Origin of the sequence: Pseudoalteromonas sp. Isolate6 (assembly GCF_022398435.1) — a bacterium.
GTDB classification, from domain to species: Bacteria; Pseudomonadota; Gammaproteobacteria; order Enterobacterales; family Alteromonadaceae; genus Pseudoalteromonas; species Pseudoalteromonas galatheae.
Map to the genome: position 1 here is coordinate 1 of NZ_JAKEVK010000021.1, position 43,591 is coordinate 43,591.

The window sequence follows — 43,591 nt, forward strand, 5'->3', positions numbered from 1 at the left end:
AATTCTTTCATTAAAAAAATCTATCTAGACGTCTAAATGGCTGCTATATTAATAAAGAGATACAGAAATGCTTTTGTGGAATGAGGATTATGGCTTTAACGCTTCAAGAGAAAATCATTGACCCTAACCAAGGGGTATATTTAATTGGTACCACACCACCTAAGATTGGCACCGACCCAGAGCAGCTAAAGTCAATTGCCGCTAAGCTTTTGGGCCGTTTACATGAGATTGAATACGACGGCGTGATCATCTATGACATTCAAGATGAAAGCAGCCGTACTCAAGTACCACGTCCGTTTCCTTTTAAGCACACCGTTGATCCGTGTGAATATAGCCAGTTGATCCGCGAATTATCACACCTTGATGTAATTACGTATAAAAGTGTGGCGCAGCGCGACAGTGAAACTTTTAGTAATTGGTTAAGCAGCACCAAACAGCAATATGGGTTAAACAATCTAGTATTAGTGGGCAGTCCGTCTTCACAAGGCGATATTAAGTTACCGCTTTCTGAAGCCTATGATGTATTGAAGCATCACCAAGATGACTTTTTCTTGGGTGGTGTAACCATCGCAGAACGTCACGCCAGTAAGCGCAATGAACACGAAAGATTAATTGATAAAACAGAGCAAGGCTGCCAATTCTTTGTATCACAAGCGGTGTATGACGCTCAGGCAACCATAGATCTAATCACAAGTTATGCTCGCACCTGTAAACAGCAAGGGCAAACACCAAAACGCATTATTCTTACCTTCACTCCTTGTGGTGGAGAAAAGACCTTGCAGTTTATGGAGTGGCTGGGGATCTCAGTACCTGAAGCAACCAAATGGCGCATGTTAGATGCAGACAATACACTAAGTGAGTCAATTCGTATTTGTAGAGAGAATCTAGATCAAATCTTAAAAAGCTGCTCACATCTAGATATTTCGCTGGGCTTAAATATTGAGAGCTTAACAAACCGCAAAGAAGAAATTGACGCGTCGATAAACCTTTATAGGCTATTAAAGGCGACCATGGAACTATGCCTTGCGGAAAAGCAAATTGCTTAATGCAGTCTAAGCCAGCTTCATCAAGCTGGCTTTTCTGTTAACCTTGCTGGATTATTCAAAGCCCAGATTAACTTAGGCTCAAGAAAGCGATTAGCCCTACCCCAAGTAACAAGCGGTAAATGACAAATGGCATCATGCCCATGCGCTCTATGATTTTCAGGAAAAAGAAGATGCAGGCATAAGCTGAGATAAACGACAGTGCCGCACCACTTAATAGCGCACTCCAATCAACCACTTCATCGCCGGTAGCAAGCTCTAAACTGTAATACAGTCCCATCATAGAAATGACCGGAATAGACATTAAAAACGAAAAGCGCGCCGCACTTTTCTTATCAAGCCCGAGTAATAAACCTGCGGTGATGGTAATACCTGAACGCGATGTGCCGGGAATAACAGCGGTAATTTGCGCAAGTCCCAATATCAGCGCGCTTTTCCAGTTTAAGGCAAATTCGTCTTTGATTTGTTTCGCTTTCACGTCGGCATACCAAAGCAGTAAACCAAATACTATCGTCGATGTTGCAATCACCCAAGCACTACGTAAATAAACTTCTACGATATCCTTAAGTAGTGGGGCTAAGACCACGAATGGAATGGTGGCAACCACAATACACCAAGTCAGCCGGCTTTCTTTCGAATGCGTACCTGAGAATGATTTGAACCATCCTGCCAGTAGGCTGACAATGTCTTGTCGAAAATAAATAACAACAGCCAACAAAGTCCCAACATGAACAGCAACATCAAAGGCAAGACCCTGATCTTGCCAACCTAGTACCTGAGAAGGTAGCAGTAAGTGGGCAGAACTCGAAATAGGTAAAAATTCAGTGAGACCTTGAATAATTGCAAGGACGACAATCTCAATAAAGCTCATTGCTTGGGAAACTCCACTTTCCATAATTTTTGAGTTGGGTTGTGATACTCCTGCCATAACTGAGCAATGGTTTTACCCTCAACAGGATGGATAAAATCAGGAGCTAGTTCAGCTAATGGCTGAAGCACGAAGGCATTTTTGGTTATTTCATCCCGAGGCAACTGAGCGGGTGATGAACAAATAAGGTGGTCATAAAAGAGAATATCGAGATCTAATGTGCGTGGACTAAACTTCTTTTCACTACAGCGACGACCATGATCGTATTCTATCGACTTGAGCAGTTTATACACTTCATCTAAAGACAGCGGTGTTTGTGCCGCAAAGACCGAGTTATAGAAGTTATTTCCTGCAAACCCGACGGCTTCACTCTCAAAAACACTTGAATGTTGAAAGTCGGGAAAGTGTTCTATCAATACGCTCAAGCCACTCAGCAAGTTTTTTTCTTTTTCTATATTTGAGCCGAGGCTGATAAAAATTTGTGCCATGATAATTCTACTTCTTACGCACAATTTCTACACCAACCGTTTGTGCTTGTGGCACGGCAGCAGGTTTACTCACTTTTATAAGCACTTGTTGTACATTAAATTCATTTAGGATCATTGCTGCAAGTTGTTCAACTAAGGTTTCTAATAGCTCAACTGGTTTTGCTTGGGTATGCGCAATAATACGCTCACTCACTTTGGCATAATCAACCGCCAAATTAATATCGTCATGGCGAGCGGCAGCGCTAATATCGGTCAACATCTCAACATCAAAGTAAAGGCTTTGTTTACTTTCTTTTTCAAAGTCGTACACTCCTATTATGGCTTCGACGTGTAGCTGTGAGATATAGACTTTATCCATGTAAACTCCAAACATGTTTATCGCTGTAATTCACCCGCATTTTCTAATCGCAATTCGCGATCTGTGCAGGACTTAAGACCGCCGATCATAGCCCAAAACAACGCAATAAAAAATAAGGAAGACAGTGTTAATCAGTTTAATGTGCGTATGTGCTTATTTATTGGGATCGATTTCCTCAGCGATTCTGGTGTGTCGGTTATTCAACCTACCAGATCCACGCTTTAATGGTTCTAATAATCCGGGCGCAACCAATGTATTAAGGTTGGGAGGAAAGATCCCAGCTGCGCTGGTGCTCGTCTTCGATATTCTAAAGGGAACCATCCCAGTGTGGGGAGCTTACTTTCTGAAAATAGAACCTGTATGGCTAGGTGCAATAGCCGTAAGCGCATGCCTTGGTCACATTTATCCTATTTTCTTCCACTTTAACGGTGGTAAAGCAGTAGCAACAGCATTTGGTGCGCTATTACCCATCGGCTTGTCATTGGGTGGATTATTGATTAGTACGTGGCTCGTGGTGCTAGCGCTAACACGCTATTCTTCACTCGCAGCGATTGTCGCAGTCGCAGCTGCTCCACTCTACACGTGGTGGATAAAACCGCTTTATACGGTGCCGGTAAGCTTTTTAACTGTGGTGATTATTATTCGTCATAGGGCAAATATTAAAAGGCTCTTAAGTGGTAAAGAGCCCAAGGTAGGGAAAAAGTCTAAAGACTAGGGTCTAGACTTTTTCTAGACTATCCAGCGGCCAACGCGGTTTAGTCTTCATATCAAGTGGCGCATGCTGACCTGCTTTTAGGCGCTGCATACCTGCATAAGCTATCATCGCCCCATTGTCTGTACAAAATTCAGTGCGCGGGTAATAAACTCGCCCTTTCATACCAAGCATCATGCGCTCAAGCTTTTGCCTAAGTTCTGTATTGGCGCTGACGCCACCTGCAATCACTAGGCTTTTAATGCCTGTTTCTTTCAGTGCCCGCTTGCATTTAATCGCTAGCGTTTCGACGACCGCGGTTTGAAAGGCATGGGCGATATCTGCTTTCGTTTGCTCGTCATCGCCTTCATTACGAATCGTGTTTGCCGCTGCGGTTTTTAATCCACTGAAACTAAAATCCAGACCTGGTCTGTCTGTCATCGGTTTTGGAAAAGTAAATCGCCCCGCTTGGCCCTGTGTCGCCATTTTCGCAAGCATTGGGCCACCAGGATAATCAAGACCGAGTAGCTTGGCAGTTTTATCAAATGCTTCACCAGCGGCATCATCCACTGACTCACCAAGTACCTCATACTCACCGATACCTGAGACTTTGACCATCATGGTATGGCCACCAGAGACTAGCAGCGCAACGAATGGGAACTCTGGTTTATCGTCTTCAAGCATTGGGGCAAGCAAATGGCCTTCCATATGATGTACGGCAACGGCTGGGATCCCCCAACCAAACGCTAACGAGCGACCAATTGAGGTGCCAACCAACAAAGCACCGACCAAGCCCGGCCCTGCGGTATAAGCAATGCCGTCAAGGTCTTCAGGACCACAACCCGCTTGCGCGAAAGCAGCTTCAATAAGGGGAATTGTTTTGCGTACATGATCACGAGAAGCAAGCTCAGGCACTACCCCACCATAATCGGCGTGTACTTTTACCTGAGAATATAATTGATGTGCCAACAGACCTTGCTCATCATCATAAATAGCAATACCCGTCTCATCACATGAGGATTCTATACCCAAAATACGCAAGTTACTTTCTCCAAACTCTTTACTGCAGCCGCTGATTATACGAAATCAACTACTCAAGTTCCAAACCAATATTTGTTTGGCCGTCAGCTAGTGCCAAGGCCTTTAACGACTTCACCGATTCGCTGCTAATACGACCCATATTTTCCACATGCTCGATAAGCTCAGCGAGGATTTCAATTTCATACTGCATCTGTGGGTGCTCACGCACTAACTCATTCGTTGGAGATATATCTTCCGCCATCAACATAAACTCGATGTATTTAGCTACCGTTGCCTGAGAAATTTTGGCAACGCTTACAAACTCATGTTCATCTTTTGTCATCAGACCTTGCAACATGCCTAACAACGCTGTCGCTACGTCGATTGCGGGATAGGTACCAAACATATCAAACTCACTGAGCTCAGGTACATTTGGCTCTACCTTTTCAACCAGCTTTTCTAAGCTAATTTTGCTCTTTGGCAGTAATATTTTCTCCCAGATTAAATTCAACGCATTTCTGAGTACTTGCTCGTCGCCAAAACCTGTTGCCTCACTAAATAGCGAGTAATTTGGCAACATACGCTCAATAATGGCAGCACCTAGGACTGCCTTTTGAAGATAATTTAACTCTCTAATTCTTTGAAAGTTATTTGCTTTGCTCATGCTTATTTCCACATTGCCAGCAATATTCAAACGCTGGTCCATTTAATTCTGCACAGTGGTTACATAGCCAATCCGACAGTTCGGCAGCACTGCGATGACGTGATTTGTTATAGTTTACCAATATTTCCTGAGCCTCGGGTAATTTTATTGCATAAACAAAGAGCTTGATAGCAGCTTGCTCTGCTGGAATTTCACCAATTGCACCTGATAAATGCTCACCTTGTAAGCGAACCTGAATATTCGCTTGCTCTAGTTGCCCTTTGAGTAAATGCGCTTCAACAAAGCCACTGATAGCGCACAATTGCACCCAATGAAAAGACTGTTCACTCATTGCATTATCTTCACTATTGAATTCGCACTCAATGTGCTCATTTGTTTCTTGATAAAATCATTCATTGTCATCACACTTAAACATCAAGCTACTTCATTAAAATACAATTATGACTCTAACAACACCGGGCCTATTATTCCCAGCAATTTCTTTATTGCTACTCGCCTATACCAATCGTTTTTTGGTACTCGCACAATTGATCCGTGAATTAAACGCCCGAGAAGGCGACACCATAAGAACCTTGGTTAAAGCGCAAATCGAAAATTTAAGAAAACGAATTAGACTGATCAGACGAATGCAAGTATGGGGCGTAATCGCGTTTTTACTTTGCACATCTTCAATGTTTGCCTTATTTCTTGAAATATCCCTACTTGGCGTTACATTATTTGGTGCGAGCCTGTGTAGCTTGACCCTGTCATTGCTACTTTCTCTTTATGAAATCCACATTTCTTGCGATGCAATCGAACTAGAATTGCAAAATATCGAGAAAAAACCTCAACAAGATTAGCGGCCTTGTTACTGCCGACTATACTAACGTTGAGTCAGCATAAAAAAGAGGAGCGATCTGTGAGCGGATTTTTGTTCTCAGATGAAGTGCAAGAAAGCCCTACAAATAAAATGGCCGATACCTACTGGGATATTCTAGTTGTAGATGATGAAGAAGATATTCACCAAGTGACCAAATTGGTATTATCTGGCTTCAAATTTGAGAATAAGGCGCTGAGATTTCATCACGCCTACTCCGCACAGGAAGCAAAAGTCATCTTAGCTGCCGAGCAGAATATCTCTGTAGGTCTCATTGATGTCGTGATGGAAAGTAATCATGCAGGACTTGATTTGGTGCGATATATTCGCAATGAGTTAGCAAACTTTGATATTCGACTAGTCCTGCGCACAGGCCAGCCAGGTGAAGCCCCGGAAGAATCAGTCATTCGTGACTACGATATTAATGACTATAAAAACAAAACTGAGCTTACAGCCGTCAAACTCAAAACACTACTCTATTCCGCTTTACGCGCTCATCGGGATATTCAAACCATAGAAAAGCACAAAATGGGACTTGAACGCATTATTGATGCATCCTCTAATTTTTTGAAGTGTAGCAATATTCAGGATTTTGCATCAACTATATTATCCCATGTATCCGCTGTAATGGGATTATCTGACTCGGAAATATACTGTGCAGCAGCGGTAAATCACCAAGCCAACGAACCGACAAAGTTTAAACTACTTGCAGCCTCAGGAGCTGGCGTAGAGCCAAGTCACGTTACTTTGCCTGAAAACGTACAAAACCTGTTTATCGAAACACATAATAAAAAAGCATCGCTCAAAACCCGTAACGAATATATTGGTTACTTCCCGTCACGAGAAGGAAGTGAAACGATGCTTTATGTGAGTAAGGATAGCGATCTTCAGAGTATGGACTTTCAGCTACTTGAATTTTTTGCAAACAATATCGCACTAGCCTACGACAACTTAAAGTTGCGTGAAACCGTCAAAGACTCTCAAAAAGAGCTTTCTTACATTCTGGGAGAAGCCGTTGAAAAACGCTCAAAAGAAACGGGCTCCCATGTAAAACGAGTGGCACATTATAGTATGCTGCTGGCGCAGTTATATGGGCTTTCTAACTACCAAGCAGAGATCATTAAATTGGCCTCTCCACTTCATGATATTGGCAAAATCAGTATTCCAGATCAAATCCTAAATAAACCCGGAAAACTCACTGATGAAGAATGGATAATTATGCAGACCCATGCGCAGCAAGGGTTTGAAATCTTAAAAAATTCAACAAATGAAATTTTGCAATGTGGCGCATTAATCGCTCATCAACATCATGAAAAGTGGGATGGTTCAGGGTACCCTAACGGCTTAAAAGCAGAGCAAATAGACATTGTTGGTAGGATCACAGCACTGGCTGATGTCTTTGATGCACTAGGAAGCGAGCGCTGTTACAAGCCTGCTTGGCCACTGGATAAAGTGATTGAGTTGGTCAACAAAGAGAAAGGTAAACAATTTGAACCCAAATTAGTTGACCTTTTTCTAAAGAATCTGGAACAATTTATTGAGATACGTGACAGGTATCCTGACTAGCTTTGTAATCAGAATGTAAAAACTTCACTTTCTTTTTCCCACTTCGTGTATTATTATTGGGAAAAGACGTAATAAATGTGTTTTAGTTGAAATTAAAAGGAATTTCACATGAGATTTGAACAACTCGAGCAGTTCGTAGCATTAGGCAATCTTAGACATTTTAGACAAGCCGCAGAACAAACCCAGATCAGTACTTCAGCGCTTACTCGAAGCATCCAAACCCTTGAAGACGAAATTGGTTGTGAACTCGTTAAACGCTCTACGCGTTCAGTAAAACTCACTGAACAAGGTGAGCTTTTCTTAAAGTATTGCAAAACAACCTTATCTGAACTGGATTTAACCAAGAAAACCATCAAGCAAAGCTTATTTGGTCGTGATAATCAAAAGTTAATTATTGGTTACACGACTCAAGCTAGCAGCATCGTACCGGTTTCTTGCGGTCAATTTTTAGCTCAGTATCCGAATGTTAAGATTGAAATGCAGTTGCAAGATGAGTTGGAGCTTACTCGTAAGCTACAACTGGGTGAAATTGATATCAGCGTGTATCTGCAGAGCGCCAACAGCATAGTGAGTGATATTCACCTACCAGATCAATTAGTCTTGTTCGTTTCGAGAAACCACCCTCTCGCAAATCAAGATAGTATCCGAAAAGCTGAATTAACCCATTACCCAATGTATGGTTGTTTCTCACAGTCAAAACAAGTTCAAAATATGCTAAATGAAGCTGTTGATTCATTAAATAAATCAACAAACGTTAAGATTGGTAATATTGAGCAAGTAATTGATGGCTTGAAGAACAGCAATAGCTTTGCGATTGCGAGTATTGAACATTCAAAGACAATCGCACAAGACCCTAACCTAGTTTTCTTAAAAACCAATAAAGCATTGGACAGAGAGCAATTGATTGTACAAACCAACCACCAAATTGGTTCGAACGCACATATAAACCACTTGCTTGAGCTAATTGAAGATGCTGCATCTTCATCTAGCAAACAGACCGTAACTTATTAGTTGCTAAAAAAACGGGCAAATAATCTCAATTATTTGCCCGTTTTTTAATAACTTGCTTTAGAGCGGTAAAAACCCCAGAACAACGCCTGCAAAAATCACCAAGCCAACATAATTATTATTTAAAAAGGCCCAAAAACACCTGTCTCTATCTCTATTACGTATGGCATATTGTTGCCTAATAAGCAGTATAGAAGCGGCGAGTAAGGCGCCCCAAAAAGCGAGATTCAATTCAAACGTTACACCAACAGCCGCCATCATCGCGATAAATGTGATGTTGAGCAGCGCAATAATACAAAGATCCCATTTGCCGAATAAAATCGCTGTAGATTTCACCCCAATTTTCAAATCATCATCCCTATCCACCATGGCATACATAGTGTCATAAGCAACCGTCCAAATTAAATTAGCAAAAAACAGTACCCAAGCGAGCATAGGTACATTCTGATTTACTGCCATAAATGCCATGGGTATTGCCCAGCTAAAGGCAGCGCCAAGTACGATTTGCGGTAAATTTGTATAACGTTTCATGAAGGGATAGACAGAGGCCAATGCAAGTGCTCCAAACGATAATGCGATGGTCTGCCAGTTTAAAAAAAGCACCAGAATAAAAGCGATTGCAACCAAAATAGCAAATAAACCTAGCGCTTCTTTACTTGTCACAGCGCCCCTTGCAAGCGGCCTTGTCGCGGTCCGCCTCACCGCACCATCAACCTTACGATCAGCAAAATCATTAATAACACAGCCCGCACTACGCATTATAAATACACCCAACGCGAAGATAGCAATAAGCCAGATACTTGGAACACCTCCAGCTGCAAACCACAGTGACCAAAGCGTGGGCCATAATAGCAATAAAGTCCCGATTGGCTTATCTAATCGCATAAGTTGGCTGTAAGCCTGCCATTTCTGATTATTAATCATAAAAGCTTTCCGATATAAAGACTTCACAAACTAAAATTTTTGCTTTGCCATTTTTAAACCAGCTTCTTCTTGCAAATAAACTCTCAGGGATATTGCGAGTTGGTGTTATGAGCTCAATAAGCGCTGGATAGTCAGAAGTAGATAAGCGAAAGTATTCGAGTGCGCCGCGCTGCCAATTTAAATCAGTAAACAGTAATTCACCCAGCGGCGTTTCACCAATTGCATCCATACCAACAATACATGCTTCCTCATTAAGCCAACTTTGCCCAAATACAACCGCTTTACCGTTACAATTTAACGTAACCTCTCGACACCAAGCCTGTTCAGAAAGCTCTGTACGTAGCGCATCTGGGGCGCATCTGAACTCATTAGCAAGTACAGTCACAGAAAATCTTTCACAAGTTTCTTTTAGTCTTGCGGTCAGAGACTGGGTCTCTAATAAATAGGGAGAAAGTGCAGGCTCAATATCTACCAACTGCGTGTTCTTCAGCCATGAGCGCTCTAAAGGTAATAGCAAAGGCAACGTTCTATTTCCGTTTTAAAAATTCGCCGTCATCATAGCAGAGCCGAGGCTTTCTAAAAAGTTTATGTTTGTGCTGAAGCCAGCTGTAAAATCAACGCAATTATGTATAAACTAAGTAAAAAGTAATTTGCATTAGGATACCTGATAAAACATGAGACTGTTGGCTGTTGTACTCACTTTGTGCATTGCATTAACCGCGGCTTCCCCTGTAAAAGCGGATTCGACTATTGGGTATTTCGGGTTTGAGCCAGATATCATCACGAATTATATAGGCCAATCTAATAAAAAGCTTGGCTATGTCCGAGTCACTGTTGATCTAATGCTGAATGATGTCGCAAATATCGCTGTGGTTGAACACCATACACCTTTACTAAGAGATGCAATAGTACAGATCCTAAGTAAAGAAAACGAAGAAACCATTAAGTCATTAACTGGCCGAGAAGAAATCAGAAAGCGCTGTGCTGAAAAGCTAAAAACACTATTAAAAGAAGAGACTGGGCAGGAAATTGTTCGAGATGTGCTTTTTACGAAATATTTATATCACTAAGCGAGCCAACTCTTACAAGAACTCGGAAGCGCTTGCTCCCGAGTTCGAAGTAACTAGCTATTCTCTTTGAGTTGCCTGTTGATAGGCCAAAATACCGCAACCAACATACCTGATAGCAATCCAAACAAGTGCGCCCAGTTAGCCATATTGATGAAAAACATATCCGTAAACCCAAACAACATCCAAAGCAGCATAAAACCAATTACAGGCTTAGAAACCAAAGCAGCTCCGGCAGGGTTTCGATGACCAATTACCCAACAAAAACCCAGTAGTCCATAGACCACACCACTTAGTCCACCAAAATTAGCGTCAACGAATAGGAACTGCATAAAATTACTGGTTAAGCCCGTTACAAGGTAAATACAGACTAACGCCCAGAGCCCTAATTTTTCTGAGATTTGCGCCCCTAAATGAAGCCACCAGCTTAAATTAAAAATTAAATGTATGGCGCTAAAATGTATGAGTGTAGGCGCTATCCAAGTCCAAGGTTTATCTAGGGAAAAACGTAGCGCAGAAAAGATGCCATTAGCGTCGCCAAATAGCATGGCGACAAAAACAATAATACTGACACCAAAAACGCCCTGTAATAACCAGTTCAATCCCAAAAAGCGCTTTACTAAGTTTAAGTTTTGGCCTTGGTAGCTAAATAACCCTTGTGTACTTCCTGTTTGCCAAGAAGCCGCTTGGTATAATTCTGCGTCGGGTTGCTCCAAAAACGTTTGCCAAAGACGCATAGCAAGTGCTTCGTCACCGCGTTCTAGCCAAACTTCAACTTGTTGCCCATCGTGACTTTGCAAAACACAATAGATCCCTTGCGTCTTAAAATAATCGACCGCACCCTGTGCTAGTCGTGCATTGTGATAATGGGCTATTAACTTCACTTTTCAATCTCGTTAGGCAACTCACTTGCCCACTGCGTAAAACCACCATCCATGCTGTAAACATCTTCAAAGCCTTGCTCAACTAGGTAGTTCGCAGCGCCTTGTGAGGAAATACCATGATAACACACCACTACAATGGGCTGGTCAAATTCTTTCTCCTGCATAAAATGCGCAAGATTAGCATTAGATAAATGTTCAGCACCTGGAATATGCCCTTGTGCAAAAGTACTTTCATCACGGATGTCTGCTACCACTACATCATCATTGCCTAAAAGCGCTTGCGTATCTGCTACTGAAATATGTTTAAAAGACATGTGTTACCTATTTAATACTAAAACAAAAGACGGCTTAAGCCGTACCGACCTAGCCGCCTTTCTATTATAACTACTCATTCATGCACTAAGCAAAGTTGAGCATTAATCCCAATTCAGAATAACTTTACCTGATTGCCCTGAAATCATCGTATCAAAGCCAGTCTGGAAGTCATCAATATGGAACTGATGTGTAATGATTGGGTCAAGGTTTAAACCTGACTGGATCAAACTTGCCATTTTGTACCAAGTTTCAAACATTTCACGGCCGTAAATCCCCTTGATCACAAGACCCTTGAAGATCACTTGGTTCCAATCCACCGCCATGTCAGAAGGAGGAATACCCAGCATTGCAATCTTACCACCATGGTTCATGCTGTTTAACATGCCCTTAAATGCAGAAGGAACACCTGACATTTCAAGTCCAACATCGAACCCTTCTGTCATGCCAAGGTCTTTCATAACCGTTTCGAGGCTTTCGTTGGCAACATTTACTGCTCGCGTAGCACCCATTTTAGTGGCAAGTTCAAGTCGATATTCATTTACATCTGTGATCACCACATGACGCGCACCGACGTGTTTAGCCACTGCTGCAGCCATAATACCAATTGGGCCCGCACCGGTAATTAGTACGTCTTCACCAACTAAGTCAAATGACAATGCAGTGTGCACTGCATTACCGAATGGGTCGAAGATAGAAGCGAGTTCATCAGAAATGTTGTCGGGGATCTTAAACGCATTATAAGCAGGAATAACTAGGTATTCTGCAAATGAACCTTCGCGGTTAACGCCTACCCCAATGGTGTTACGACATAGGTGAACACGACCAGCACGACAATTACGACAGTGACCACATGTGATATGACCTTCACCAGATACTCGGTCACCAATGCTAAAACCACGTACCTCTTGGCCCATATCGACCACTTCACCTACGTATTCGTGCCCCACAACCATTGGAGTTGGGATTGTGTTTTGTGCCCACTCATCCCATTTGTAGATGTGTACGTCAGTACCACAAATTGCTGTTTTACGGATTTTGATCAATAGATCGTTGTGCCCTACCTCCGGTTTTGGCACATCCGCCATCCAAATTCCTTCTTCAGCTTTCAACTTGGATAATGCTTTCATAGTATTCGCTCGTTAGCTGCACCGGCTTAATGCCGGTGGCAAAATTAAATGACGCCTAGGTCTTTACCAATACGGGTAAAGGCTTCGATTGCTTTGTCTAGCTGCTCAGTCGTATGCGCAGCTGAAATTTGTGTTCTGATCCTAGCTTGGCCTTTTGGCACGACAGGATAAGAGAAACCGATCACATAGATCCCTTCAGCTAACAGTCTGTCAGCCATTTCTGAGGCCACTTTGGCATCGCCTAACATAACCGGAATAATCGCGTGATCTTTACCCGCACAAGTAAAGCCAACAGCTTCCATCTTAGTACGGAAGTAAGCTGCGTTATCCCATAGTTTAGCACGTAGGGCATCACCTTCTTTCATCATGTCTAGTACTTTGATTGAAGCTGTAACAATTGAAGGCGCTAGCGAGTTTGAGAATAAATAAGGACGTGAACGTTGACGTAACCACTCTACGATCTCTTTCTTACCAGAGGTATAACCGCCCGATGCACCGCCAAGTGCTTTACCAAGCGTTCCTGTAATAATATCCACTCGGTCTAATACACCACAGTATTCCGGTGTTCCGCGGCCATTTTCACCAACAAAGCCCACCGCGTGTGAATCATCAACCATCACTAATGCGTCATACTTGTCCGCTAAGTCACAAACCGCTTTTAAGTTACAAATAACGCCATCCATTGAGAATACGCCATCGGTCGCGATAAGCTTGGTTTTCACACCAGCTTCATCAGCAGCAATTAACTGCCGCTCGAGATCAGCCATATCGTTGTTAGCGTAGCGGAAACGCTTAGCTTTACATAAACGCACACCATCAATGATAGAAGCGTGATTTAATGAGTCCGAGATAATCGCATCTTCAGGGCCTAAGATAGTTTCGAATAAACCAGCATTGGCATCAAAGCATGAAGAGTAAAGGATAGTATCTTCTGTTTCTAGAAACTCACTGATCTTTGCTTCAAGCGTTTTGTGAATATCTTGCGTACCACAGATAAAACGCACCGATGCAACACCAAAACCATGATCATCAAGGCCACCTTGCGCCGCTTTAATTAGCTCTGGATGATTCGCCAAACCTAGATAGTTATTAGCACAGAAGTTAATTACACTTTCGCCAGTCGATACTGCAATTTCAGCTTGCTGCTGAGAAGTGATAATACGCTCTTTTTTATATAATCCTTCAGCTTTTACTTCTTCAATTTGTTGCTGAAGCTGGCTGTAGAAGGCCGATGCTCTCATCTGGGAGTCTCCATTTTTTGCACGGTGATAGTAAGCTACGCATCGCCATAGGCGGATGTCATTCTCACTATCAGAAGTTAACGCCTAAGCTTATTAGCTCAAGTTAATTGGAACGTACCAATTCAATCATACCTAGTACGTAAAAAGATATCTTTATTTTAAAAGGTTCACACAATAAATGCACGATTTGCGACAACTGGCAGCAAACTTTATTTTACTCAGACAAACATAGTGCGGCTGGTACCTCCGCCAACGAACCACATACTTTATCCGCGAGCTGTTGTTGCTCTTGACTAAAACTCTGCCCAGACTCAACTAAAATGGCTGTTTTTACGCCAGCAGCGCGGGCAGCCTTGATGTCTGAGACTTTATCACCAATCATAATACTTTGCTTGGGATCCAAGTCATGCTCGGCTATCGCTTGTTGCAGCATTCCGGGTTCTGGTTTACGACAGTCACACTCTACTTTATATCGGCCTTGTGCCTTTTCAGGGTGGTGAGGGCAAAAATAAACACCAGCGATGTCAACACCATGTGCCTTAAACTGCGCGCACATCCACTCGCTTAAGGCGTGAAATTGTGCTTCATCATAATAACCTCGACCAATGCCCGACTGATTCGTCACGATCACAATTTTATAACCGGCTTTGCTAAATGCTTGACAGGCACTAAATACCCCGTCAATAAACTCAAAATCCGCGATTTTATGAACATAGGCGTGATCTTTATTAACAACGCCATCTCTGTCTAAAAATACAGCCTTATGCATTTGTCACAATCCCCTGTTCTTCTATTACCCGCTCAAACATCGTAATTACAGCATCAACGGAAATTTGAGACATGAGTTCGCTACCTTTTACCCGTGTTCCCCAGGGTAATTGGTCTGCGGTTTTGCCCTTTTGCGCAATGAGGTTTTGATGATAAACCTCAACCACATAGTCTTGATACAGGTATGGCCCTGTGCGAGTTGGATTGGAGTGAGCATACAAACCAATCACCGGCGTTCCGACTGTCACTGCCATATGAGCAGGTCCGGTATCAGGTGCTAGCACCAATTCGGCTTGCTCCAACACACAAAGTAGGGTTTTCAAGTCAGTTTTTCCCACTAAGTTTAATAACTCAGCTTGGCTGTGTTGTTGAATTTCGGCTGCTAAATTTTGCTCAAGCTCCGTTGGACCACCCGTTATCACCACCTGAAACCCTAATGCAGCAGCATGATCTGCAACCCTAGCATACCGCTCAGGAAGCCAATTGCGCTCAGCTTTACTTGCCGCGGGGGATATTACAAACACCTTACCTTCAGGTAATAGCGATTTTGCCGCAGCTTGATGAGCTGCCGTCACTGGCATCTGCCATGTCGGCTCACCGCACTCAGCCCCAATTGCACGGGCAAAGTTTTGGAAACCTTCGAGCACATGTGGCGACTGTTGAGGTGCGATCCGCTTATTAATAAACAAGCTGTGTAACTCTTTTGAGCGCCCTTTATCAAAGCCTATTTTTTGCTTTGCAGGAATAACTCGTGCAACAAGATTGGCTCTTAACGCAACCTGCATATGTAGTAATACGTCAAACTTTTGCCCTTTGAACTTTGCCTTTAACGCCTTGAGCGCGGCTTTACCCTGTTTTTTGTCAAATACGACGAGCTCAACACCGGGTAAGTCAGCCAATAACATAGCTTCTACTTTTCCTATCACCCACGTAATTTTCGCTTGCGGATGTGCACGTTGGATCGCCTGTACAGCACTCACGGCATGGCACACGTCGCCAATCGCAGAAAGTCGCAAAATACAAATAGAGGTCAAGGATTTGCTCAAAACAATAGTTCTCATGGAAAGTAACAAGCGCTTGATCTTAAATTAATCAAACAAGTTTGCAAGTTTCACTGAGGGTGAAAAATCGTTAGAATGTCACAATTGACTCTTAAGAATCCTATATTGTGCAAATCACCAAACAGCCGCATAGCTATTTACTAACGCCTTCAGCCCTAGATTATGATATTTCAGAAGAAATGTTTAACCCTGAATATTGGCAGAAAAATAATGCGATTGTCGGCTCGAAAGAAGGCCGAGCAACGGCGTGGTTCGTACGGTTTAATCAAGGCATAGCGGTACTCAAACACTATTATCGCGGTGGCTTAATCGGCAAGCTGTTGAGTGATCAGTATATTTTCACCAAACTAGAAAATACTCGCGTATATCAAGAGTTTGCTTTGCTAGAGCAATTACAGCTAATGGGTTTACCAGTTCCAACACCACTTGGCGCAAGAATTTCGCTTCATTTTGGTATTTATCGTGCAGATATTTTGACCGAAGCGGTGCCTGAAGCCACCAGTGTTTGCGAAGTTTTGCAAGCAAGAGCGCTTAGTGCAAATGAACTGGAAAGTATCGGCCACACCATTGCTCAGTTTCATCGAGCCGGAGCCTATCATGATGATTTGAACATCAACAATATTTTGTTTGATGCCAACGGCAAAGTATTTCTAATTGATTTTGATAAGGGCAAAATCATGCAGCCAAACCCAAATTGGCAGCACGCAAACATGGAGCGTTTGCAACGTTCATTTAAAAAAGAGGCCGGCAAATGGCCGGCCTTTTATTTTGATGAAAATCAATGGCAAGTGTTAACAAAAGCCTACCACAGCGCACGTTAACTCTTTTGTAACTGTGCCTTTTTAATCACATTGGAAGTCGAGCAGCCATCCAAAAATGCTAACACCTCGACTTTTCCACCTTGATTAAGCACATGCTCTGCGCCAGCAATATCCTCCACTTTATAGTCACCACCTTTGACCAAAATGTCAGGGCTGACCATTTCTATCAACTTAGCTGGTGTGTCATTTTCTTCAACACTGCCAAACGGAATAACCCAATCCACAGAAGCGAGTGCAGATAACACCATGGCTCGCTCTTTCAATGGATTGATTGGGCGTTCAGGCCCTTTAAGACGCGAGATTGATTCATCATTATTTAACCCAATGACGAGTCTGTCACCCATCGCTTTAGCTTGCGCTAAATAACGCACATGGCCTGCATGGAGAATATCAAAGCAGCCGTTGGTAAACACAATGGTTTCGCCGTTTTGCTTGGCAAAAGTAATATGCTTAAGCACTTCTTCAAACGGTGTTTGGTAGTGCTCGCCCGTTTCTCTAAGATATTGACCCAGTTTGCGACTCAACTCTTCCGGTGACACCGTTGCAGCACCTAACTTACTCACGGCAATGCCTGCGGCAATATTTGCAACTTCCACCGCGTCTTTAGCTGACATTCCTGCGCCTAACATCGTCGTCAGCGTGGCGATCACGGTATCGCCAGCTCCCGTAACATCACTTACTTCCTGTACTTGAGCTGGGAAATCAAACTTTTCAGTATTGGTTATCAAAGACATGCCTTGCTCGGAGCGCGTCAGCAACATAGCGCCGATCCCCGATGTTTTCAGCAGTTCACGCGCACTAGAGGTGAGTGCCTCCTCGCTGCTTATATCTCCACCAGCAAGTTTAAATTCGTTTAAGTTAGGCGTGATAAAATCAGCACCTTGATAGAGGCTCAAGTCACTATTTTTAGGGTCAATAAGTACCGTTTTACCGGCACCTTTAGCCACCGCAATCATTTCTGAAATGGCGCACAAAGCGCCTTTGTTGTAGTCGCTAAACAACACAAAGTCATACTTATCAACTTCTTGTTTCAGACGCTCAAGCAGGAGTTGACTGTGAGATAACTGAAAGGGCTCTTCTAAATCGAGTCGGACTACTTGCTGATGACGGCTGATCACACGCATTTTTGCGATAGTCGGCAGCTCAACGACGTTAACTAGGCTAGATTCAATGTTTTCTTTGGTAAGGATAGCCTCAAGCGTTTTGCCATTATCATCTTCGCCGATAAGCCCAAGCAAACCCACTTTACCATCTAGGTGAGCGATGTTTTTGGCAACGTTCGCCGCACCACCAGCTTTGTCTTCCAATGCGCTGACTTTCACCACAGGCACTGGAGCCTCAGGAGAAATGCGCCCGGTATCTCCATGCCAATATCTATCCAACATCACATCGCCAACCACCAATACCTTGGCTTGATTTAGCTGTTGAAGCGCCGTTAACTTCATGCCTTTTGCTCCGCCGCAACCAGCATATCGACCGCTTCGCATAGCCAGTGACCAATAAACATATGCGCTTCTTGAATACGCGCTGTCTCGTCGTTTGCGATAATAATCGGTAATTTAGCAATATCCTTCACTTTGCCACCAGTTCTACCAGTCAGTGCCACGGTAAACGCGCCAATTTCATTTGCGGCTTGAAGTGCCAAATTGATATTAGGGCTCGTACCTGATGTGGTTAACCCAATCACCATATCTTCCGGTTTACAAAGTGCCTGAACCTGACGCTCAAATACGGAGTCAAAGTGATAGTCATTGCTGTGCGCAGTCAAAATTGAGGTGTCGGTAGTTAATGCAATCGAAGCCAAAGGACCGCGCTCTAATTTGTAACGCACCACAAATTCTGCAGCTAGGTGCTGCGCATCTGCCGCGCTGCCACCATTACCAAACCAAATGACCTTACCACCGGCTGCTAACGTGCTTTGGCATGCTTCAAGTAGCTCAACACATTCTTGGTGATAGTTTGCCATTGTTTCAAAAACATCAACATGGCGCTGTAAGCTTGCGAAGTAGCTTTGTGCTACTTGTTCATTCAATGACATATTTGTTCCTAAACTATTCTATGCTTGTCCCGCGTGATACTTACCAGTATACATGGACTGATAACCAAGTGTAATTCTCACCGAAGACATCTTTACCCAAGGTTAATTTCGTTTCGATTTGCTTGCTATAGGCTTCACCAATATGTGCCAGCTCAAACTCGTAGCCACGTTCGTACTCTGCGCCAAGCTCACCAAGTTCATTCAAATAATTACTTTCATTATCGATAACTGAAAGTTTAGCTCTCCATAATGAACGATAATCTGATTGGTAAGTACCTTCTAAAACGTGAATTTGCGTCGGTGCACCATCACCGAACTGGCGATGGTTTGCAGCAAAATGCCCAACGCCAAATCCGTCGATCGTATTGCCATAAGTATCGTAAATTTCGTTTACATACCATAAGCTTTCCATATCAGTAAACTCATAGCGTAATGAAGTCGTTGAAGTCATTTGAGGGAGAAAAACGCCAACATTGACAACCGTATTACCAAACAAATAGTTTTTATGGTTATTGCTATCCTCACCACCGTATTCTAAATACCATTGTGCTTGAGTGCCGTAATTTGTGGTAAAGCTGGTCGTGATAGTTGCCCATTGATCGCCCAGTTCATCATCTTGAGTGAGATCACCTATCTTATTATCGTTTCCAACAGGGTCAAAATATGCCTTAACAAAGTCCTTAAAATCTACTTTTCTAGGCCCGCCTCCGAATTGCATGACTCTGTTTAGACCGATTTTCCATCCAGCTAATGGCTCTATACTAAAGTGACTACCCGCTATTTTAGGTGTTCCATCGTGAAGCGTGCCTTGAAAACGAATCCCGTCATGGACTTTCTCAAGTTCAGAATAAAACAACTCAAAATCGAAGTTCCACCAATTTCGAATAGGCACAACTAAACCCAAAGAAGCTGATAATGAAGGTCTAGCGTTATTAGAATATACCTGAGCCGAATGCTTAAATGGTGAAAACCAATGTTCTTTATATCCTAAATTAAGCTGCAAATTACCGTAGGACATGCCATAAAAAGTATTGTATGGAACAAGTTTGTTTGCATCTACTCGATACTCAGCACCAATTTGTAGAATACTCGAGTCGCCTCCTCGCCAAACACCACCGAGCCCCAATTCAGCATACTCACCGCTGTAATTACCTCTGTCGTTGGCAATTTGTTTTTCCTCACCACTATCAACACGTAGTGTTATCGACCTTTGCGTCAACGCATCATCCTGCAAATAAGGTGCAATTCCCTGACTAATACTCTGTTGTAATGTGGCGTCAATATGCCTAAGCTTCATCAAATGCATCTTGATTTCACTGATACGGTAAGGCTTTGCCATAGGCGTACCAACGGTCAACGCAAACATTTTATCGATTTGATATTCCAACAGCGGATCTTGCCCAATGGGTAAATAGGCTGTTGGGCTCGCAAAAGCGAGATTCGAAGCTAATAAACTACAGCAAGCGAGTACTCGAGCTAAATTCATTTTGTTATTCCATTACTTTTAATGCGCTAAATACTACCAAACCAAAAGCCCATAGGCATCTGTTGAGCTGTGTAAAATTGTGTTGTTCATTCAATTTCGCCCAGGAACAAGGTAAAATACTGATTTTTGAGCTTAAGCGACTCCTATGGCGCGCCGACTATATTCCTTATTGTTGCTAGTATTAGCACCTATTTTATTGAGTTATCTGTATTTTATTAGAGGTAGGAAAAACCCTGACTATCGAGCTTATTTTACAGAGCGTTTAGGCTTTAACCTAAACAAGCTGCCGCCACATGCTGTTGTGATCCATTGCGCCTCCGTTGGTGAAGTGCTTGCAGCCACACCTCTCATAAAATCAGTACTTAAAGAACAAGCTGCAGCTCCAATCATTGTCACTTGTAACACCCCAACAGGTAGAGAAGAGATAACAAAAGCTTTTCACAGCAATATACAAGTACATGTCTGTTATTTACCTATAGATTTTGCTTTTGCGGTCAGAAAATTTTTCAATACCTTGAAGCCCAAACTCCTTATTGTGATGGAAACTGAGCTGTGGCCTAATCTTTTTCATTATGCCAAACAAAACCAATGTAAAACCTTGGTAGTCAATGCCAGACTCTCTGAAAAGTCATACCAAGGTTATAAAAAGCACGCTTGGTTAACGAAAGGCTTAATGCACAACATAGATCTGCTTGCAGCCCATAATGAAGAAGACGGCGAGCGTTTTATCAAGCTTGGGCTTGTTCAATCTAAACTTCACATTACCGGCTCAATCAAGTTTGATATTTCAGTCACTGAAGAAGAAACTGCAAAGGCAAAACAGTTTCAAGCAAATTACCCCGAGCGGTTAATTTGGCTTGCTGGATCTACGCACCCTAAGGAGCATGAACAAGTCATCGCTGCACATCAGCGAGTATTAAAGCAAGTAAGTAATGCGTTACTCATTATCGCGCCTCGTCATCCCGAGCAGTTTCAAGCAGTTGCTGACCACCTCAGTAAGCAAGAGATCGCTTTTACCAGAAAGAGCAGCGACAACATAAACACAGAAGCCTCGGTCTTGTTAGCGGATACTTTAGGGGAATTAAAGTGGCTATTTGGCAGTGCCGATATCGCCTATATTGGTGGTAGCTTGATTGCGCGCGGCGGTCATAACCCGCTAGAAGCGGCGGCTCACGGCGTACCTATTTTAACTGGCCCACATACCTATAATTTTGCGCATATATATCCTCAACTTATCGCGCAACAAGGTGCCATCGTAGTCGATGATGAGGACAAGCTTGCGGCTGAAATTATTACTCTATTTGAAGATAAATCGCTTCGAATGCAAATCGGTGCTAACGCTCAATCGGTACTAGTTGAAAATACCGGGGCTATTGCTAAAACCATGAAACTAATCAATAAGAGCTTGGAATAATTCATGAATACAGTCATCTCTACAATGCAAAACTGGGTTAGCCAAGTCATTGTGAAATACAACTTTTGCCCGTTTGCTCGACAGGAAGTCGAAAGTAACAGCATTCATTATTTCGTGTCTCAAGCGATAAGCCACGACGATGCCGTGATGGATATGTTAGAGCAGTGCTCAGGGTTAAACCATGAGCCAGAGCGAGAAACAACACTAATTATATTTGATAAAGGTTTTAGCAATTTTGACGACTTTTTGGATCTCGTCGGCCTAGCAAACGCTTTATTAGTCGCGCAAGGGTTTGAAGGCACTTATCAAATTGCTACTTTTCACCCAGATTATGTTTTCGCTGATAGCGATGAGCATGATGCGGCAAATTACACTAACCGAGCACCATATCCTACACTCCACTTGATCCGCGAAGAAAGCATGGCTCAAGCATTAGCTGAATATGACGACCCGGAGCAGATCCCGGAAAATAATATTCGTCTGGCAAGACGAAAAGGGGAAGCGTTTTGGCAGCATTTGCTTCAGCAATGCCACAAGCCTAAATAGTCAAAAGGCTGGTTTAGCCAGCCTTTTCTTGTAAGATTTTGGAAGTATTACTTTTTCACCCAGCTGCCATTTACTTGAATATAATGACCTGATTGCGTTTTGTTATACGCTTTTTTAGCCGCTAAAGCCTCTACTTGCTCAAGCGTGATCCCGTTCTTTTTCGCTAATTGCTGGTATTTCTGTTTGCGCTTTTCATTCACTTCATCAACTAGCTGCTGTACGCCTTGACCATTTTTTACTACACCAAGATAGCCTGATGTAGTCTCACCAACCAAACCCTGTGATTTAGCATCGTCAATAGAAATTGCGAATGCGGCGAAGCTCATACTGAGCCCAATTATTAGGGTAGAGATTGCTTTAAGCTTCATAAATCCTCCTTAGAATAGCTCACTGTCTTCGCTGAATAAGTTGTCGAGTTCTTTATCCACCTTCACGCGGATCTCGTGATCTACTTTTACATTTAAGTTGATCGTTATGGGCTCTTTGGTTTCCACTTGCACCTTATGAGTACAAGCACTCAACACCAATAAAGCTGATATCACTAGCATCCATTTCATTCACTAACGCTCCTCTTTATTTAACGCATTTTCCACTTCGCGCGTGATCTCGTCGCTCAAGCGTAGGGCTCGTAATAAGGTAAACACATTTTCTGAGTGTGTATAGTTAAAGTTTACTGGTTGTTGTTGGAGTTTGTTAATTCCTGTAATTTTAACATCTAAGTCCAACCAGCCGTCTTCACTTAAATTTACGCCACTACTCAATTGCTCAATGGTCAACTCGTCAAGTACACCAATCACCGTTTGTAAGCTAGGTTGCTGCTCTTTTAACGCATTAATTGATGCATTGTTTTCAACCTTTAACAGCCCTTCACCAACATTATGGATATGACCAGATTCAATACGTACCCCAGATGAAGACACTTGTACTGGTAACTTGCCTGAGATCAGCCCTCTCAGCTCAACGCCTGCATCATGCCCAGAGGCGGCAATAAGATCTAAACTCAGTTTATCTAGCGATACTCGAACGACCTGCGGCGTTGGGACCAAACTAACTTCATCAACCCCCACGTTACCGGCAAAAACTTGTGCGTTAATATCTTTTAGTTTAGCCACGCCTGCTTCGCTGAGCAGTTGGCCTGTTATTGCTTGAACGATAACACCAGCTCTCAACTCTTCAACGCTCAGTGTGGTTGGCTTGAGTTGAATATCTGCTGAACTTAATAGACCAAAGACATCAATCGTTGCATTTTGAATAAGCCGTTCATTAAATAACGCAGAGCCATTTTGAACGCTCCCGTCTAAGGTAAATATGCGCGTGGATAAATCCCCTTCGAGTATTGCATAGAAGTTACCATGGGTAACTTTTAAGTTCGGTAAAAGCGCGTCAATATATGGCTGAAGTTGAGTGAGCTGCTGCTTGGGCACGTGTAATTGTGCTGGATGTTTTAAGCTTGAATATTGATGCTCAAGCAACGCCTTGACACCATCAATATTAATCACATGTGACGCCATCAATCCACGGCTTTGCTGCCCTTTGCTATCAATGCTTACGTTTTTCAAACTGAAATCGGCTAAGTTAACTTCTGCTACCTTGGTATCGCCAGACAGGGTTGAAAAGATTTCTCCTGTCGCGACTGAGCCTTGCCAGTGGAGCGTCTGCGCTAACTCATTTAGTTTGTAATTCTGCTGTTGTATTTGTGTACTGGTTAAGGTGAGGTTGATATCAAAATCGTGTGTAGGCTCAAGCACAACTCGCCCGCTCAACGCACTCTGTTTTGCTGTCACATTCTCAACACTCAGGTTTTGCAGTGTTGAATCAAGCGTTATCGCAAAACTCATTCCTTCAGGTAAGACTCTGTGTAGTAAATGCCCACTTTTGAGTTTTGGCACATCTAGCTGCGCATGTAAGTCAAACGTCAAAGATGGATTATCAATCACCAAATCTGATGTCGATAACTGGGTTGAGAATATGCTCGGCTGAGCCTCAACTGTAATTAGCTCGGTTGGATCACCCAATATTTTGAAGCGGCTATTGAGCTCAAGGTTCTCAGCAATAACATCTTGCAGTGTAAGCTTTTGAAGGTCACTTGTGATTTCCCCGCTCATATCAACAAAATTTGGCCGCGCATTAAGCGCTCCCGCCAGTGTATGCGCGCCCCACTTTTCATCGGCAAATTCAAGGCGAATATCACCATTGACGAAAGGCTCAGTTAAGTCGACTGCCAACTCGTTAACTTCAAGCTGTAACGGTTTATCTTTACCTGTCACTTCAAGTAAATCTGTCGCGATTGAATCGGCAGAAATAGTAATTTCACTCGGTAAACGGAGCTGCCAAGTGGTCGGTAACAGTTTGTTATATTCAGAAGTAAGACAATTAAGCGTTGATTTCGCTGAAATCGGCTCGGCAAGTGCTATCTTCCCCTGCTGCGAGGCTAAATCATACCGCCCTGACACAGCGCCTATATACGCAGCACTACCTTTACACTCAACCCGTTCGAGCGCCACTAAAGTCTCAAGTTCTAGCTCTGCGTCCATAGCTAGACCATCGAATTCAAGTTTGCTAGTTCCTGAAAGGGCTTGGATCTGAGGAGGTAACAAAGCACTGAGGTACTTGCCACTTAGGTCAATATTTGCAGCAATACGCTCTGGCTGCAACGTAACTTCTGCAGCAATGTCACCTGAAACTACAAATTGATTCAGTTCGGACTCCGAAATCGACACAACTAATGGCTTTGGTAATGGCTCGCCAGAAATAGACAGCTCAGCAACATGCATTTTGGGTCTGGTGATGTCGAGTGGCAACGCAAGGCGCTGTGGTTTAGTTGCACCTGACTTTTTGGGCGGAAGAAGTTGCATGTCTGCTTTTTCAATATTGACTTGTTGCATGCTGAGTTGCGCGTCATAAAGCTGGGCATTAAACGCATCCGTCTGCACACATGCTTTTGTAATATGGATACGATTGAAGCTCGACAAACGCCAGTCAAGACAACTGATCTGAAGTTCATTAACTGGTATAAAATGTTTAATGGCCCAGAGCGACAAAGGGACTCTGGCAAAGTATACACCCACTAAAACACTGAGTATCAACACTAAGCTCCAAAGCCATTTTTTCATTCGTATCCCTAAAACATGATTGCTATTTCCCTTTCAGTGTACCCGATAGATAATTATCGAGCTATGAATAAAAAAGGCCACCGAAGTGACCTTTTTCAAATATATGTCGTGTTAGCCTACTAGCTTACGCGCATTGCGGAACATACGCATCCAAGGGCTATCTTCTTGCCACTCATCAGGGTGCCAAGAGTTTGCTACTGCTCTGAATACACGCTCAGGGTGCGGCATCATCACAGTTGCACGGCCGTCTGTTGACGTCATGCCCGTAATACCAGCAGGAGAGCCATTCGGGTTAGCTGGGTACTGAGTGGTTGGATCACCGTAGTTATCGACAAACTTCACAGCAACTGAACCTGAATTCAGTGCAGTTTGTACCGCTGCTTCACTTGCAAACTCAGCATGACCTTCACCATGTGATACCGCGATTGGCATACGAGAGCCAGCCATACCATCAAAGAAGATTGACGGGCTTTGCTGTACTTCAACTAAGCTGAAACGCGCTTCAAAACGCTCTGACTTGTTGGTGACAAAACGTGGCCAGTTTTCCGTGCCAGGGATCAGCTCTTTTAATGTAGAAAGCATCTGACAGCCATTACACACACCTAAGCTGAAAGTATCTTGGCGTTGGAAAAAGCCTTGGAATTGCTCGCGTGCTGAGTCATGGAATAGGATTGATTTAGCCCAGCCTTCACCAGCACCTAAAACGTCACCGTATGAGAAGCCACCACATGCCACTAGGCCTTTGAACTGCTCTAGTGTTAAGCGACCTTCAAGGATATCACTCATATGTACGTCAATTGCCGCAAAGCCAGCGCGGTTAAATGCTGCTGCCATTTCAATATGTGAGTTAACACCCTGCTCACGTAAGATAGCAACTTGCGGCTTCACCCCTTTTGCAATGTAAGGCGCTGCGATATCTTCGTTTAGATCAAAGCTTAGTTTAACGTTTAGGCCCGGATCTTTGTCATCGAATTTAGCGTCAAACTCTTGCTTCGCGCAATCTGGGTTATCACGTAGTGCTTGCATCTGGTAAGTGGTTTCTGCCCAGATAGTACGAAGCTCTGTGCGAGTATTTTCAAGTACTGCCTGACCGCCACGAGTAAAGATAACCTTGTCTTCACTGTTTAGCGTACCGATGCGATGTGCAATATCAGCAATACCGTGCTCAGCAAACACCGCTTCAACCGCAGCGATATCGTCATTGCGAACTTGCAATACTGCGCCAAGCTCTTCATTGAATAGCACTTCTAAGTCTGTACCTTGCAGCGCATCTAATTCAATGCTCACACCTGTGTGGCCTGCGAACGCCATTTCCGCAGCAGTGGTGAATAGACCACCGTCAGAGCGGTCGTGGTAAGCGATAAGCTTGCCAGACTCAACTAATGCTTGTACCGCATTGTAGAAGCCTTTTAACAGCTCAGGGCTGTCAACATCAGGTGTCTTGTCGCCAAGTTGCTTATACACTTGCGCTAAGCTTGACGCGCCAAGACGGTTTTGACCAGCACCTAAGTCAAGTAAGAATAGGCTGGTTTCACCCTTGTCTGTACGAAGCTCAGGCGTGACTGTTTTGCGAATATCTTCAACACGACCAAATGCAGTGATGATAAGTGATAATGGCGCAGTCACTGACTTTTCTTCGCCATTCTCATCCCACTGAGTCTTCATCGACATTGAGTCTTTACCAACTGGGATTGTAAGGCCTAATGCCGGACATAATTCTTCACCAACCGCTTTAACCGCTTCGTAAAGACCTGCATCTTCACCTGGGTGACCCGCAGCCGCCATCCAGTTTGCAGAAAGCTTAATGTTGTTGAGGCTACCGATATTAGCACCAGCGATATTAGTTAACGCTTCTGCTACTGCTAGACGAGCCGATGCTCCATAGTTAAGCAGTGCCGCTGGGGTACGCTCACCCATCGACATCGCTTCACCGTGGTAAGTATCGTAAGTTGCCGCCGTTACCGCACAGTTAGCGACTGGTACTTGCCAAGGGCCAACCATTTGGTCACGTGCGACCAAACCTGTTACGGTTCTGTCACCAATCGTGATAAGGAATGTTTTCTCAGCAATCGTTGGTAGGCGAAGTAAACGCTTAGCTGCATCTTCAAGCTCAATACCAGCAGTATCTAATGCTGTACCTACTACACGCTTTGACTCAACGTCACGATGCATTTTTGGTGGCTTGCCAAGTAATACGTCTAGTGGCAGGTCCACAGGATTATTATCAAAGTGGCTATCAGCGACTGTTAGGTGGCGCTCTTCTGTCGCTTCACCAATTACTGCATATTGTGCGCGCTCACGCTTACAAATTGCTTCAAAGCGAGCAAAGTCTTCAGCTGCAACTGCCAATACATAACGCTCTTGCGACTCGTTACACCAGATTTCGTGTGGTGCCATGCCTGGTTCATCGTTCGGGATGTTACGCAGCTGGAATTTACCACCACGGCCACCGTCGTCGACAAGCTCAGGAAATGCATTTGATAAACCACCCGCGCCCACATCGTGAATAAACGCAATTGGGTTATCATCACCAAGCTGCCAACATTTGTCGATCACTTCCTGACAACGACGTTCCATTTCAGGGTTTTCACGCTGAACAGAAGCAAAGTCTAAATCTTCGTTTGATTGGCCAGATGCCATTGATGAAGCAGCCCCACCGCCAAGCCCGATGTTCATTGCAGGACCACCAAGTGCGATTAGCTTAGCACCTACAGGGATTGAGCCTTTTTGCACGTGATCTTCACGGATGTTACCTAAACCACCAGCGATCATGATTGGCTTGTGGTAACCACGTACTTCAGCGCCATTATGGCTTTCTACTTTTTCTTCGTAAGTTCGGAAGTAACCCAATAGATTTGGACGACCAAATTCGTTGTTAAATGCAGCGCCACCAAGTGGGCCATCAAGCATGATGTCTAGTGCATTAACAATGCGCCCTGGTTTACCAAAGTTAGTTTCCCAAGGTTGCTCAAAACCAGGAATACGAAGGTTAGAAACCGTGAAGCCAACTAAACCCGCTTTTGGCTTAGAACCACGACCGGTTGCACCTTCATCGCGGATCTCACCACCTGAACCTGTTGATGCGCCAGAAAATGGGGCAATCGCCGTTGGGTGGTTGTGCGTTTCCACTTTCATAAGAATGTGGATATCTTCCTCGTGGTAAGCGTATTCGCCGTCAGTATTTGGGAAGAAACGACCCGCTTTAGAGCCGGTCATTACCGCGGCGTTATCTTTATACGCCGAAAGTACGTTGTCGCTATTGGTTTCGTAGGTGTTTTTAATCATTTTAAACAGCGACTTAGGCTGTTCTACACCATCGATAGTCCAATCAGCGTTGAAAATTTTGTGACGACAGTGTTCAGAGTTTGCTTGAGCGAACATGAACAATTCGATGTCATTAGGGTTACGGCCAAGCTTTTCAAAACTCTCTACTAAGTAGTCGATTTCGTCATCAGCAAGTGCAAAGCCCTGCTCAACGTTCGCAACCGCAAGTGCCTCACGGCCGCCGCCAAGAATATCCACTGAAGACATTGGACGAGGCGTTTCCGTGCGGAATAATTTAGCTGCATCATCAAGCTCTGCATGAACAGATTCGGTCATGCGGTCATGAAGTAACTGTGCAACTTCGTCGAACTGAGCTTGTGTTAGTTCACCCTCAACATAATAAGCAATACCACGCTCAACACGGTGTACTTGCGTAAGACCACAGTTGTTTGCAATATCTGTCGCTTTAGAAGCCCAAGGAGAGATAGTTCCGATCCTTGGTGTTACCAAGATCAGTTTGCCCTCTGGCGTGTGCTCCGTAATAGTTGGTCCATACTTTAACAGGCTGTTGAGCTTAGTTAACTCAGCCTCTGAAAGCTCAGCCGTTAGATCAGCAAAATGCATGAACTCGGCATAAACATTGGTAACTGGTAATTGAGCTGCAGCGCAGGTTTTAAGGATCTTTTGGACTTTGAAATCTGAAAGTGCAGGTGCACCACGTAGGATTAACATAGGTATTTTCATCCGGGGTTAAGGATTGAACGATATCTTTGGGCGCTCATTATAGTGGAAATAGCGCGCGGAATTAACACTAATTTGCCAAAACTAGAAAATATCATGCAAATCTATCATTACCTTAAGTTAATTCGGCTTTTGCAATTATGATTTTGCTGCGGTAAGTTGAGATTTCAAGCGCAAAAGAGAACCTAGGTCATGTTTAAATACGTCTTTATGTGCTTTGTTGCCATCTGTTTAGTTGGGTGCGACAAAGCCCCTCTTAATCAGTTGCAACATGTAAAACAAAATAAGGTATTACGTGTTGGCACGCTTGCGGGCCCGGGAAACTACTATCAAGGTACTACTGGAGAACAAGGGTTTGAATATGAACTGGCGAGTGAATTTGCCAATGAGCTTGGTGTTGAATTACACATCGTTCCTTACTTTAATCTAGATGAGTTATTTGCACGGCTAGATGCCGGAGACCTAGATATCGTTGCCTCCGCGGTGAGCTTTCACCCATCAAGAACAGCGAAATATCGTTTTGGCCCAACGTATAGAATGATCAGTCAAAAGCTCGTGTACAAACAAGGCAGAGAGTGGCCAAGAGACTTTGATGATATTAAAGCGCCAATTACAGTACTTGCACACAGCAATCATGTTATCGCGCTTGAAGAGGCTAAAACAAGCCATCCTCATTTGAGTTGGGAGGTTGTCTCAGATAAAGGTGAGGAAGAGCTGCTGCAGGCTATCATTGATGGAGAGATTGACTACACTATTACAGACTCACATTCACTGGCCCTATTTAGGCGCTACCACCCGACCGTCAGTATTGCGTTTTCAGTTACAAAAGATGAACATGTGGCGTGGATGATGCGTAACGAAAAAGACGATTCGTTATATGCATTGCTACCTGCATTTTTCGCTCGAGTACAACAAAACAACTTTCTGGCTACGCTTGAAGAGAAGTATTTTGGTCATATCGAAGAGTTTAATTATGTAAACACCTTAGCGTTTGTCGAAGCTGTACATAGCACCCTACCAACCTATCTCAAGTGGTTTAAAAGTTATTCGAAACAGCACAATATCGATTGGCGTCTACTTGCTGCGGTCAGCTATCAAGAATCGATGTGGGATCCCAGAGCTAAGTCTCCTACAGGGGTCCGCGGTATCATGATGTTAACGCAACCCACAGCTAAAAGAGTTGGCGTGACAAATCGTCTTAATGCCCAGCAAAATATTGAAGGTGGCGCCAAATATCTACGTATTTTATTTGACCGTATGCCTGAAGAAATACAGCAGCCCGATAGTACTTGGCTTGCCCTTGCTTCTTACAATGTGGGCTGGGGACATGTGCGAGATGCGCGTAGCATTACTGCAGATCAAGGAGGCGATCCGAATAACTGGGCAGACGTTAAAAAACGACTACCACTACTTACTAAAAAGCGCTACTATCGAAATACAAGATATGGATATGCTCGTGGTGATGTCGCGGTAACGTATGTAGATAATATCCGCCGCTATTATGATGCACTTGTGTGGTTGGAAGATAACGGTGCACTCCTACCTGACAGCAGTAAAGCCTCTTCGCAAACGACTCCTGTTGATAATCCAGACAAAGTCAGAGAAGTCGAAAAGCAACAGTAATTAATATTTACTAAGCTGGCTTGATAAATGCTTCAAAAGGTCATAAATCTGTCACAAGCATAGCGTATTTATACTAAATTAATATCTGGGGAGTTTCCCCAACTAATCTCTCACATTCGGAGGTTCTATGTTGAGAAGACGTCGGAATCATCAATTTAAACGTAACACTAAGTATACGTCGCCAAATCGTCGCCGTGTAATGATGAAAAATGCACATCGCAAAATGCTCCTGCGCCATCGTATTTTTGCGCTAATCCAAATGGAAGAGCAAAGGGATGCAAAAGCAGCCACAGCGGTAGTACAGCCCTAAGTACTACCGTTTTTCAATTTTTTTGCCGCTTTAATCTCTTGGCGTCTGCGCTTAAAAAATGCAGACAGCTTTTCGCCACATACTTCACTCAATACGCCCGATGTAACTTCTAATTGGTGGTTGAGCTTTTCATGCTGTAACAGGTTCATTATCGAACCAGCAGCGCCCGTTTTTGCGTCAGATGCCCCAAACACCACTCTGCTTAAGCGACTATGGACCAGTAAACCGGCACACATAGGACATGGCTCAAGCGTCACATATAAAGTGCAATCTATCAGCCGATAATTTTCAACGACTTTGCCAGCTTCTCGAATGGCAATCATTTCAGCGTGAGCCGAAGGATCATGACAGGTAATCGAACGGTTCCAACCCGCAGCTATCATTTCACCATCTTTCACTACAACAGCGCCGACAGGAATTTCGTTTTCGGCTTCAGCTTTGTCAGCAAAAGCTAACGCCACTTTCATCCAATATTGATCATCTTTTACTTCTGACATGGTAATTTTATTATCTTCCTCATCTAAAATGGAGTATATCACCTCCAGCAGAGCTCTGGTTAAGCTGCTATTCTTAAATAATCATAGTCACCAATACAGCTGCTTTTATAAGCAAACTCAGGATGTTACCAACATCTTTTTAATATTTTGCGGACATTATTGATAATTTTCGCAATTTTGCCGTGGCTCACAGGGTTGGATTTACGCTATAATTCGCCGCTTTTTTTATTTCGTAAGCTCAAAAACACACGGGTAGAATATGAAATTTCCGGGACGCCGTAGGCATAAACACTATTTTCCGGTGGAAGATAAAGATCCGCTTATTAACCAGTTACACGCTGATGATCGGCTAAAAAGGAGCTATATCTGTGGTATAGATCAAATCGTCGTTGATATCGAAGCGAAAGTGGATCAAGCTTTTCTTGATGAGTTCCACTTACAGCGTGGTATGTCACAAGTGATAGACAATGATGTCACCAACGCCCTTTATGATAGGCTAAAACGTGATGACATGATCGACTATGAATTTGCCGGCGGTACCATAGGTAACACCATGCACAACTATTCGGTGCTAGCAGATGATCGCTCAGTCCTACTTGGGGTGATGAGTGAAAACATAAAGATTGGCAGCTACGCCTATAAATTTTTATGTAACACCTCAAGCCGAGTGGATCTGGACTACTTGCAGCCAGTTGATGGTCCCATTGGTCGTTGCTTTACACTTATTGATGACAGTGGTGAGCGTACTTTTGCTATCAGCGCAGGGTTAATGAACCACCTACGTCCTGAGTCTATTTGCCAAACGCTTATCGAAGAGTCCTCGGCATTAGTGATCAGCGCTTACTTGATGCGTACGAGTGGCGACGAAACCATGACACAAGCGACGATGCAGGCGGTTGAGTATGCCAATAATGCTGGCGTACCCGTTGTATTAACACTTGGCACTAAGTTCTTAATTGAACAAGACCCAAAATGGTGGGCTGACTTCGTTGCTAAACATGTTGATATCCTTGCGATGAACGAAGAAGAAGGGGAGGCGATAACAGGCTTTAGCGATCCACTTCTCGCCGCGGATAAAGCATTGGACTGGGTTGATATGGTCATTTGTACTGCGGGCCCCAAGGGGCTATTTATGGCGGGTTATGTTGATGACTGCTGCAAGCGTGTGACTGAATACCCATTGCTGCCTGGTGCTATTCCTGAATTTAATCGCTACGAATTCTCACGCGCAATGAAAAAAGCCCAGTGTGAGAACCCTATCAGAGCATACAGCCATACCGCTCCTTATATGGGTGGACCAGACATCATCAAGAATACTAATGGTGCAGGTGACTGCGCTCTTGCCGCTGTTCTGCATGATATTTGTGCCAATGAATACCATAAGCTGAATGTACCAAACTCAGCAAAACATGAACAAAGTGCAATTACTTATTCATCGCTGGCACAGATAAGTAAATATGCAAACCGTGCAAGCTATGAGGTACTCGTTCAGCATTCACCAAGGCTATCTAGAGGCCTACCTGAGCGTGAAGACTCACTAGAGCAATCATACTGGGAACAATAACGCTCCTTAGACCGTTTAAGATTGGTAAAAATAGCGACTTCGGTCGCTATTTTTATGTTCTATAACTTGGCTGGTATAAATACCTTGGCTTTAAAAAATAGCAGTACCAAGTTCGTTGGATAGATACTCTAATGCTGCAATCCCAGCCAAAGAATTACCAACTTTATCAAGTCCAGGTGACCATACCGAAATTGTAAAACGGTTAGGTACGATAGCGATTATTGCCCCTCCGACACCCGACTTACCAGGCATCCCTACTCGATAACCAAAGTCACCTGCGGCATCGTAAAGACCACTTGTAAATAACAGCGAGTTCATTTGCTTGGTTTGTTTTTTGGTAAGTATCCGCTGTTTTGATAAGTTGCAATATCCCTGACTAGACAGATACGAAAATGACTTCGCCAACTCAGTGGTATTCATTTCAATTGCGCAAAAGTTGAAATATGACCACAACACGTCCTCAACTTCATTATTAAAATTACCAAATGACTTCATCAAATAAGCCATCGCCGCATTTCTATACCTGTGATCATACTCAGACTGCGCCACAACCTTATTAATACACAGCTTGTCGTTACCAGACATCGCTCTATAGCTTTCTAGCATGGTATGAATTGGAGCGGATAAACGAGAGTAAAGTGCATCACAAGTTACAATAGCACCTGCATTTATAAAGGGGTTTCTTGGGATACCATTTTCGAACTCAAGCTGAGTTAACGAGTTAAAAGCAGTACCCGAAGGCTCCTTCCCTACCCGACTCCAAAGCTCGTCGCCATAGCGCTGTAACGCCAACGTCAATGTCATTACTTTAGATACTGATTGAATCGTAAATTTGGCTTCAGTATCTCCGGCACTATAAGTTTCGCCATCTACCGTATGCAGTGAAACAGAAAATTGTTCTAATGGCTGCTCAGCTAAAGCGGGAATATAGTTAGCAACTTTGCCTTGGCGTAACAACGGTTGAACTCGCTGCGCAGCCTGTTCTAAAATTTCTTGGTAATTTGGCATATGCTCGTAATTAAGGCTAGCTAGGATGATTGAGGAAGTGTATCAAAAAAGGCCCCGTAGGGCCTGATGTTTATCTGAAACTAAGATTATTTCAGCTCCATTTCCTGAATAATCTCGTGCGCAATAGGTGGCGTTGTACTCACCGGCTTCTGATGTTTATTGGCTTTTAACTGGCCTTTTCGGTGCTTCAACGCTGCATCGAGCTTTTTAGACGCTTTAGCAATAGCAGGATACATCACTTCGTCTTCACCTTTTACCGATATTCGGCTACCTGCGTAGTTTGTACTTATCTCCGTGTAAAATTGTTTGTGTTCTTTACTGACGATGATGTCTAGGGATAACAACGACGGGAAATGGTTAGCGATCTTGGCAAACTTTTCATGAACGTGGTTTTTAACAGCATCGGTTACATCTACGTGATGGCCAGATAAATTAATCTTCATATGCAATCCTTCTTTTGCGTTTACCCTTAACAATAGTATTGGCACGATTGCTCGATTTCTCAAGAGCCCTAGCAGAAATTTATTACAAAAATTGGAAGGAAGCTGACTCTAATCAAAAAATAGAGAGGTAGAAAAATTACACGCTAATTAGGATTGTTAGAAAACTCAGGCATAAAAAAAGCCCTAATAAGGGCTCTTTCATATTGCATAAACTTTACAATTAAAGGCCTGCACGCTCTTTAATAACAGCAATCAATGCTGAACCACCGTGGTTTGATTCAGCCCATGCTAAATCTTTACCGTCTTCTAATGCGCTTTTTGGAATACTTTTAATAATGTATTCACCAGCATCACTTGCGTTGCTAGCAATAGCATGTCTTAGTAGGTTGTTACCGTTGCACTGGATTGCATCGTAAACATTACGCATTTTAAGGCGCGATGTTTTCAACACGTTACGAATGCGATTTTTATCGTCCGCAGCGATATATTCACATATAGAAAGCGCCAACTGATCGTTTGCACTTACTGGTTTGCTAAAAGAAAAAGCTGCAACAGCGATAGTAGCTGACAGTAGCACGGTAGTTAATTTCATTACACAGACCCTTTAATACTTTATTCGTAGCATATAACTGGCTATATTTTAGCAACCTAAACAATTGTTAGCAAGAAACTCATAGTTTTTTGTTCAGAGTTACGAATTTATAACTATGGTTATTTCTTTCATCAGGTTCGTTACACTCAGTTTCAAGCACTTCCCATTCGGCAACTTGCTCGTAATCAGGAAATTGAGTATCCCCGTCAACTTCTAAATCAATGAAGGTCAAATAGAGCCGCTGAGCATAAGGTAAGAATATGTCATAAATATGACCACCGCCAATTATCATAATTTCGTCACTATCTTCAACTGCACTCAGTGCGGCTTCAGGCGAAGTGACCACTTCTATACCCTCTTTAGTGTAGTCAAGGTTTCTGGATATCACTATGTTTCTGCGGCCCGGCAGCGGCCTACCAATAGACTCAAATGTTTTTCGGCCCATAATCACAGGCTTACCTAGCGTAACCTTTTTGAAATGTTGAAGATCTGCTGGCAAGTGCCACGGCATATCGTTATCTTTTCCGATAACACGGTTATTTGCCATCGCAGCTATCATTGAAATTACCACAACGCACCTTTATAGTATTTTAGTATTGGTTTTTCACACGCAATTAGCATGCAAGATGTTCGGTTAGTATATCATCTTCAACACAATTGCGGCGAGAATACTGAGTTGAAGTAATATACCGTTCAAATAGGCATAAAAAAGGCCCATATAATGGGCCTTTTAAAATAAACTCAATGCAGCTTAACGCTCGTAAATAACTTCAACATCGTAGTCGTCGTCATCCCAATCATCCCAGTCATCATCATCGCCCTTATCATTTTTAGTTGCATGTCTGTGGTATGTATCCCACTTAAATTCAACTTCTTCTTGCTGCTCTTCTTCGAATTTATCTTTTGGCATGCTTTCAAGAAGGTTCATGATATCAAAGCACAAAGGTTGCGTATTTAACTTGTTTGCAGCAGAGATCATATAAAAGTTTTCAGCGTCTAGCTCTTCAGCAATACGGGCACATACTTCTTCTCTTTCTTCTTCAAGCAACAAATCCACTTTATTTAGCACTAACCAACGAGGCTTTTCCGCTAATTTAGGGCTATATTGATGCAGCTCGTTAATAATAGCGAAGCCATTCTCAACAGGATCACTACCATCAACCGGCATCACATCAATAATGTGCAATAACACTCGACAGCGCTCTAAGTGCTTTAAGAAACGAATGCCAAGGCCTGCACCGTCCGCAGCACCTTCAATTAGGCCTGGGATATCAGCAATGACAAATGACTTGCTCGCCTCAGGTCTTACAACGCCTAAATTAGGCACTAACGTGGTAAATGGATAGTCAGCGACTTTTGGTTTGGCAGCAGATACACTGCGGATAAACGTAGATTTACCGGCATTTGGCAGACCTAACAAGCCGACGTCTGCAAGCAGCATTAATTCTAAGCGAAGGTTACGAATTTCACCTTGAGTACCTAGGGTTTTCTGTCTTGGTGCGCGATTAGTACTTGACTTAAAACGCGTATTACCAAGGCCATGATATCCACCTTTCGCTACGATCAGCTTTTGTCCATGCTTGGTTAAATCACCAAGGCATTCTTCGGTATCAACATCAGTAACACGAGTACCTACAGGCACTTTGAGTACCAAATCCTGGCCTTTCTTACCGGTGCAATTTCGGCCTTGACCATTAGTACCGCGTTCGGCTCGGTGAAAGCGTTCAAATTGATAGTCGATAAGCGTATTTAAGTTTTCATCAGCCTCAAGGAATACACTCCCGCCATCACCGCCATCACCTCCGTCTGGGCCACCATCTGGCACAAACTTTTCGCGGCGAAATGAAACGACACCACTGCCCCCATCTCCGGCTTCCGCTCTAATCTCTACTTCATCGACAAACTTCATGGTTTAAACTCTTTAACTCTGCCTGAATTCACTACATCATTATAGCAGCAGCGACAAATCGCTCCTAATACCAATTGTATTAGTACGCCTTGATATAGCTAATTTGGTAATTGATGTGCTGAAAACAAAAAACCCCGCCTAAGCGGGGTTTTTTAGTATTTAATACCGATTACTCAGCAACGATGCTAACGTATTTACGGTTTAAAGGACCTTTCTGCTCAAAAACAACTTTACCGTCTGCTTTTGCGAAGATTGTGTGGTCTTTACCGATACCTGCGTTAGTACCTGCGTGGAAACGTGTACCACGTTGACGAACGATGATGTTACCCGCTAAAACTGACTCGCCACCAAAACGTTTAACACCTAAGCGTTTACTTTCTGAATCGCGACCGTTACGAGTACTACCAGCTGCCTTCTTATGTGCCATCTCTCTGTACCTCTAAAAATTAAGCGCTAATGCCAGTGATTTTAACTTCAGTGAACCACTGACGGTGGCCCATCTGCTTACGAGAATGCTTACGACGTCTAAACTTAACAATCTTAATCTTCTCGCCACGACCGTGAGATACAACTTCAGCTGTAATTTTACCACCGTTAACAAACGGTGCACCGATCTCGATCTTTTCACCATCAGCAATTAGAAGTACTGAATCAAATTCAACTGCTGCACCAGTCTCAACGTTTAGCTTTTCTAAACGAATTGTTTGACCTTCAGTCACACGGTGCTGTTTACCACCACTTTGGAAAACCGCGTACATAATTAACTCCGTCTGTGCGCCCTCAAATCGACGCAACTTAATATTCTTCAATAGGGCGCGAAGTTTACGCTAATGCGTATCTTGGCGCAAGAGTAAATTTGAAGAAAGTGAATAAAATTTAGCTCGTATGAGGGCAATCAAATATTTTCACCTATTCTAGTCAAAAAAATGTCAAAGCCAAGCTCTTTTTTCTCTCAATTCATAAGACAAGAGGCGAACCTATGATTTACCTATTACAGCTCCAAGCGAGATTTCATCGTACCTATTTCAGTCATTACGCAACCTTTAAAAGAACAAAAAGTAGGCATAAAAACGTTTTTTTATAAGCAACTACGACAATTTATCGAGTCGACGATTTTTTTGTAGTACAATCGCCAAGTTTATTCATTTTCGGTTAATAGATTGGCTCGGAGCGCAATGGATATAAAAACTATCCAAAATTTGGTTGAGCAAGATATGCTTGACGTCAACCAACTTATACATCAACAAATGCAATCTGATGTTGCACTTGTAAAACAGCTAGGTTTATACATTGTAAATAGCGGAGGAAAACGTATCCGCCCAATGTTAGCCCTTTTGGCCGCGCGAGCATTAGGTTACGAAGGTGATAAGCATATCACGCTAGCGACAATTGTAGAGTTTATTCATACTGCAACCTTACTCCATGACGACGTGGTTGATGAGTCATTGATGCGCCGTGGAGAACCGACTGCAAATGCAGAGTTTGGAAATGCAGCAAGCGTATTGGTCGGTGATTTTATCTACACTCGCTCATTCCAGTTGATGGTCAGTTTGGGCAATATGGAAGTCATGCAGATTTTGGCCGATGCGACTAATATCATCGCTGAAGGCGAGGTGTTACAGTTAATGAACTGTAATGACCCAGATACAACTGAAAAGAGTTATATGCAGGTTATCTACAGCAAAACGGCAAAGCTATTCGAAGCTGCAACTTTGCTACCTGCAGTGGTGTTAGAGCAACCAGACGAAATTAAAACTGCACTTAAGCTTTACGGTATGCATTTAGGCACAGCCTTTCAACTTGTAGACGATATTCTTGACTACAGTGCTAACGCAGAGCTGCTAGGCAAGAATATTGGTGATGATCTCGCCGAGGGGAAACCTACGCTCCCGCTTATTTATGCAATGCAGCATGCAAATGCCCAACAGTCAGCTCAGATCAGAACAGCTATCGAAAGTGGTAATGGGCTTGATTATCTTGAAGATATTTTAGCAACATTGGCTGAAACTAAAGCGCTTGACTTCACAATGGCTAAAGCCCAAGAAGAAGCTCAAAAAGCAATTGCACAATTAAACGTTTTACCAGATTCAGTACATAAAGAGGCCCTAATAGGACTTGCTGAGCTGTCTGTTGATAGAGAGTACTAATCGTTCCTTAGCGAGTTTATGAGTTCTAAAAAGGTCGCTGATGCGACCTTTATTTTTCTTATTTTTCTGGTGGTCTGTAACCTTCAATTTCGACTTCTTTATCTTCAAATAAAAAGCCGACCATCTGCTCTTCAAGCATTTGCCTATGCTCAGGGTCCATCATGTTAAGATGCTTTTCGTTAATAAGCATGGTTTGCTTATGCTGCCATTGCTGCCAAGCTTCTTTGGAGATGTTATTAAATATGCGCTCACCAACTTCTCCTGGATACAGTTGAAAATCCAGTCCAGGCGCTTCCTTTTGTAACTTTTGACAAAATACCGTACGTGCCATGAGTATCTACCTCTTCAATTTTAATCGTGCACTCAATGAGAGTCAGCACCAGTGATAGTGTCAGTTTACCCTATTGCGGTTAATACTTTAACCAACTTTTTAGTCGGTGCAGCGAGCCCAACCTCTGGCGGGTTCCGAGTATCGAACCACAGCAGTTGCTGATCATGTACACAATCTGGCATGCTTTTTACTTCCACAACCACAGGGGTAATAGTTAACTCAAAATGCGTAAAAATATGCACAAAGGGTTCAAGTGTATTTGTACATTCAAGTTTAAGTTCTTGCTGCTTAATAAACGCGTCTAGTTCATTTCGCTCTGCAAACTCAAAAAAGCCGAATAACCCACCCCAAATTCCACTCGAAGGACGCTTCTCCATCAGCACTTTATCATCACATTTAATTATTAAGTGGTGAACACGCTTTTTTGGTTTCTCTTTCTTAGGTTTGGGGTTAGGAAACTCTTTTACCCGGTTATTTTTGAACGCTGCGCACTCCTCAACTAGCGGACAAGTCTCACAACTTGGTCTGCTTCTGGTACATACGCCAGACCCTAAATCCATCATAGCCTGATTAAACGCTCTCACATCACCGCTTGGCGTGACGGCATCACTCAAAGACCATAACTGATTTTCGACCTTTTTTACTCCGTACCAGCCCTCAACCATATAAAACCTAGCCAGTACTCGCTTTACATTACCATCGAGTATTGGGTGGTGCTGGCCAAGCGCAAGGGAGAGTATTGCGCCAGCTGTTGAGCGACCTATTCCTGGCAAATCTATAACGGCTTCTAATGTTTCTGGAAATTTGCCATGATATTTATCTCTGATCACTTTGGCGGCTTTGTGAAGGTTTCTCGCGCGAGCGTAATAACCTAAACCAGTCCAATGGTGTAGCACTTCATCTTCTGGCGCATCAGCCAGTTCAATTACCGTTGGGAAGCGCGCCATAAAGCGCTCAAAATAAGGAATAACTGTAGTTACTTGAGTCTGCTGTAACATCACCTCAGAAATCCATACTTTATACGGTGTTTTTCCGAGTTGCCACGGCAGTGTTTTTCTACCATGAAGGTGATACCAAGACACAACTTGCTCACCAAACCACTTAGCTTGTTGCTGGCTAACTTTCATAAACCTGACTAGTACTTGCTACAAAAGCCGCCAGTGTAATCACAATTGCTTTAATAGTCACCACGTAAAATTTCACTCTATACTTGTTTATTGCCAACTGAATGACGATAATGTGCGACCATTTTCACGAGCATAGAAATGACCATGAACGAATCAAGCAAAAGTGCGCTCGAACAGGCGCAGGAAGAAGGCAAGTACATCAGAAAAGTGCGTAGCTTTGTTAAGCGTGAAGGACGTCTTACTAAAGGCCAAGCAGCATCGCTAGAAAAATGCTGGCCAACGATGGGACTGGAGCACCAACAAGGCTTGCTGGACTTTACAGAAGTATTTGGTAACAGCAATGAAGTCGTTCTTGAGATTGGGTTTGGAATGGGTAAGTCGCTCGTTGAGATGGCAAAAAATAACCCACAACAAAACTTTATTGGCATAGAAGTGCACCGTCCAGGTGTAGGTGCTTGCTTGATGGACGCAGATGAACAGGGCATCACTAACTTACGTGTTTTTGAACATGATGCAGTTGAAATCTTAGCGGATTGTATCGCAGATGGCAGCCTTGCTAAATTACAGCTATTCTTCCCTGATCCATGGCATAAAAAGCGTCACCACAAACGTCGCATTGTACAACTGGAATTTGCTGAGAAAATACGCCAAAAGCTTAAAGTAGGTGGCGTGTTCCATATGGCAACGGACTGGGAAAACTATGCCGAGCATATGCTTGAAGTGATGAGTGCAGCCCCTGGCTATAAAAACCAGTCGCAAAGCAATGACTATGTTCCTCGCCCAGATTTTAGACCACTTACTAAGTTTGAACAGCGAGGCCATCGTTTAGGTCATGGCGTCTGGGACTTAATGTTCGAGCGTATTAGCTAAACAACCCCGCTTTATTATGGAGCAGCTCAACAAGCTGCTTCATGCCCATCAGTCCATCTATTTTGAGTACATTCACTAGGAGTTAGCGTTGCAGTTTACCAACCCAAGTTTATTACTACTTCGTAATGAAGAAGAGCTTATTGCCAACAATATTCTGGTTATTAACCATCAGCGCGATGGCTTCCTACATGAATTAAAAGCGCTCAATCCAAATTCGGCAATTCATGCTTTTAGTTTCGATTTTGCAGACCACCTGCACGCCGATAAAGTCAGCGATGTTAAGAGCTATGTAGATCATCAACTACCTCAACTACAGGACATTGATTTAGTTATTTATTATTACCCTAAGTCAAAACCCGAAGCGCAAATGGTATTTGATAATATCCGCCACTTGAGCACAGCTGAAACTAGGTTACTCGTTGTTGGCGAAAACAAAAGTGGGGTGAAAAGTGCGGAGAAACAACTTAAAGATCACGCCGCACACTGTTATAAATTAGAAAGCGCAAAACACTGCATTTTATATGAATTTGATAAGCTTACTGCCAACCTAAGTTTTGATGTAAGCCATTATGTACAGACATTTTCGGTGCGTATCGCCAAAACCGAGTTTACTGCCGCAAGTTTGCCCGGTGTATTTAATCATGGGAAGCTCGACGCAGGTACTCAACTATTACTAGAAAATGTCACCCTTCCCTATAAAGGTAAAGTGTTAGATTTTGGCTGCGGTGCAGGGCTTATTGCCTGCTACGCTTTATTGAACAGCCCAACACTTAAATTCACCTGTTTAGATGTCAATGCACTTGCGCTGTTTGCCACGCAGCAGACCCTAGCTTTAAACAACCTCAGTGCAACCTTGTTACTTAGCGATGGTTTGAGTGAATTGAGCGGTAAATTCAGCCTTATTTTGAGCAACCCTCCATTTCATACCGGCCTTTCAACAAACTATGGTATTGCAGAGCAATTTCTGCATAACATCAAGCGTTATATGGATACCAAGTCTAATATTCAGCTGGTTGCCAATAGCTTCTTGAAGTATCCTCCGATTCTAGAAGCTCATTTCGAACAGTTCGAAGTTGTCACTAAAAACACTAAATTCGCCATCTACAAAGCGCAGTAGTTTACTCACACTAAGGTTTACTTGCTTATATCAAGTAAACCTTAACGCAAACCTACCTTTTATCTTTTCATTTTCAAAGATTTGCTCTACTTTATTATAATGAGTTATTGGATCTCAAAAGCTCTGTGGCCATAGCTAAAGCTGATCATACAGCTGGAATAAGAATGAGTAAGCAATTAACAAAAACAAGCATAAGAAAAGTATTGATCAGCGCAGTGATGCTTGTAACCGCACTGTGCCTCTCTTTATCCATATCTATTTCCACTTACCTCGATGTAAAAGAGCAAAAACAACTTATCATCAACAAAATAGAGATGATAGCCGACATCGTTGCGTTCAATTCTCAGATCACAATTTTGTTTGATGATAGAAAAACCGAGGATGCACGCCTTAAGTCTTTCCAAAATGTAGATATCATCAAAAATATCCATATTTATGCCATGGATGATGTAACTAATAGTCCGGTATTTTTCACCAGCTATAATGCTAGTCGTACACCTCCAGTGCCACTCAAAGTGAATCAAATAGAGGAATTAAAAACCCCGAAGGTCTCAGAAGATTACATAGAGTTAATTAAACCAGTGGTTTATGAAGGCAATATTGAAGGCTATGTTTATATTCGCGGGGGACTTGAGCGGCTTTCTAACTATATAAATAAAAAAATACTGGTAGATATTGCAC

Annotated in this window: 46 protein-coding genes and 1 pseudogene; 16 read left to right on the forward strand and 31 right to left on the reverse strand. The window is 43.1% G+C overall.

All coding sequences use genetic code 11. The annotated features are described in order from the left end of the window. The first annotated feature begins 89 nt into the window (after positions 1-89). Positions 90-1,046 (forward strand): methylenetetrahydrofolate reductase, encoded by a 957-nt coding sequence (locus L1D50_RS04955; RefSeq protein WP_239965630.1) that lies wholly within the window; start codon positions 90-92, stop codon positions 1,044-1,046. Between the two features lie 67 nt (positions 1,047-1,113). Here L1D50_RS04955 and L1D50_RS04960 read toward each other — a convergent pair whose 3' ends face one another. The 3 genes from L1D50_RS04960 to folB are packed head-to-tail and all read right to left on the reverse strand — an operon-like array spanning position 1,114 to position 2,757. Further along, positions 1,114-1,914: an undecaprenyl-diphosphate phosphatase gene (locus tag L1D50_RS04960; protein ID WP_239965631.1), complete on the reverse strand. Its 801-nt coding sequence runs from the start codon at positions 1,912-1,914 to the stop codon at positions 1,114-1,116. Continuing rightward, positions 1,911-2,399, reverse strand: coding sequence for a 2-amino-4-hydroxy-6-hydroxymethyldihydropteridine diphosphokinase (gene folK, locus L1D50_RS04965; protein ID WP_128726780.1), 489 nt, complete (start codon positions 2,397-2,399; stop codon positions 1,911-1,913). The genes L1D50_RS04960 and folK overlap by 4 nt, the downstream gene beginning before the upstream one ends. A 7-nt stretch (positions 2,400-2,406) precedes the next feature. Continuing rightward, entirely contained in the window at positions 2,407-2,757 is a 351-nt protein-coding gene (gene folB / locus L1D50_RS04970; protein ID WP_017216518.1) for a dihydroneopterin aldolase, read from the reverse strand. A 124-nt stretch (positions 2,758-2,881) separates the two neighbouring features. Between folB and plsY the strand changes: the two genes are divergently transcribed. Beyond that, entirely contained in the window at positions 2,882-3,472 is a 591-nt protein-coding gene (gene plsY, locus L1D50_RS04975) for a glycerol-3-phosphate 1-O-acyltransferase PlsY (protein WP_029215929.1), read from the forward strand. A gap of 3 nt (positions 3,473-3,475) precedes the next feature. Here the strand turns inward: plsY and tsaD are convergent, their stop codons facing one another. The 3 genes from tsaD to L1D50_RS04990 are packed head-to-tail and all read right to left on the reverse strand — an operon-like array spanning position 3,476 to position 5,463. Further along, the gene (gene tsaD, locus L1D50_RS04980; protein WP_010607631.1) at positions 3,476-4,489 is read right to left on the reverse strand and encodes a tRNA (adenosine(37)-N6)-threonylcarbamoyltransferase complex transferase subunit TsaD; all 1,014 of its coding nucleotides are present in this window, start codon (positions 4,487-4,489) and stop codon (positions 3,476-3,478) included. Between the two features lie 49 nt (positions 4,490-4,538). Beyond that, the gene (locus L1D50_RS04985) at positions 4,539-5,132 is read right to left on the reverse strand and encodes a YjaG family protein (protein WP_010374628.1); all 594 of its coding nucleotides are present in this window, start codon (positions 5,130-5,132) and stop codon (positions 4,539-4,541) included. Further along, positions 5,116-5,463 (reverse strand): DUF2007 domain-containing protein, encoded by a 348-nt coding sequence (locus tag L1D50_RS04990; RefSeq protein ID WP_010607629.1) that lies wholly within the window; start codon positions 5,461-5,463, stop codon positions 5,116-5,118. Before L1D50_RS04990 ends, L1D50_RS04985 begins: the two co-directional genes overlap by 17 nt. 109 nt (positions 5,464-5,572) lie before the next feature. Here L1D50_RS04990 and L1D50_RS04995 point away from each other — a divergent pair, with 109 nt between their 5' ends. From L1D50_RS04995 to L1D50_RS05005, 3 genes are all read left to right on the forward strand, one after another. Beyond that, positions 5,573-5,971 (forward strand): DUF2721 domain-containing protein, encoded by a 399-nt coding sequence (locus tag L1D50_RS04995; protein ID WP_128726782.1) that lies wholly within the window; start codon positions 5,573-5,575, stop codon positions 5,969-5,971. A gap of 59 nt (positions 5,972-6,030) precedes the next feature. Beyond that, positions 6,031-7,554: a DUF3369 domain-containing protein gene (locus L1D50_RS05000; protein ID WP_128726783.1), complete on the forward strand. Its 1,524-nt coding sequence runs from the start codon at positions 6,031-6,033 to the stop codon at positions 7,552-7,554. Positions 7,555-7,662: 108 nt separating this feature from the next. After that, complete coding sequence (locus tag L1D50_RS05005) at positions 7,663-8,565, forward strand: LysR family transcriptional regulator (protein ID WP_128726784.1); 903 nt, start codon at positions 7,663-7,665, stop codon at positions 8,563-8,565. 57 nt (positions 8,566-8,622) lie between these two features. On the opposite strand, the gene ubiA is transcribed toward L1D50_RS05005, so the two are convergent. After that, entirely contained in the window at positions 8,623-9,486 is an 864-nt protein-coding gene (gene ubiA, locus L1D50_RS05010) for a 4-hydroxybenzoate octaprenyltransferase (RefSeq protein WP_138524154.1), read from the reverse strand. Further along, on the reverse strand, positions 9,479-10,009 hold the full coding sequence (locus L1D50_RS05015; RefSeq protein ID WP_138524152.1) for a chorismate lyase: 531 nt from the start codon (positions 10,007-10,009) through the stop codon (positions 9,479-9,481). Before L1D50_RS05015 ends, ubiA begins: the two co-directional genes overlap by 8 nt. Before the next feature lie 151 nt (positions 10,010-10,160). Here L1D50_RS05015 and L1D50_RS05020 point away from each other — a divergent pair, with 151 nt between their 5' ends. After that, positions 10,161-10,556 carry a flagellar basal body-associated protein FliL gene (locus L1D50_RS05020; protein WP_010607624.1) on the forward strand — a complete coding sequence of 132 codons (396 nt, stop codon included), beginning with the start codon at positions 10,161-10,163 and terminating at the stop codon, positions 10,554-10,556. 53 nt (positions 10,557-10,609) lie between these two features. Here L1D50_RS05020 and glpG read toward each other — a convergent pair whose 3' ends face one another. The 6 genes from glpG to L1D50_RS05050 form a co-directional block, all read right to left on the reverse strand. Continuing rightward, positions 10,610-11,437 (reverse strand): rhomboid family intramembrane serine protease GlpG, encoded by an 828-nt coding sequence (gene glpG, locus L1D50_RS05025; protein ID WP_239965632.1) that lies wholly within the window; start codon positions 11,435-11,437, stop codon positions 10,610-10,612. After that, a complete protein-coding gene (gene glpE, locus L1D50_RS05030; RefSeq protein WP_128726788.1) occupies positions 11,434-11,751 on the reverse strand; it encodes a thiosulfate sulfurtransferase GlpE in 318 nt (105 codons plus the stop codon). The genes glpG and glpE overlap by 4 nt, the downstream gene beginning before the upstream one ends. A gap of 102 nt (positions 11,752-11,853) precedes the next feature. Next, a complete protein-coding gene (gene tdh / locus L1D50_RS05035; RefSeq protein ID WP_128726789.1) occupies positions 11,854-12,879 on the reverse strand; it encodes an L-threonine 3-dehydrogenase in 1,026 nt (341 codons plus the stop codon). A 44-nt stretch (positions 12,880-12,923) separates the two neighbouring features. Beyond that, positions 12,924-14,120: a glycine C-acetyltransferase gene (locus L1D50_RS05040; protein WP_128726790.1), complete on the reverse strand. Its 1,197-nt coding sequence runs from the start codon at positions 14,118-14,120 to the stop codon at positions 12,924-12,926. Between the two features lie 214 nt (positions 14,121-14,334). Next, positions 14,335-14,889 carry a D-glycero-beta-D-manno-heptose 1,7-bisphosphate 7-phosphatase gene (gene gmhB / locus L1D50_RS05045; protein WP_128726791.1) on the reverse strand — a complete coding sequence of 185 codons (555 nt, stop codon included), beginning with the start codon at positions 14,887-14,889 and terminating at the stop codon, positions 14,335-14,337. Next, the gene (locus tag L1D50_RS05050) at positions 14,882-15,949 is read right to left on the reverse strand and encodes a glycosyltransferase family 9 protein (RefSeq protein ID WP_128726792.1); all 1,068 of its coding nucleotides are present in this window, start codon (positions 15,947-15,949) and stop codon (positions 14,882-14,884) included. Before L1D50_RS05050 ends, gmhB begins: the two co-directional genes overlap by 8 nt. A gap of 107 nt (positions 15,950-16,056) precedes the next feature. Here L1D50_RS05050 and L1D50_RS05055 point away from each other — a divergent pair, with 107 nt between their 5' ends. After that, positions 16,057-16,770, forward strand: coding sequence for a 3-deoxy-D-manno-octulosonic acid kinase (locus L1D50_RS05055; RefSeq protein ID WP_239965633.1), 714 nt, complete (start codon positions 16,057-16,059; stop codon positions 16,768-16,770). On the opposite strand, the gene hldE is transcribed toward L1D50_RS05055, so the two are convergent. The 3 genes from hldE to L1D50_RS05070 are packed head-to-tail and all read right to left on the reverse strand — an operon-like array spanning position 16,767 to position 20,294. Next, positions 16,767-18,215, reverse strand: a complete 1,449-nt coding sequence (hldE, locus tag L1D50_RS05060; RefSeq protein WP_239965634.1) for a bifunctional D-glycero-beta-D-manno-heptose-7-phosphate kinase/D-glycero-beta-D-manno-heptose 1-phosphate adenylyltransferase HldE — start codon at positions 18,213-18,215, stop codon at positions 16,767-16,769. The two genes, L1D50_RS05055 and hldE, sit on opposite strands and share 4 nt — an antisense overlap. Next, on the reverse strand, positions 18,212-18,808 hold the full coding sequence (locus tag L1D50_RS05065) for an SIS domain-containing protein (protein ID WP_039491395.1): 597 nt from the start codon (positions 18,806-18,808) through the stop codon (positions 18,212-18,214). Before L1D50_RS05065 ends, hldE begins: the two co-directional genes overlap by 4 nt. 40 nt (positions 18,809-18,848) lie before the next feature. Further along, on the reverse strand, positions 18,849-20,294 hold the full coding sequence (locus tag L1D50_RS05070; RefSeq protein WP_239965635.1) for a capsule assembly Wzi family protein: 1,446 nt from the start codon (positions 20,292-20,294) through the stop codon (positions 18,849-18,851). A 145-nt stretch (positions 20,295-20,439) separates the two neighbouring features. On the opposite strand from L1D50_RS05070, the gene waaA reads away from it, so the two are divergent. Together waaA and L1D50_RS05080 are read left to right on the forward strand one after the other, a co-directional pair. Further along, positions 20,440-21,708, forward strand: a complete 1,269-nt coding sequence (waaA, locus tag L1D50_RS05075; protein WP_239965636.1) for a lipid IV(A) 3-deoxy-D-manno-octulosonic acid transferase — start codon at positions 20,440-20,442, stop codon at positions 21,706-21,708. Between the two features lie 3 nt (positions 21,709-21,711). Beyond that, complete coding sequence (locus L1D50_RS05080; protein WP_239965637.1) at positions 21,712-22,254, forward strand: DUF1415 domain-containing protein; 543 nt, start codon at positions 21,712-21,714, stop codon at positions 22,252-22,254. Between the two features lie 47 nt (positions 22,255-22,301). Here L1D50_RS05080 and L1D50_RS05085 read toward each other — a convergent pair whose 3' ends face one another. From L1D50_RS05085 to purL, 4 genes are all read right to left on the reverse strand, one after another. Further along, positions 22,302-22,622, reverse strand: a complete 321-nt coding sequence (locus L1D50_RS05085; protein WP_010607614.1) for a YdbL family protein — start codon at positions 22,620-22,622, stop codon at positions 22,302-22,304. A 9-nt stretch (positions 22,623-22,631) separates the two neighbouring features. Further along, positions 22,632-22,811 (reverse strand): YnbE family lipoprotein, encoded by a 180-nt coding sequence (locus tag L1D50_RS05090; protein ID WP_010374602.1) that lies wholly within the window; start codon positions 22,809-22,811, stop codon positions 22,632-22,634. A gap of 3 nt (positions 22,812-22,814) precedes the next feature. Beyond that, entirely contained in the window at positions 22,815-25,367 is a 2,553-nt protein-coding gene (locus L1D50_RS05095; RefSeq protein WP_239965638.1) for a YdbH domain-containing protein, read from the reverse strand. Between the two features lie 111 nt (positions 25,368-25,478). Then, positions 25,479-29,363, reverse strand: coding sequence for a phosphoribosylformylglycinamidine synthase (gene purL / locus L1D50_RS05100; protein ID WP_239965639.1), 3,885 nt, complete (start codon positions 29,361-29,363; stop codon positions 25,479-25,481). A 201-nt stretch (positions 29,364-29,564) separates the two neighbouring features. Here purL and mltF point away from each other — a divergent pair, with 201 nt between their 5' ends. Beyond that, entirely contained in the window at positions 29,565-30,995 is a 1,431-nt protein-coding gene (gene mltF, locus L1D50_RS05105) for a membrane-bound lytic murein transglycosylase MltF (protein WP_128726801.1), read from the forward strand. Positions 30,996-31,122: 127 nt separating this feature from the next. Continuing rightward, on the forward strand, positions 31,123-31,305 hold the full coding sequence (locus tag L1D50_RS05110; protein ID WP_128726802.1) for a hypothetical protein: 183 nt from the start codon (positions 31,123-31,125) through the stop codon (positions 31,303-31,305). Here the strand turns inward: L1D50_RS05110 and tadA are convergent. After that, positions 31,302-31,802 (reverse strand): tRNA adenosine(34) deaminase TadA, encoded by a 501-nt coding sequence (gene tadA, locus L1D50_RS05115; protein ID WP_138524139.1) that lies wholly within the window; start codon positions 31,800-31,802, stop codon positions 31,302-31,304. The genes L1D50_RS05110 and tadA overlap by 4 nt on opposite strands. A 259-nt stretch (positions 31,803-32,061) precedes the next feature. On the opposite strand from tadA, the gene L1D50_RS05120 reads away from it, so the two are divergent. Beyond that, the gene (locus L1D50_RS05120; RefSeq protein WP_128726804.1) at positions 32,062-33,366 is read left to right on the forward strand and encodes an inosine/guanosine kinase; all 1,305 of its coding nucleotides are present in this window, start codon (positions 32,062-32,064) and stop codon (positions 33,364-33,366) included. A 90-nt stretch (positions 33,367-33,456) separates the two neighbouring features. Here the strand turns inward: L1D50_RS05120 and glsB are convergent, their stop codons facing one another. The 7 genes from glsB to rplU all read right to left on the reverse strand — a co-directional run bounded on the left by glsB (position 33,457) and on the right by rplU (position 38,076). Further along, a complete protein-coding gene (gene glsB, locus L1D50_RS05125) occupies positions 33,457-34,374 on the reverse strand; it encodes a glutaminase B (protein WP_128726805.1) in 918 nt (305 codons plus the stop codon). 86 nt (positions 34,375-34,460) lie between these two features. Next, positions 34,461-34,817 (reverse strand): ribosome-associated translation inhibitor RaiA, encoded by a 357-nt coding sequence (gene raiA, locus L1D50_RS05130; RefSeq protein WP_010374586.1) that lies wholly within the window; start codon positions 34,815-34,817, stop codon positions 34,461-34,463. 220 nt (positions 34,818-35,037) lie between these two features. Then, a complete protein-coding gene (locus L1D50_RS05135) occupies positions 35,038-35,409 on the reverse strand; it encodes a DUF3718 domain-containing protein (RefSeq protein WP_128726806.1) in 372 nt (123 codons plus the stop codon). Between the two features lie 79 nt (positions 35,410-35,488). Next, complete coding sequence (folA, locus tag L1D50_RS05140; protein ID WP_339143843.1) at positions 35,489-35,980, reverse strand: type 3 dihydrofolate reductase; 492 nt, start codon at positions 35,978-35,980, stop codon at positions 35,489-35,491. Positions 35,981-36,160: 180 nt separating this feature from the next. Then, positions 36,161-37,318 (reverse strand): Obg family GTPase CgtA, encoded by a 1,158-nt coding sequence (gene cgtA / locus L1D50_RS05145; RefSeq protein ID WP_128726807.1) that lies wholly within the window; start codon positions 37,316-37,318, stop codon positions 36,161-36,163. A 169-nt stretch (positions 37,319-37,487) separates the two neighbouring features. Beyond that, complete coding sequence (gene rpmA, locus L1D50_RS05150) at positions 37,488-37,745, reverse strand: 50S ribosomal protein L27 (RefSeq protein ID WP_125253289.1); 258 nt, start codon at positions 37,743-37,745, stop codon at positions 37,488-37,490. A gap of 19 nt (positions 37,746-37,764) precedes the next feature. Continuing rightward, entirely contained in the window at positions 37,765-38,076 is a 312-nt protein-coding gene (rplU, locus tag L1D50_RS05155; RefSeq protein WP_010374575.1) for a 50S ribosomal protein L21, read from the reverse strand. 417 nt (positions 38,077-38,493) lie between these two features. Between rplU and ispB the strand changes: the two genes are divergently transcribed. After that, positions 38,494-39,465 carry an octaprenyl diphosphate synthase gene (ispB, locus tag L1D50_RS05160; RefSeq protein WP_138524133.1) on the forward strand — a complete coding sequence of 324 codons (972 nt, stop codon included), beginning with the start codon at positions 38,494-38,496 and terminating at the stop codon, positions 39,463-39,465. 58 nt (positions 39,466-39,523) lie between these two features. Here the strand turns inward: ispB and L1D50_RS05165 are convergent, their stop codons facing one another. Further along, positions 39,524-39,796 carry an oxidative damage protection protein gene (locus L1D50_RS05165; RefSeq protein ID WP_010379401.1) on the reverse strand — a complete coding sequence of 91 codons (273 nt, stop codon included), beginning with the start codon at positions 39,794-39,796 and terminating at the stop codon, positions 39,524-39,526. Positions 39,797-39,861: 65 nt separating this feature from the next. Next, a complete protein-coding gene (gene mutY, locus L1D50_RS05170) occupies positions 39,862-40,923 on the reverse strand; it encodes an A/G-specific adenine glycosylase (RefSeq protein ID WP_128726809.1) in 1,062 nt (353 codons plus the stop codon). A 144-nt stretch (positions 40,924-41,067) separates the two neighbouring features. Here mutY and trmB point away from each other — a divergent pair, with 144 nt between their 5' ends. From trmB to L1D50_RS05185, 3 genes and pseudogenes are all read left to right on the forward strand, one after another. Continuing rightward, positions 41,068-41,793: a tRNA (guanosine(46)-N7)-methyltransferase TrmB gene (gene trmB / locus L1D50_RS05175; protein WP_017216543.1), complete on the forward strand. Its 726-nt coding sequence runs from the start codon at positions 41,068-41,070 to the stop codon at positions 41,791-41,793. An 88-nt stretch (positions 41,794-41,881) separates the two neighbouring features. Further along, positions 41,882-42,910, forward strand: a complete 1,029-nt coding sequence (locus tag L1D50_RS05180; RefSeq protein ID WP_239965640.1) for a methyltransferase — start codon at positions 41,882-41,884, stop codon at positions 42,908-42,910. A gap of 164 nt (positions 42,911-43,074) precedes the next feature. Then, a pseudogene (locus L1D50_RS05185) lies at positions 43,075-43,591 on the forward strand (HAMP domain-containing histidine kinase); the annotation flags it as partial.

What these genes read in the sequence shown, in the direction of transcription:
- tadA (WP_138524139.1), bottom strand. Translation starts at nt 31,802, where the DNA reads ATGTCAGAAGTAAAAGATGATCAATATTGGATGAAAGTGGCGTTAGCT.
- L1D50_RS05135 (WP_128726806.1), bottom strand. Translation starts at nt 35,409, where the DNA reads ATGAAATTAACTACCGTGCTACTGTCAGCTACTATCGCTGTTGCAGCT.
- L1D50_RS05005 (WP_128726784.1), top strand. Translation starts at nt 7,663, where the DNA reads ATGAGATTTGAACAACTCGAGCAGTTCGTAGCATTAGGCAATCTTAGA.
- glpE (WP_128726788.1), bottom strand. Translation starts at nt 11,751, where the DNA reads ATGTCTTTTAAACATATTTCAGTAGCAGATACGCAAGCGCTTTTAGGC.
- L1D50_RS05050 (WP_128726792.1), bottom strand. Translation starts at nt 15,949, where the DNA reads ATGAGAACTATTGTTTTGAGCAAATCCTTGACCTCTATTTGTATTTTG.
- folB (WP_017216518.1), bottom strand. Translation starts at nt 2,757, where the DNA reads ATGGATAAAGTCTATATCTCACAGCTACACGTCGAAGCCATAATAGGA.
- L1D50_RS05070 (WP_239965635.1), bottom strand. Translation starts at nt 20,294, where the DNA reads ATGAATTTAGCTCGAGTACTCGCTTGCTGTAGTTTATTAGCTTCGAAT.
- raiA (WP_010374586.1), bottom strand. Translation starts at nt 34,817, where the DNA reads ATGAAGATTAATTTATCTGGCCATCACGTAGATGTAACCGATGCTGTT.
- L1D50_RS04995 (WP_128726782.1), top strand. Translation starts at nt 5,573, where the DNA reads ATGACTCTAACAACACCGGGCCTATTATTCCCAGCAATTTCTTTATTG.
- L1D50_RS05080 (WP_239965637.1), top strand. Translation starts at nt 21,712, where the DNA reads ATGAATACAGTCATCTCTACAATGCAAAACTGGGTTAGCCAAGTCATT.
- waaA (WP_239965636.1), top strand. Translation starts at nt 20,440, where the DNA reads ATGGCGCGCCGACTATATTCCTTATTGTTGCTAGTATTAGCACCTATT.
- gmhB (WP_128726791.1), bottom strand. Translation starts at nt 14,889, where the DNA reads ATGCATAAGGCTGTATTTTTAGACAGAGATGGCGTTGTTAATAAAGAT.
- L1D50_RS04960 (WP_239965631.1), bottom strand. Translation starts at nt 1,914, where the DNA reads ATGAGCTTTATTGAGATTGTCGTCCTTGCAATTATTCAAGGTCTCACT.
- ubiA (WP_138524154.1), bottom strand. Translation starts at nt 9,486, where the DNA reads ATGATTAATAATCAGAAATGGCAGGCTTACAGCCAACTTATGCGATTA.
- L1D50_RS05040 (WP_128726790.1), bottom strand. Translation starts at nt 14,120, where the DNA reads ATGAGAGCATCGGCCTTCTACAGCCAGCTTCAGCAACAAATTGAAGAA.
- glsB (WP_128726805.1), bottom strand. Translation starts at nt 34,374, where the DNA reads ATGCCAAATTACCAAGAAATTTTAGAACAGGCTGCGCAGCGAGTTCAA.
- L1D50_RS04990 (WP_010607629.1), bottom strand. Translation starts at nt 5,463, where the DNA reads ATGAGTGAACAGTCTTTTCATTGGGTGCAATTGTGCGCTATCAGTGGC.
- L1D50_RS05020 (WP_010607624.1), top strand. Translation starts at nt 10,161, where the DNA reads ATGAGACTGTTGGCTGTTGTACTCACTTTGTGCATTGCATTAACCGCG.
- trmB (WP_017216543.1), top strand. Translation starts at nt 41,068, where the DNA reads ATGAACGAATCAAGCAAAAGTGCGCTCGAACAGGCGCAGGAAGAAGGC.
- rplU (WP_010374575.1), bottom strand. Translation starts at nt 38,076, where the DNA reads ATGTACGCGGTTTTCCAAAGTGGTGGTAAACAGCACCGTGTGACTGAA.
- hldE (WP_239965634.1), bottom strand. Translation starts at nt 18,215, where the DNA reads ATGAAGTTAACGGCGCTTCAACAGCTAAATCAAGCCAAGGTATTGGTG.
- cgtA (WP_128726807.1), bottom strand. Translation starts at nt 37,318, where the DNA reads ATGAAGTTTGTCGATGAAGTAGAGATTAGAGCGGAAGCCGGAGATGGG.
- rpmA (WP_125253289.1), bottom strand. Translation starts at nt 37,745, where the DNA reads ATGGCACATAAGAAGGCAGCTGGTAGTACTCGTAACGGTCGCGATTCA.
- L1D50_RS05095 (WP_239965638.1), bottom strand. Translation starts at nt 25,367, where the DNA reads ATGAAAAAATGGCTTTGGAGCTTAGTGTTGATACTCAGTGTTTTAGTG.
- tdh (WP_128726789.1), bottom strand. Translation starts at nt 12,879, where the DNA reads ATGAAAGCATTATCCAAGTTGAAAGCTGAAGAAGGAATTTGGATGGCG.
- mutY (WP_128726809.1), bottom strand. Translation starts at nt 40,923, where the DNA reads ATGAAAGTTAGCCAGCAACAAGCTAAGTGGTTTGGTGAGCAAGTTGTG.
- L1D50_RS05120 (WP_128726804.1), top strand. Translation starts at nt 32,062, where the DNA reads ATGAAATTTCCGGGACGCCGTAGGCATAAACACTATTTTCCGGTGGAA.
- L1D50_RS05085 (WP_010607614.1), bottom strand. Translation starts at nt 22,622, where the DNA reads ATGAAGCTTAAAGCAATCTCTACCCTAATAATTGGGCTCAGTATGAGC.
- L1D50_RS05065 (WP_039491395.1), bottom strand. Translation starts at nt 18,808, where the DNA reads ATGTCATTGAATGAACAAGTAGCACAAAGCTACTTCGCAAGCTTACAG.
- L1D50_RS05110 (WP_128726802.1), top strand. Translation starts at nt 31,123, where the DNA reads ATGTTGAGAAGACGTCGGAATCATCAATTTAAACGTAACACTAAGTAT.
- L1D50_RS05165 (WP_010379401.1), bottom strand. Translation starts at nt 39,796, where the DNA reads ATGGCACGTACGGTATTTTGTCAAAAGTTACAAAAGGAAGCGCCTGGA.
- folK (WP_128726780.1), bottom strand. Translation starts at nt 2,399, where the DNA reads ATGGCACAAATTTTTATCAGCCTCGGCTCAAATATAGAAAAAGAAAAA.
- L1D50_RS04985 (WP_010374628.1), bottom strand. Translation starts at nt 5,132, where the DNA reads ATGAGCAAAGCAAATAACTTTCAAAGAATTAGAGAGTTAAATTATCTT.
- mltF (WP_128726801.1), top strand. Translation starts at nt 29,565, where the DNA reads ATGTTTAAATACGTCTTTATGTGCTTTGTTGCCATCTGTTTAGTTGGG.
- purL (WP_239965639.1), bottom strand. Translation starts at nt 29,363, where the DNA reads ATGTTAATCCTACGTGGTGCACCTGCACTTTCAGATTTCAAAGTCCAA.
- L1D50_RS05090 (WP_010374602.1), bottom strand. Translation starts at nt 22,811, where the DNA reads ATGAAATGGATGCTAGTGATATCAGCTTTATTGGTGTTGAGTGCTTGT.
- ispB (WP_138524133.1), top strand. Translation starts at nt 38,494, where the DNA reads ATGGATATAAAAACTATCCAAAATTTGGTTGAGCAAGATATGCTTGAC.
- L1D50_RS04955 (WP_239965630.1), top strand. Translation starts at nt 90, where the DNA reads ATGGCTTTAACGCTTCAAGAGAAAATCATTGACCCTAACCAAGGGGTA.